Source organism: Roseateles chitinivorans (genome assembly GCF_050632145.1).
Classification (GTDB): Bacteria; Pseudomonadota; Gammaproteobacteria; order Burkholderiales; family Burkholderiaceae_C; genus Roseateles; species Roseateles chitinivorans_B.
Map to the genome: position 1 here is coordinate 1858825 of NZ_CP192577.1, position 55364 is coordinate 1914188.

The 55364-nt window shown below is 70.7% G+C and carries 52 protein-coding genes and 2 pseudogenes (2 of these 54 only partly in view); 27 read left to right on the forward strand and 27 right to left on the reverse strand.

All coding sequences use genetic code 11. From position 1 onward, the window contains the following. From ACQ86G_RS08540 to ACQ86G_RS08565, 6 genes are all read right to left on the reverse strand, one after another. Window positions 1-387 carry the beginning of a hypothetical protein gene (locus tag ACQ86G_RS08540; protein ID WP_431260182.1) on the reverse strand. 564 nt of this gene lie to the left of the window's left edge, so the window shows 387 of its 951 coding nt (coding positions 1-387); its start codon is at window positions 385-387; its stop codon lies beyond the left edge, outside the window. 660 nt (window positions 388-1047) lie between these two features. Further along, a complete protein-coding gene (locus ACQ86G_RS08545) occupies window positions 1048-1395 on the reverse strand; it encodes a nuclear transport factor 2 family protein (RefSeq protein ID WP_431260183.1) in 348 nt (115 codons plus the stop codon). A 128-nt stretch (window positions 1396-1523) separates the two neighbouring features. Further along, window positions 1524-2360 carry a S8 family peptidase gene (locus tag ACQ86G_RS08550; protein ID WP_431260184.1) on the reverse strand — a complete coding sequence of 279 codons (837 nt, stop codon included), beginning with the start codon at window positions 2358-2360 and terminating at the stop codon, window positions 1524-1526. Further along, window positions 2333-2944 carry a hypothetical protein gene (locus ACQ86G_RS08555; protein WP_431260185.1) on the reverse strand — a complete coding sequence of 204 codons (612 nt, stop codon included), beginning with the start codon at window positions 2942-2944 and terminating at the stop codon, window positions 2333-2335. The genes ACQ86G_RS08550 and ACQ86G_RS08555 overlap by 28 nt, the downstream gene beginning before the upstream one ends. Before the next feature lie 3 nt (window positions 2945-2947). Continuing rightward, a complete protein-coding gene (locus ACQ86G_RS08560) occupies window positions 2948-3700 on the reverse strand; it encodes a zf-HC2 domain-containing protein (protein WP_431260186.1) in 753 nt (250 codons plus the stop codon). Further along, window positions 3697-4320: an RNA polymerase sigma factor gene (locus ACQ86G_RS08565; protein ID WP_431260187.1), complete on the reverse strand. Its 624-nt coding sequence runs from the start codon at window positions 4318-4320 to the stop codon at window positions 3697-3699. Before ACQ86G_RS08565 ends, ACQ86G_RS08560 begins: the two co-directional genes overlap by 4 nt. A 30-nt stretch (window positions 4321-4350) precedes the next feature. On the opposite strand from ACQ86G_RS08565, the gene ACQ86G_RS08570 reads away from it, so the two are divergent. Continuing rightward, complete coding sequence (locus tag ACQ86G_RS08570; protein WP_431260188.1) at window positions 4351-5097, forward strand: hypothetical protein; 747 nt, start codon at window positions 4351-4353, stop codon at window positions 5095-5097. A 19-nt stretch (window positions 5098-5116) separates the two neighbouring features. Here ACQ86G_RS08570 and trxB read toward each other — a convergent pair whose 3' ends face one another. The 9 genes from trxB to ribA all read right to left on the reverse strand — a co-directional run bounded on the left by trxB (window position 5117) and on the right by ribA (window position 14869). Then, complete coding sequence (trxB, locus tag ACQ86G_RS08575; protein ID WP_431260189.1) at window positions 5117-6076, reverse strand: thioredoxin-disulfide reductase; 960 nt, start codon at window positions 6074-6076, stop codon at window positions 5117-5119. Window positions 6077-6105: 29 nt separating this feature from the next. Then, window positions 6106-8061 carry a protein-disulfide reductase DsbD gene (dsbD, locus tag ACQ86G_RS08580; RefSeq protein ID WP_431260190.1) on the reverse strand — a complete coding sequence of 652 codons (1956 nt, stop codon included), beginning with the start codon at window positions 8059-8061 and terminating at the stop codon, window positions 6106-6108. Further along, entirely contained in the window at window positions 8058-8984 is a 927-nt protein-coding gene (locus tag ACQ86G_RS08585; RefSeq protein WP_431260191.1) for an FAD:protein FMN transferase, read from the reverse strand. Before ACQ86G_RS08585 ends, dsbD begins: the two co-directional genes overlap by 4 nt. A gap of 32 nt (window positions 8985-9016) precedes the next feature. Continuing rightward, a complete protein-coding gene (locus ACQ86G_RS08590; protein WP_431260192.1) occupies window positions 9017-10189 on the reverse strand; it encodes a DUF3570 domain-containing protein in 1173 nt (390 codons plus the stop codon). Window positions 10190-10196: 7 nt separating this feature from the next. Further along, window positions 10197-10439, reverse strand: coding sequence for a DUF4266 domain-containing protein (locus ACQ86G_RS08595; RefSeq protein ID WP_431260193.1), 243 nt, complete (start codon window positions 10437-10439; stop codon window positions 10197-10199). 11 nt (window positions 10440-10450) lie between these two features. Further along, window positions 10451-13015 carry a choice-of-anchor D domain-containing protein gene (locus ACQ86G_RS08600; protein ID WP_431260194.1) on the reverse strand — a complete coding sequence of 855 codons (2565 nt, stop codon included), beginning with the start codon at window positions 13013-13015 and terminating at the stop codon, window positions 10451-10453. Between the two features lie 13 nt (window positions 13016-13028). Beyond that, window positions 13029-13520 carry a CPBP family glutamic-type intramembrane protease gene (locus tag ACQ86G_RS08605; RefSeq protein WP_431260195.1) on the reverse strand — a complete coding sequence of 164 codons (492 nt, stop codon included), beginning with the start codon at window positions 13518-13520 and terminating at the stop codon, window positions 13029-13031. Window positions 13521-13665: 145 nt separating this feature from the next. After that, complete coding sequence (locus tag ACQ86G_RS08610; RefSeq protein ID WP_431260196.1) at window positions 13666-14187, reverse strand: hemerythrin domain-containing protein; 522 nt, start codon at window positions 14185-14187, stop codon at window positions 13666-13668. Between the two features lie 58 nt (window positions 14188-14245). Further along, a complete protein-coding gene (gene ribA, locus ACQ86G_RS08615) occupies window positions 14246-14869 on the reverse strand; it encodes a GTP cyclohydrolase II (protein WP_431260197.1) in 624 nt (207 codons plus the stop codon). A 229-nt stretch (window positions 14870-15098) separates the two neighbouring features. On the opposite strand from ribA, the gene ACQ86G_RS08620 reads away from it, so the two are divergent. Beyond that, window positions 15099-16835 (forward strand): M14 family metallopeptidase, encoded by a 1737-nt coding sequence (locus ACQ86G_RS08620; RefSeq protein WP_431260198.1) that lies wholly within the window; start codon window positions 15099-15101, stop codon window positions 16833-16835. Between the two features lie 57 nt (window positions 16836-16892). Here ACQ86G_RS08620 and ypfH read toward each other — a convergent pair whose 3' ends face one another. From ypfH to ACQ86G_RS08640, 4 genes are all read right to left on the reverse strand, one after another. Continuing rightward, complete coding sequence (gene ypfH, locus ACQ86G_RS08625; RefSeq protein WP_431260199.1) at window positions 16893-17594, reverse strand: esterase; 702 nt, start codon at window positions 17592-17594, stop codon at window positions 16893-16895. 16 nt (window positions 17595-17610) lie between these two features. After that, window positions 17611-17949 carry a thioredoxin family protein gene (locus ACQ86G_RS08630; RefSeq protein WP_431260200.1) on the reverse strand — a complete coding sequence of 113 codons (339 nt, stop codon included), beginning with the start codon at window positions 17947-17949 and terminating at the stop codon, window positions 17611-17613. Window positions 17950-18033: 84 nt separating this feature from the next. Further along, window positions 18034-20280 carry an ATP-binding protein gene (locus ACQ86G_RS08635; RefSeq protein WP_431260201.1) on the reverse strand — a complete coding sequence of 749 codons (2247 nt, stop codon included), beginning with the start codon at window positions 20278-20280 and terminating at the stop codon, window positions 18034-18036. A 67-nt stretch (window positions 20281-20347) separates the two neighbouring features. Then, complete coding sequence (locus ACQ86G_RS08640) at window positions 20348-21058, reverse strand: response regulator (RefSeq protein WP_431260202.1); 711 nt, start codon at window positions 21056-21058, stop codon at window positions 20348-20350. Between the two features lie 164 nt (window positions 21059-21222). Between ACQ86G_RS08640 and ACQ86G_RS08645 the strand changes: the two genes are divergently transcribed. The 4 genes from ACQ86G_RS08645 (at window position 21223) to ACQ86G_RS08660 (ending at window position 25410) form a co-directional block, all read left to right on the forward strand. Then, a complete protein-coding gene (locus ACQ86G_RS08645) occupies window positions 21223-22542 on the forward strand; it encodes an SPFH domain-containing protein (RefSeq protein WP_431260203.1) in 1320 nt (439 codons plus the stop codon). Between the two features lie 62 nt (window positions 22543-22604). Beyond that, the gene (locus ACQ86G_RS08650; RefSeq protein WP_431260204.1) at window positions 22605-24299 is read left to right on the forward strand and encodes a hypothetical protein; all 1695 of its coding nucleotides are present in this window, start codon (window positions 22605-22607) and stop codon (window positions 24297-24299) included. A gap of 178 nt (window positions 24300-24477) precedes the next feature. After that, window positions 24478-24990: a hypothetical protein gene (locus ACQ86G_RS08655; RefSeq protein WP_431260205.1), complete on the forward strand. Its 513-nt coding sequence runs from the start codon at window positions 24478-24480 to the stop codon at window positions 24988-24990. Window positions 24991-25032: 42 nt separating this feature from the next. After that, the gene (locus ACQ86G_RS08660; protein WP_431260206.1) at window positions 25033-25410 is read left to right on the forward strand and encodes a hypothetical protein; all 378 of its coding nucleotides are present in this window, start codon (window positions 25033-25035) and stop codon (window positions 25408-25410) included. Here the strand turns inward: ACQ86G_RS08660 and ACQ86G_RS08665 are convergent. Then, window positions 25397-28681 carry a PAS domain S-box protein gene (locus ACQ86G_RS08665; protein WP_431260207.1) on the reverse strand — a complete coding sequence of 1095 codons (3285 nt, stop codon included), beginning with the start codon at window positions 28679-28681 and terminating at the stop codon, window positions 25397-25399. The genes ACQ86G_RS08660 and ACQ86G_RS08665 overlap by 14 nt on opposite strands. A 197-nt stretch (window positions 28682-28878) precedes the next feature. Further along, window positions 28879-29709 carry an orotidine-5'-phosphate decarboxylase gene (pyrF, locus tag ACQ86G_RS08670; protein WP_431260208.1) on the reverse strand — a complete coding sequence of 277 codons (831 nt, stop codon included), beginning with the start codon at window positions 29707-29709 and terminating at the stop codon, window positions 28879-28881. 70 nt (window positions 29710-29779) lie between these two features. Here pyrF and ACQ86G_RS08675 point away from each other — a divergent pair, with 70 nt between their 5' ends. From ACQ86G_RS08675 to ACQ86G_RS08705, 7 genes are all read left to right on the forward strand, one after another. Continuing rightward, on the forward strand, window positions 29780-30547 hold the full coding sequence (locus ACQ86G_RS08675) for a GNAT family N-acetyltransferase (RefSeq protein WP_431260209.1): 768 nt from the start codon (window positions 29780-29782) through the stop codon (window positions 30545-30547). Between the two features lie 86 nt (window positions 30548-30633). Next, window positions 30634-31341 carry a winged helix-turn-helix domain-containing protein gene (locus tag ACQ86G_RS08680; protein ID WP_431260210.1) on the forward strand — a complete coding sequence of 236 codons (708 nt, stop codon included), beginning with the start codon at window positions 30634-30636 and terminating at the stop codon, window positions 31339-31341. Then, a complete protein-coding gene (locus ACQ86G_RS08685; protein WP_431260211.1) occupies window positions 31341-32657 on the forward strand; it encodes an ATP-binding protein in 1317 nt (438 codons plus the stop codon). The genes ACQ86G_RS08680 and ACQ86G_RS08685 overlap by 1 nt, the downstream gene beginning before the upstream one ends. A gap of 212 nt (window positions 32658-32869) precedes the next feature. Then, a complete protein-coding gene (locus ACQ86G_RS08690; protein WP_431260212.1) occupies window positions 32870-33442 on the forward strand; it encodes an outer membrane beta-barrel protein in 573 nt (190 codons plus the stop codon). A gap of 328 nt (window positions 33443-33770) precedes the next feature. Beyond that, the gene (locus ACQ86G_RS08695; RefSeq protein ID WP_431260213.1) at window positions 33771-34091 is read left to right on the forward strand and encodes a hypothetical protein; all 321 of its coding nucleotides are present in this window, start codon (window positions 33771-33773) and stop codon (window positions 34089-34091) included. Beyond that, entirely contained in the window at window positions 34088-34357 is a 270-nt protein-coding gene (locus ACQ86G_RS08700) for a hypothetical protein (protein WP_431260214.1), read from the forward strand. Before ACQ86G_RS08695 ends, ACQ86G_RS08700 begins: the two co-directional genes overlap by 4 nt. After that, a complete protein-coding gene (locus tag ACQ86G_RS08705; protein ID WP_431260215.1) occupies window positions 34342-34521 on the forward strand; it encodes a hypothetical protein in 180 nt (59 codons plus the stop codon). Before ACQ86G_RS08700 ends, ACQ86G_RS08705 begins: the two co-directional genes overlap by 16 nt. 62 nt (window positions 34522-34583) lie before the next feature. Here the strand turns inward: ACQ86G_RS08705 and purB are convergent, their stop codons facing one another. Next, a complete protein-coding gene (gene purB, locus ACQ86G_RS08710) occupies window positions 34584-35951 on the reverse strand; it encodes an adenylosuccinate lyase (RefSeq protein WP_431260216.1) in 1368 nt (455 codons plus the stop codon). A 97-nt stretch (window positions 35952-36048) separates the two neighbouring features. After that, window positions 36049-36642, reverse strand: coding sequence for a hypothetical protein (locus ACQ86G_RS08715; RefSeq protein ID WP_431260217.1), 594 nt, complete (start codon window positions 36640-36642; stop codon window positions 36049-36051). 22 nt (window positions 36643-36664) lie between these two features. On the opposite strand from ACQ86G_RS08715, the gene ACQ86G_RS08720 reads away from it, so the two are divergent. Both ACQ86G_RS08720 and ACQ86G_RS08725 read left to right on the forward strand, forming a co-directional pair. Beyond that, entirely contained in the window at window positions 36665-39019 is a 2355-nt protein-coding gene (locus ACQ86G_RS08720; RefSeq protein WP_431260218.1) for a polysaccharide deacetylase family protein, read from the forward strand. A 192-nt stretch (window positions 39020-39211) separates the two neighbouring features. Further along, window positions 39212-39721 carry a GNAT family N-acetyltransferase gene (locus ACQ86G_RS08725; protein ID WP_431260219.1) on the forward strand — a complete coding sequence of 170 codons (510 nt, stop codon included), beginning with the start codon at window positions 39212-39214 and terminating at the stop codon, window positions 39719-39721. An 18-nt stretch (window positions 39722-39739) separates the two neighbouring features. Here ACQ86G_RS08725 and ACQ86G_RS08730 read toward each other — a convergent pair whose 3' ends face one another. Beyond that, the gene (locus ACQ86G_RS08730) at window positions 39740-40408 is read right to left on the reverse strand and encodes a glutathione S-transferase family protein (protein WP_431260220.1); all 669 of its coding nucleotides are present in this window, start codon (window positions 40406-40408) and stop codon (window positions 39740-39742) included. Window positions 40409-40569: 161 nt separating this feature from the next. Here ACQ86G_RS08730 and ACQ86G_RS08735 point away from each other — a divergent pair, with 161 nt between their 5' ends. From ACQ86G_RS08735 to metW, 4 genes are all read left to right on the forward strand, one after another. Continuing rightward, entirely contained in the window at window positions 40570-41202 is a 633-nt protein-coding gene (locus tag ACQ86G_RS08735; protein WP_431260221.1) for a glutathione S-transferase family protein, read from the forward strand. A 174-nt stretch (window positions 41203-41376) separates the two neighbouring features. Beyond that, entirely contained in the window at window positions 41377-43248 is a 1872-nt protein-coding gene (gene sppA / locus ACQ86G_RS08740) for a signal peptide peptidase SppA (RefSeq protein WP_431260222.1), read from the forward strand. Window positions 43249-43459: 211 nt separating this feature from the next. Beyond that, a complete protein-coding gene (metX, locus tag ACQ86G_RS08745) occupies window positions 43460-44650 on the forward strand; it encodes a homoserine O-succinyltransferase MetX (RefSeq protein WP_431260223.1) in 1191 nt (396 codons plus the stop codon). Beyond that, entirely contained in the window at window positions 44647-45231 is a 585-nt protein-coding gene (gene metW, locus ACQ86G_RS08750) for a methionine biosynthesis protein MetW (protein WP_431260224.1), read from the forward strand. Before metX ends, metW begins: the two co-directional genes overlap by 4 nt. 37 nt (window positions 45232-45268) lie before the next feature. Here metW and ACQ86G_RS08755 read toward each other — a convergent pair whose 3' ends face one another. Further along, complete coding sequence (locus ACQ86G_RS08755; protein ID WP_431260225.1) at window positions 45269-46255, reverse strand: succinylglutamate desuccinylase; 987 nt, start codon at window positions 46253-46255, stop codon at window positions 45269-45271. 66 nt (window positions 46256-46321) lie between these two features. Here ACQ86G_RS08755 and ACQ86G_RS08760 point away from each other — a divergent pair, with 66 nt between their 5' ends. The 4 genes and pseudogenes from ACQ86G_RS08760 (at window position 46322) to ACQ86G_RS08775 (ending at window position 49915) form a co-directional block, all read left to right on the forward strand. Beyond that, window positions 46322-47170 carry a lysophospholipase gene (locus tag ACQ86G_RS08760; RefSeq protein ID WP_431260226.1) on the forward strand — a complete coding sequence of 283 codons (849 nt, stop codon included), beginning with the start codon at window positions 46322-46324 and terminating at the stop codon, window positions 47168-47170. A gap of 148 nt (window positions 47171-47318) precedes the next feature. After that, complete coding sequence (locus ACQ86G_RS08765; protein WP_431260227.1) at window positions 47319-48794, forward strand: M20 family metallopeptidase; 1476 nt, start codon at window positions 47319-47321, stop codon at window positions 48792-48794. A 123-nt stretch (window positions 48795-48917) separates the two neighbouring features. Beyond that, window positions 48918-49028 (forward strand): annotated as a pseudogene (locus ACQ86G_RS08770) (helix-turn-helix domain-containing protein); the annotation flags it as partial. Between the two features lie 200 nt (window positions 49029-49228). After that, window positions 49229-49915, forward strand: coding sequence for a substrate binding domain-containing protein (locus ACQ86G_RS08775; RefSeq protein ID WP_431260228.1), 687 nt, complete (start codon window positions 49229-49231; stop codon window positions 49913-49915). Between the two features lie 35 nt (window positions 49916-49950). Here the strand turns inward: ACQ86G_RS08775 and ACQ86G_RS08780 are convergent, their stop codons facing one another. After that, on the reverse strand, window positions 49951-51096 hold the full coding sequence (locus ACQ86G_RS08780; protein WP_431260229.1) for an aminoglycoside phosphotransferase family protein: 1146 nt from the start codon (window positions 51094-51096) through the stop codon (window positions 49951-49953). A gap of 592 nt (window positions 51097-51688) precedes the next feature. Next, window positions 51689-52018, reverse strand: coding sequence for a hypothetical protein (locus ACQ86G_RS08785; protein WP_431260230.1), 330 nt, complete (start codon window positions 52016-52018; stop codon window positions 51689-51691). Window positions 52019-52103: 85 nt separating this feature from the next. On the opposite strand from ACQ86G_RS08785, the pseudogene lptD reads away from it, so the two are divergent. From lptD to rsmA, 4 genes and pseudogenes are all read left to right on the forward strand, one after another. Next, a pseudogene (gene lptD / locus ACQ86G_RS08790) lies at window positions 52104-52502 on the forward strand (LPS assembly protein LptD); the annotation flags it as partial. A gap of 13 nt (window positions 52503-52515) precedes the next feature. Further along, window positions 52516-53685: an LPS-assembly protein LptD gene (locus ACQ86G_RS08795; RefSeq protein WP_431260231.1), complete on the forward strand. Its 1170-nt coding sequence runs from the start codon at window positions 52516-52518 to the stop codon at window positions 53683-53685. Window positions 53686-53695: 10 nt separating this feature from the next. After that, window positions 53696-55099 carry a peptidylprolyl isomerase gene (locus tag ACQ86G_RS08800; RefSeq protein WP_431260232.1) on the forward strand — a complete coding sequence of 468 codons (1404 nt, stop codon included), beginning with the start codon at window positions 53696-53698 and terminating at the stop codon, window positions 55097-55099. Window positions 55100-55117: 18 nt separating this feature from the next. Further along, on the forward strand, window positions 55118-55364 hold the start of the coding sequence (gene rsmA / locus ACQ86G_RS08805) for a 16S rRNA (adenine(1518)-N(6)/adenine(1519)-N(6))-dimethyltransferase RsmA (RefSeq protein ID WP_431260233.1). The gene runs 527 nt beyond the window's last position; only the first 247 of its 774 coding nucleotides appear in the window; its start codon is at window positions 55118-55120; the stop codon falls past the right edge of the window.

A 55364-nucleotide genomic window follows, 5' to 3' on the forward strand; every position in this document is an offset into this window, starting at 1 on the left:
TTCGGCCAGGCGAAGCGTGTTGCCTCCGCGAGCCGTCAAGACTTCGAGTTCTTTCTCGTCGTCATCGCGCACTGTGATGCAGCACTGCGCGAGCCGCCCAAACGCACCTTTGGGCAGTGGACCAATCTTCAGCTTTTCGAGAGCCACAAGCAGGAGTTTCGCCAGCACAGCGTAGAGGCAGACGTAGGCGAGAACGATCACACCGGTCTCGACCACGCTCCGAGGCACTCCCAACGGCGCGAGCACGCGGGTTCCGTACTGGGTGAGGCTAAAGCTGGTGAGCTTCTTGAACGTCAGCAACGCACCGAGCCCCAACACGATCACCTCGACAAATGTCTCGTGAATCGGTGAACGCGCCTTGGCCGCTGTCCATCGCAGCACTCTCAATGATGTCCTCTTCATTCCACCCTCAGCGCTCTTTCGCCTGTTTTTAGCTTGAGCGATTAGCTTCGTCGAGGGCGCGCATGTGCACCAGAGGTGCAAACCACGAGGGCGATGCTAGGCTGAATGCCTATCGGAAATCTCACAAGATTCGGCTGACGCCGGTTGAGAGATAAATCTCGCAGCGTCTTTCTTACACGTTCGAAACGATGGGGATCGGCGGCCTGCAAGATCTTCAAATCTTGGGTGACCCGCTTTAGCCGATCTTCCGCTCCGTCGGCCTTTAGTGCTTCGATGTCCTCGCGCAGTTGGGAGAAGCTTGCGAGTGGGTCGTTCGAGCCATCTGGCCCGCCCTCCGGATAAAGCAAATCCATCAGCGCTTGAACCGCATCGGATAGACGTCCGAGCTGACGTCCGTAGCTTTGCTGCGAGACGATGCGCGCCTCGGTTCTGCGGTGCGCCCGAATTGAATGCGTTGATGTTGTACGTGATGGGCTGTGTCAGCTGACTCGGCGCCAAAGTCCATGCCCTGACCAACCGATCAGCTGCGAAACATCGAAGGATGGCGACGACGTGGTCATGCGTGGCTATACCAGGGAACATGTGGCACGGCGAAGCCTACGCAGATCGCCGCGCTGGCGAATCCCTCATCGATAGGAGTCGCGCTTAGGCTGGGATCACGAACGCCCTCAGCTCGACCATCAGGCCGTCGCGGAAGCGCCAGACGTCGCAGTAGGCGTTCCGGACCGGCTGCCCGTCGTCGCCCTGGCTCTCGATGGTGCCCAGCGCGATGACGAAGTCCCGCTCGGCGACCAGGTCGGTCACGGTGAACGACGGCGCCTCCGCGTACCCGGTCGACATCCACTGCCGCACCGCCGCCTTCCCTTGGAGCGTGTCCTCGCCGACCGTGGTCCAGGTGATGTCCTCGGCGCAGAACGCCAGGAACCCTTCGGTATCGCCGCGCGTGATGGCGGCATTGGCGGCCGTCAGGGCGGCCTTGTTGCGATCGGACATGGGGGCTCCTTGGTGAGCCTTCACCAGGGCAAGCTGCGCGCCGGTGCCGGCGCTGGTGCCGCTGTCCCGAGGCGGGCGTATCCCTCCTGGGGTCGACGTCGCGATCCAGCGGTCAGCCGCTCAGCGGTTCAACGCTTCGGCGCCGCGTCCTGCGGCGGGGCATCACAGTGCAAGCCCGCCACGCCCAGCGTCCGAGCCGCCGCGCAGGCGTTGATGGCACCGGACGTGCCCATCGAGCCCAGCAGCGCACGTTTCAGCCGCTCGGCATCGGCCGTCGGCACGGCTGCGCGCAGCAGCGCGATCACGCCGGTCGCGTGCGCCGCGGCGAGCGAGCTGCCGGCGTCGATGTCGTAGCCGCCGCCGGGCACTGTCGTCAGCACGGCGCGTCCCGGCGCGGCGAGCCAGCCTTCCGAACCCGCGGCCTCGCCGGTGCTCGCCACCACCAGCGTCCCCGGCACCTCGCTCGGAAATCCCTTGCCGAGCCGCCCCGGCGGCGCCGCCGCCACCAGCACCGCGCCGCGCGACAACGCGTGCTGCGCGAGCCGCGTCAGCAGCGGATCGCTCGGACCGCCCAGGCTGAGGTTGATCACGTCGGCGCCGTCGGCGATGGCCGCGCCGAGCGCCTGCGCCAGCGTGAACGAGTTGCAGCGCGCGGGCGCCGGCCCCGCGTCCGCGCCGGCGCGTGCGACGTCGGTCCAGCAGGCGCGATAACTGGTCACCACGGCGCCGGGCGCGACGCCGACGATGCCCTGCCGGTTGTTCACCTTGGCCGCGATGAGGCCCATCACCTCCGTGCCGTGGCGCTCCGGCACGGCATCGACCTGTGCGCCGCCGCCGGTGACGTAGTCCCGCTGCCCCGACACCTGGCCGAGCAGGTCCGGATGCCGCGCGTCGACGCCGGTGTCGATCACCGCGACCTTCACCCGCGCGCCGACGCTCACCTGCTGCAGCGCCGCCGTCGACATCTGCTGGAAGCCCTTCTGCAGGCCGAAGTAGGGATCGTTGTAGAGCGAGGTCGTGGAGGACGCCGCCGGTGCCGGCGGCGGGACCGCCGCGGGGGCGCCACCGGCGCGACGTCCGGCGCGGGGCCGGCCAGCGTCTCGAAGTCGTTCAGCGGCTGCGCGAGCTTCACCCGCGTGTCCTGGCGCAAACGCGCCAGCACCGTGTCGACATCCTCGCCCGCGCCCAGCGCGTAGAGCATGCAGCGCAGGTTCAGCGGCGCGATGGTCCAGGCGGCCTGCTCGCGCAGGCCGTACTCGCGCGCCAGCGCCTCGGACATCGCCAGGGCCCGCGCGCTGCCCGCATAGCCCGCCATCCGGCGGTAGTCGCCGCGCGCCGAACCGCCGGCCCCGGGCAGCGGCTCGCCGCGGTCCTCGACGGACAGGATGATGAGGCGGTCGTTGGCGGTGGCCATCGAAGGCGTCGCCATCGTCGGGGCCTCGATGGCGTCGGCCACCGCGTGGGCCGCGCCGCTGAAGGCGAACGCCGTCGTCAGGAGGGTCAGCGTCGAGACGACGTCGACGATCCTTCGTGCGATCGAAGACGGCATCGCTCAGCGCCCCGGCGCCGCAGCGCCGACCGGCTCGGCGAGCAGCACGCCCGGCTCCGAGCGCAGGCGGTCGACCATCGCGGGAACGGCCTCGACCGGCGCCGGCTGCAGCGGCGCGAGCAGCAGGCTGCTCGCGTCCTCGTCCGCGCCGACGATCCGCAGTCCGTGGTGCGTCAGCACCTGCCGCAGCCGGCCCATGTCCACGCGCTCCTCGGGGACCAGCCGTACCACCGCGCCGGCGGGCAGCGCGGCCGGCTGGCTCAGCGTCACGTAGTCGGCGGGCGGATGGCCGTCGCTCCACAGGCGCAGGCCGAGCACGCACATCGCCACCGCCTGCACCGCCACCGCCGCCGTCAGCCAGCGCGTCGTGCGCGAGCCGCCGTCGTTGGCGGACGCGCCGCGCGGGCCTTCGACCGGCGTCACCGGTCCCGCGTCGCGGTCGCGCGCCCACAGCCGGTCCAGGCCGGCCTGGATCGCGGCTTCCTCGGCCTCGCTGCCGGCCGCGCCCGCGGCGCCCGATGGGCGCGGCGCATCCTGCATGCCGCGGTGGATCTGCTGCTGCAGCGCGAGCTCGTCGCGGCAATGGGCGCAGTGCGGCAGGTGCGCCTGCACGAGGCGGCGCTGCTCCGCCGTCGCCGTGCCGGCGACGACCCAGGCGATCGCGTCCCACACCTGGCGGTGCTCGTTGGGTTGACCCATCGCCGGATCGCCTGCGGGAAGTCCGGCGCGGTCGGAGGGGGCATCGTGGGAAGTCATCGGATCGGTCCTTCAGTGCCGCTGGCCGGGGGGATGTCGCCGCCCAGCTCGGGCAGCACGTTGCGCAGCCGGACCCGCGCGTGGAACATGCGGGCCTTCACGGTGCCGGTGGCGCAATTCATGATGCGGGCGATGTCCTCGCAGGTCTCGCCCAGGTAGTACGCCAGCTCCAGCGTCACCCGCTGTTCCACCGGCAGCGCCGCCAGGCCGCGGGCCACCCAGTCGCGCAGTTCGCGGTCGGCGGCCTCGTTGAACGCGGGCTCGGCCATCGCCAGTTCGGCGTCGCTGACGGCGGAGGCGTTGATCTCCTGCGCCGTCACGCCGTCGCGCAGCGCCTTCAGCATGCAGCGGTAGGCGATGCCATGGATCCAGGTCGAGACCCGCGACTCGCCGCGGAAGTTGCCGGCGGTCCGCCACACGATCCACAGCGTGTCGTTGACGACCTCCTCGGCCAGGTCGGGCCGGCCGCAACTGCGCAGCACGAAGCGCGACAGCCGCGGCTGGCAGTGCCGGTACAGCTGCTCGAAAGCCGACCGGTCGCCGGCCGCGGCGGCCTGCAGCCAGGCACGCAGACGCGACTCGGCGGCCGTGTCCGCTTCATTCGGAACAGGTTGAAACATGGGCGACTGATTTCTGCAGAAGTGTCCCTCATGGGTGCCAGAATCGCCGCCGATGGTTGCCGTGCCCCCAAAAATCTCGCTCGAGCCGTCGCCTGGCTGGCGTCGGGCCTCGTCGCGTCAGGGGGCGTCGCCGCGCAGAACTGGGGCGGGACGGTGTCGGTCGTGAGCGAGCGCGTCTCGCGCGGGATCAGCCTGAGCGGCGACCAGCCGGGCGCCACCGCCGACCTCTACTACCGCGATGACCGCAACTGGAGCCTGGGCCTCGGCCTGGGCACGATGCACGGCCGCAACGGGGCCAAGGCGGAGGCGATCCTCTCGGCGACCCGCTGGTGGCAGATCGATGACCGCCGCGTCGTCACGCTGTCCGGCGCCCACTACGCCTATGCCGGCGGCGGCAACGCGGACCGTCTGCGCTACAGCGAGTTGTCGCTCGGCGGGCTGTGGGACACGGCCGCGTGGGGGCAGTGGGGCGCGACGGTGTCGGTGTCGCCGGACCTGGCCGCGTACTCGTCGTGGGGCTACCTCGGCCATCGCGGCGCGACCATCGCCGAGCTGACCTGGCACCGCCGCCTGGTCGATGCGCTGGCGGCCGACCTGGGCTGGGGCACGGTCTCCAACTGGGGCCATGGCAGCGGGTCCTACCGTTTCGCCAACGCGGGGCTGTCCTACACCGTCGGGGACTGGCGCTTCAGCGCGTCGCGGCTGTACAGCTCGCTGCCGCAACGCGGCGACCCGTCGCTGCAGCGCTGGGTCGCCGGCGTGGCCTGGTCGTTCTGAGCCCTCCCGCAGTCAGCCGTCAGCCTGACTGCTGCTCCAGGAACCGCTGCGCATCCAGCGCCGCCATGCACCCGGTACCGGCGCTGGTGATGGCCTGGCGATAGATGTGGTCCTGCACGTCGCCGGCAGCGAAAACGCCCGGCACGCTGGTCATCGTGAAGAAGCCCTCCGAGCCGCTGCGTGTCAGCACGTAGCCGTCGCGCAGCTCGATCTGTCCGCGGAAGATCTCCGTGTTGGGCTTGTGCCCGATCGCGATGAAGCAGCCCTGCAGCTGGACGTCGGTCGTCGCGCCGTCCTGCGTGCTCTTGATGCGCACGCCGTTCACGCCGCCGGCATCGCCCAGTACCTCTTCCAAGGTATGGAACACGTGCAGCTCGATCCTGCCGGCCTTGACCTTGTCCATCAGCTTGTCGACCAGGATGGGCTCGGCGCGGAACTTGTCGCGGCGATGGATCAGATGGACCTTGCCGGCGATGTTGGACAGGTACAGCGCCTCCTCGACGGCGGTGTTGCCGCCGCCGACGACGCAGACCTCCTGCCCGCGATAGAAGAAGCCGTCGCAGGTCGCGCAGGCGCTGACGCCGCGGCCCATGAACGCCGCTTCGGACGGCAGGCCCAGGTACTGCGCCGACGCGCCGGTGGCGAGGATCACCGCGTCGGCGGTGTAGACCGCGTTGTCGCCGGTGAGCGTGAACGGGCGCGCCGAGAAATCGACTCCGTTGATGTGGTCGAAGACGATCTCGGTCTGGAAGCGCTCGGCGTGCTGCTGGAAACGCTGCATCAGCTCGGGGCCCTGCACGCCCATCACGTCGGCGGGCCAGTTGTCGACCTCGGTCGTGGTCATCAGCTGACCGCCTTGCGCGATGCCGGTGACGAGCAGCGGCTTCAGGTTGGCGCGCGCGGCATAGAGCGCGGCGGTGTAGCCGGCGGGGCCCGAGCCGAGGATCAGCAGGGCGGTGTGTCGTTGGGGGAGGCTCATGTCGGTTCTGCCTGGCGTTTCGTCACGGATCACAGCTTGGCGCGGTCCAGGCGCTGGGCGAATTCGTCGGCGGGCAGGAAGCCGATCGTGCGGGCGGCGGCGAGTTCCTTCCCCTGCGGGTCGAAGAACAGGATCCCCGGCGGGCCGAACAGCTGGAAACGCTTGAGCAGGGCCTTCGCCTCGGCGCTGTTGGCGGTCACGTCGGCCTGCAGCAGGCGCGCGCTGCGCAGCCGCGAGGCGATCGCGGGGTCGGAGAAGGTGAGGTGTTCCATCTCCTTGCAGGCGACGCACCAGTCGGCGTAGAAGTCCAGCATCACCGGACGGTCGGACGACGCGAGCGCCGCATCGAGCTGCGCCACCGTCGTGATGCGCTCGAAGGTCGGCGCCGAGGTGGCGCGCGACGCGGCCTCGGCGCTGGCGAGCGGCAGACCGTCCACCGGGCCCCGCGCCAGATGGCGCAGCGGCATCAGCACGCTGTCGCCGCCGGACAGCGCGCCGCCGATCATCGCGGCGGACCACAGCGCCACCAGCGCGCCGCCGGCCTTGAGGGCGCGCGGCCGGCCGGCCTCGAACGCACCCAGGCAGATCGCCGCGACCAGCGCCACCGCGCCGATCAGGAACATCAGCGCGCCGGTCGGCAGCACCGGCGAGACCAGCCACAGCGCGACCGCGATCAGCAGCAGGCCGAAGAAGGTCTTCACATGCTCCATCCAGCGGCCCGCGCGCGGCAGCAGCGTGCCGGCGGACAGCCCGAGCAGCAGCAGCGGCACGCTCATGCCGCAGGCCAGCGCGAACAGCGCCGAGCCGCCCAGCACCACGTCGCGGGTCTGGCTGATGTAGACGAGCGCGCCGGCCAGCGGTGCCGCGACGCACGGCCCCACCAGCAGCGCCGACAGCCCGCCCATCAGGAACACGCCGACGTGCCGGCCGCCCTTGATGCGGTTGGACGCGTTGTTGACGCGGTCCTGGATGAACCCCGGCATCTGGAATTCCCAGACCCCGAACATCGACAGCGCCAGCACCGACAGCAGCAGCGCGAAGCTGCCCAGCACCCACGGGTTCTGCAGCGCGGCGGCGAAGCCCGAGCCGAGCAGGCCGGCGACGACCCCGGCGCTGGTGTAGACCATCGCCATGCCCAGCGAGTACGCGACGGCCAGCGAGAAGCCGCGCGCCCGCGAGACCGGCGCGCCCTGGCCGACGATGATCGACGACAGGATCGGGAGCATCGGCAGCACGCAGGGCGTGAACGAGAGCAGCAGGCCGCCGAGCAGGAACATGCCGACGACGCGCAGCAGGCTGCCGGACTGGAGCGCGGCGGCGCTGCTGTCGACGGGGGCCTGGTCGGCGGCGGAGGTCGCGGCCGTCGAGGAGGAAGACGACGGCGTCGCGGTGATGCTCGGGGACGCCGATGCGGCCGGGGTTCCGGATCCCGTCGGCGCCGCATCCTCGATCGGTGCGGACAGCGCGTCCGGCTGCGCCTCCCAGCGCGCCTTCAACAGTCCGTCGCCGCCTCGTTCCAGATGCACCAGCGCCTGCTGCGGCGGATAGCAGAGGCCGCGATCCGCGCAGCCCTGGTAGCGCACCGTCAGCGTCTGCGGCACGACGCCCTGCGGCAGCGGCTGCACGACGCGGACGGCGTCGGCCCACAGCGTCATCGTCTTGTTGAAGTTGGGATCGAAGACCGACTTGCCGGCCGGCAGGCCCGGCGCGGGCAGCGTGGCGCCATCGGCCTCGATGGCGAAGCGCTCGCGGTACAGGTGGTAGCCGGCGGCGATGTCGAATTCGACGACCACCGTGGACGTGGCTGCAGCGCCCGAGCCGCCCGCGCCCTCCGCAGGCGCTTCGATGCGCGCGCGTCCCGGGAAGGCCTGGGTGGGTTCCAGGAACGCGGGTTGATCGATCGCCGCGAGGGCGGGTCCCGGGGCGGTGACGGCCAGCGCGAACGCGGCCGCCGCACCGGCGAGGAAGGTGGCGAGGAGTCTCATGGCGAGGTCGGAAGTGGGATCAGTTGGTCGGGGTCGTGCGTGCGGACCTGGCCGTCGGCATCGACGAGCAGGAATCCGACGCCCGGCGTGTTCAGGCGCGAGGGCGCGTCGCCGCCGATCAGCATGGCCATCGTGGCCAGCGCGCCGGCCGCGACGCACAGCGGCGCGATGACGCTGACGGCCTGCCAGTGGCGGACCGGCTGCCCGCTGCGCGGATCGAGGATGTGGCAGCAGCGCCGGCCGTCGGGGGTGATGAAGAAGCGCTCGTAGTCGCCGCTGGTGGCGAGCGCGCCGTCGGCCAGCGGGATGCGGGCGCAGACCTCGTCCTCGCGGCGGGGATGGCGGATCGCGAAGACCCACGGCTCGCCGTCCGGCCGCGGACCGAGGACGCGGATGTCGCCGCCGAGGTTGACGAAGCCGTGGCGCACGCCGAGCCCGCGCAGCGCGGCGACGGCGCGATCGGCGGCGTACTCCTTGCCGATGCCGCCGAAGTCGATCTCCATGCCCGCCTGTGGCAGCGCGATGGCGCGCCCGTCCCATTGCACGCGGTGCCAGCCGATGCGCTGCCGCAGCAGCGCCAGCGCGTCAGGCGCGGGCTCGCGGCCGGCCTTGAAGTCCCAGGCGCGGCGCAGGCAGCCGCTGGTGATGTCGAAGAGGCCGTCGCTCTGCCGATGCAGCTCGGCCGCGAAGTTCAGCAGCTGCGCCGTCTCCTCGTCGACGGCGACGGCATTGCGGCCGGCCCGCGCGTTGATCGCGGAGATCACGCTGTCGTCGCGATAGCGCGAGTACTTGCGCTCGATGCGGCGCACCTCGGCCTCGACGGCCTCGCTGGCGTCGGCGGCCAGGTCCGCCGCCACGCCGCCGAGCACGACCTCGTTGGGCGAGGCCATCGCGGTGAAGGCATGGCGGTGGACGGACCACATGGCGCGCTCGTCGGTTCCAGCGGGGCGGTGGGTCAGAACCGGTGGGACAGGCCGACCTGCAGCCAGTCGGCCTGGAAGCGGTCCAGCCCCGGCGAGCCGCTGCCGCCCAGGCGCCAGGCGGCGCGCTGTTCGTAGTGCTCGAGGCTCAGGTCGGCGGTCCAGCGGGGTGCGATCTCGTAGGCGACCTTCATCCCGACGGTGATCGCACCGAAGGCGGACAGCCGCTGGTCCGGGGACAGGTATTGCGGCGAGGTCGCCGTGTAGCCCGGCGGCAGCGGCGCGCCGAGCGCGGCGTCGTAGACCGGGTCGTAATAGAACTTGGCGGCGCGCTGCGTCGTGTAGCGCAGCGACGGCGTCAGCGTCCATCCGCCGGACAGCGGCTGCACCCACGCCGTTTCCAGCGTGTTGGCGCGCACGCCGAAGCTGTCGGCGTAATAGCGCCAGCTGCTGCGCAGCGTCGCCTTCCAGTCGGTGAAGTGATGATTCCAACGCGTCATCAGCGTGTACTGCTCGCGGCGGTCGGGGCGACGGTCCGGGAACTTGTACGGGTCCGAGTACATGCCGTGGCCCCAGCTCGCGCCGAGGCTGAGCTGCACCAGGTCCACCGCCGTCCAGGCCTGCGTCACGCCGGCGGTCAGCTGCGTCGTGTTGCGGCCGCGGCTGAGCGTCGGGTCGTCGGAGGAGCCGATCCAGTCGTCGCTGAAGGCGGCGCCGATGTTCCAGGTGGTGTTGTTGTCCTCGCTGGAACGGCGATAGCCGGCGGACACGGTGCGCGAGCGGTAGTCATGCTCGGTCGAGTACGCGGCGCCGAGCGACCAGGCATCGCGGTCGTCGTAGCGGGTGACCTGGATGTCGCTGGCCTTGCGGGTCTCCTCCAGCCGCGAGGCGCCGGAGACCGCGCTGTGATACCGCGGCGAGGCGCCGGAGACGCTGTCGTTCACCAGCGAGCCCTCGACGGACCAGCGGCCCGCGACCGGCACCATCAGGTAGACCGACGGCGCCGTGACCTTGATCCGGTCGAAGCCCGGCTGGCGGTCGCGGTAGTGGAGCAGCTTGACGGACATCTCGGCCTGCTCGGGCGGGGTCTCGGCGAGCGCCGGGGCCTGCAGACCCGGGAGCAGCAGCGCGGCGGCGAGCACGCCGCCCCAGGCGCTGCGGTGGCTGCCGGTGTCCTGCGGGGCGGCCAGGGGGTCGTCCGTGGTCATGTCGTGCTCAGTTGCAGCCACAGCCACCTCCTCCCACGCCATTGCCGCCGGAGGCGTTCTCCTTGCTCGTGTAGATGTGCTGCGCGAAGCGGTCGCCGAGGACGTCGCCGCCCATCGTCATCTCGGGGCGGGCGAGGGCGCCCTTCTCCCAGGCTTGGGGAGGCTGCATCGCGCAGCCGGTGCTGGCGACCGCGATCAGCGCGGCGATCGCGGCCGGCGCGCGGCGGCGCCAGGAGGAAGTCAGGGACATCGGTATCTCCTTCAAGAGGTCTTCAGCGCGGCGGCGATGCGGGCTTCAAGTTCAGCCTCGTCCTCGGCGCGGAAACCGCTGTGCTGCATCAGCACGCGTCCGTCCGGACCCAGCAGCACGGAGCTCGGCATCGTCCGCACGCCGACACGGCGGGCCGAGTCGCCCTTCGGGTCGAAGCCCAGCGAGACGTTGGCCGGCACTTCCTTGAGGAAGGCCTGGGCGTCCGCGCGGCTCGCGTCCAGGTTCACGGCGACGATGCGCAGACCCTGCGCGCCGTACTTGGCCTGCATGCGGTTCATCCACGGGAAGGACTGGCGGCACGGGCCGCACCAGGAGGCCCAGAAGTCGACGTAGGTCACCTTGGCCTTGCCGTCGTGCAGCGGCACCGGCGCGCCGTCCGCGCTCGGGACGTTCGCGACGGGGAGCGGCTGGCCGATGTCCGCGGCCGATGCCTCCATCGGCGTGAACGACAGCGCCGTCGCCAAGCCCGCAGCGGCCAGCGCGAGGGGCGTTGCACGCGCGCTGCGGCGACGCCACAGGATCAACGCGGAGAGCCCCGCCATCACCAGCAGCAACGGGTCCGCGGCGCCGGTGCCGGCACCGATCGTGCAACCGCCGCCGCCGCTGTTCGACGCTTCCGTGCTGCCCGGCGCGCCGCGCAGCGCGACCGTCGCCGTGGCGGGCGTCATGTCACCTTGCAGCGTGAGCGTGCCGGTGTCCGTGCCCGTGGGCGCGGAGGCGGCCGCGGCGGCGCCCAGCCAGCGCAGCGTGACCTGGCAGTTCGCGCCGGGCTGGACGGTGAAGGGCGCGGCGCCGCAGGCGTTGGTGCCGGTGGTGTCGATCGAGAAGCGGGCGCTGTCCACGCTCAACGCGCTGACGTGCAGCACGCCGGCGCCGCTGTTGGTCAGCGTCAGCGGTCGGCCGTTCGTGTCCGCAGGGCCGAAGTCCAGCGAGGTCACCGACAGCTGCAGCGCCGGTTGCGGCGGCGCGAGGCCGACACCGGTCAGCGTCAGCGGCGCGGGCAACGAGGCGTTGTCGGCAACCACCGCGGCGGTGGCGGCGCGGGCACCGACACCGCGCGGGCTGAAGCCGATCGCGAGGTCGCAGTCGGCGCCGACCGCCAGCGAGGCGCCGGCGGTGCAGGTGGAACTCGTGTCGACGCGGTAGTCGGCCGCGGCCTCGCCGGCGAGCGCGAAGCTGCCCAGCGTGGCGGCGACGTCGCCGGTGTTGCTCAGCGTGAAGTGCTTGAGGCCGCCGTCCGCGCCCATCGTGACGGTGCCGAAGTCGGCGCTGGTCGCGGCGGTCCAGACCAGGATCGGCGTGTTGGTGAGCACGCCCGTGCCGCTCAGCGCGACGGCCTGCGGGGAGGCGGCCGCGTTGCTGGTGAGGGTCAGGGAGCCGGTCGCCGCGCCGGCACCGGCGGGGGCGAAGCGGACCGCGACGGCGCAGGTGCCGCCGGCGGGCACGCCGCCGCTGCAGGTGTCGGTCGTGGTGAACGGCCCCGTGGCGGCGATGGTGCTGAAGGTGAGCGCGGCGTTGCCGGTGTTGGAGACGGTGACCGTCTGCGCGGCGCTGGTCCGTCCGACGGTCAGGGCGCCGAAGCCGAGCTGCGCGGTCGACAGCGAGGAGACCGGCGTGGGCTGCGCCTGGCCGGTGCCGCTCATGGCGATGTTGACGTTGGCGGTGGCGTTGCCGGCGGTGGGCGCGATCGCGGCGACGGCCAGCGTGGCGGTGCGTGCGCCGGTCGCGGCCGGCGCGAAGGTGGCGGTGACGGTGCAGTTCGCGCCGACGGCCAGCGGCGTGCCGACGGCACAGCTGCCGCCGCGGGTGAAGTCGGCGGCGTTTGCGCCGGTGACGCCGATGCTGCTGAAGTCCAGCGAGGCGGTGCCGGTGTTGCTCAGCGTGACGGTGCGTGCGGCGGAGGCGCTGGCCAGCGGCTGGTTGCCGAAGTCGAGCGCGGCGGCGTCGGCGGAGAGCACGGCCGTCAGCGTGACGTTGGCGGTGCCGGCGAGCGCGATGGGGATGGGCGTCGAGATGCCGTTGTGGCTGATCGTCAGCGCGCCGTTGCGGGCCCCGGCGGCGGTCGGGTGGAAGACGACGCCGACGGTGCAGCTGGTGCCCGCGGGCACGGTCGTGCCGCAGGAACCGCCCTGCACGGCGAAGTCGCCGCTGGCGACCGCGGAGAGGCTGCCGAGCGCGGCGATGCGGCTGGCGCTGATCGTGATGGTGGAGACCGCGCTGGACTGCCCGACGGCGGTCTGCGCGAAGCTGATCGAGGAGGGCGAGTTGCCGAGGTAGGCGGCGATGTTGGCGATGTCCGCCGCCGAGACGGCCCCACCGACGCCGCTCATCTGCGGGATCGTGTTGATGGCGTTCTGGATCATCGCGGGGCTGTTGCGGCCGCGGTCGACGACGGCGGTGGACGCCACCGTGTGGCAGGCGGCGCAGACCTGCGAGAACCTGGACTGGCCGGCGACGGGGTCGGCGGCGAAGGCGGGACCCGCCAGGACCGCGGCCGTGAGGGCGACAGTCGCGACGATCGCGCCGGGAAGGGCGGTGCGCAGGGGAAGGGTCATGGCGGGAGCCTCGTCAGGATGAAGAGAGGGAAGCGGAAACCGACGCGGTCGACGACAGCGGCGCCTCGGGTGCGGGTGCGGAAGCGGAAACGGTCGACGACAGCGGCGCATCGGGCGCTGGCGTCGACAGGAGCAGTGGCAGCAGCGCGGGCGCCGCGAGCAGCCAGCAGGCGTTGAAGCCCGCATGCCAGGCGATGCAGCGGGGCAGCGAACGGTGTCGTCGGTAGCCGCGGCCGATCCACCAGGCGGGCACGGCGGTGGCGAGCGCCAGCAGCAGCGCGGAAAGCGGCGGCGCGGGCGTGACGATGGCGAGCACGATCGCGTGCGCCGCGCCGAAGGCGAGCGCGGTCAGCACGACGGCATGGCGCCGCGCGGCGGCGGCGCGTGCGGTCGACAGCCGCTCCTGGAGCCCGAGCCGGAAGAGGACCTCTTCGAAGCAGGGCGCGAGCAGGAGTTGCCGGAGCACGACGTCCCAGGGGACGGCGACGGGGAGGAAGGGCGGCATGGGCGCGGCGGAAATTCACGCAGGGGTTCTGCGTAGGTGCCGGCGCGCGGAAGAAAGGTTGCGAACGCGCAGAGGCGTTACGAGTTGGTCACAAACGGGCTCGGGCTCGGGCTCGGGCTCAGGGCCGTCGTCCGGGGCGAGCCGTTCAGCCGCGTCGTCGGCCGGCCATTTCCTCGCCCATGAGCCGCTGCTCGGGGTCAGGTGTTGCCGCGCTCGCCGCCGGATACGCGTCGTGGTCCTCGGCGTCGATGTGACGCCGGTACAGCGTGGCGAAGGTCTGCGAACGCTCACGCGCGGCGGCCAGCGTCCCGCCGGGCATCGATCCGTCACGGATCGCCGTCAGGTCCGGGACGATCGCGGCCCAGCGCGTCTCCATCTCCCGATGGTCCGCCAGCAGGCGATCGGCGAGCTCGCCGTTTCCCTGCTCGCGCAGGCGCGGAAAGACGTGCAGTTCCTCGTCCTCGTGATGCAGCGGCGCGGCGATCGTGAAGTAGCGCAGCACGTCCTTCGCGGCGTCCGTCGCCTGCGCGTCGCAGCCGTGCGTGGCCACATGCGCGCCGAGGCGTTCGAGCAGGTCCAGCGTCCGCTCCATCCGTTCATGGCACGCGGCCATCAGCGCGAAGGGCTCGTCGAAACCCGCGGCGGGGGAGGCGTGCAGGAGATTCATGGAGGGAGGTCCCGCGTCGTTCCGAGGTACTCCAGGCTGGTTCCCGGACGCGGCCGCATCACTCCAGGTAGTGCCCCATCCGCTTGCGCTTGGTCTCGAGGTAGCGCTCGTTGTGCGGGTTCGCCGCGATGCGCAGCGGCACCAGCGCCTCGACCTCGATGCCGCCTTCCACGAGCGCGTCGCGCTTCTGCGGGTTGTTGGTGATCAGCCGGACGCTCTTGACGCCCAGCAGGCACAGGATGTCGATGGCGTCGGCGTAGTCGCGCTCGTCCTCGGCGTGGCCCAGGCGCAGGTTGGCGTCGATGGTGTCGACGCCGGCTTCCTGCAGCGCGTAGGCGCGCAGCTTCTCGACCAGGCCGATGCCGCGGCCTTCATGGCCGCGCATGTAGATGACGATGCCGCCCTCGTCCTTCAGCAGGTCCAGCGCGCCCTGCAGCTGCGGACCGCAGTCGCAGCGCAGCGACTGGAAGACGTCGCCGGTCAGGCACTCGCTGTGCACGCGCAGCAGGCCGCCGCGCTCCTGCAGCGGACCGACCGACAGCACCAGGTGCTCCGAGCCCGTCGCCGGGCTGCGGAAGGCCCGCGCCTGGAAGTCGCCCAGCGTGGACGGCAGGTGCACCACTTCCCACTCGGTCGCCCCTTGCGTCCCCAAGGGGATCTTCTCGCAGTGATTCACAGCCATCTCTCCAGCTTCGCGCCGGCGTCCTCGCGGACCGCCGGGTGGCGTCGTTCATTCGATCGTTCGTTCATGTCGTGCGGTACTCGCCTATCCGGTATCGGATACACCACCGCAAGGGCAGCAATTTAACCCGTCTCAGGGAAAACGCGCTGTCCCGTCGTGGAGAGGCCTCTCGGTCGCAGGGGCGTGGGCATGCAAAATCGGTCGCACCGATACCGCCCCTGGGACGCCCATGACCGCTCTCCCGCCCGCCGCCGCGCCTGCATCCACCCCGATGCTGCCGACGCCGCGCTTCGACGAATTCCCGCGCTACGAGGCGCTCACGCAACTGCTGTTCAGCTACGCGGAGGCCTGTCCCAACCTGGTGTCGGTGCGCTCGCTCGGCAAGAGCTTCGAGGGCCGCGAGATCTGGGTCCTGATCCTGACCAACACCGCCACCGGCATCGACGTCGAGAAGCCCGCGTTCTGGATCGACGGCAACATCCACGCCGCGGAGCTCACCGCCTGCACGACCTGCCTGTACTACCTGCACGACCTGCTGAGCAAGTACGGCACGGATCCGCAGGCCACGCATCTGCTGGACACGCGCACGATCTACATGGTGCCGCGCCTGAACCCGGACGGCGCGGAGCTCGCGCTGGCCGACCGGCCGCGTCACATCCGCTCGTCGACACGGCCCTATCCGTTCGACGAGGAACCGGTCGAGGGCCTGAGCGTCGAGGACATCGACGGCGACGGCCGCATCCTGACGATGCGCGTCGCCGATCCGCACGGCGGCTACAAGAAGCATGCGGACGATCCGCGCCTGATGGTCCCGCGCCAGCCCGGCGAGTTCGGCGGCGAGTACTACCGCCTGATGCCCGAGGGGCTGGTCATCAACCACGACGGCTTCAGCATCAAGGTCAACCGCGACAGCGAAGGCCTGGACCTGAACCGCAACTTCCCCGCCGGCTGGCGGCAGGAGTTCGAGCAGGTCGGCGCGGGCCCGTACCCGACCAGCGAGCCCGAGGTGCGCGCGATGGTGGACTTCATGGTCGGCCATCCCAACATCGGCGCGGCGATCAGCTTCCACACGCACAGCGGCGTGATCCTGCGGCCCTGCGGCACGCGCAGCGACGACGAGATGCCGCCGGAGGACCTCTGGGCCTTCCAGCGTTTCTCCAAGCTCGGCGAGCAGCACACCGGCTACCCGGCGGTGAGCATCTGGCACGAGTTCAAGTACCACCCCAAGGAAGTGATCACCGGGACGCAGGACTGGGTCTACGAGCACCTGGGCGCGCTGTTCTGGGTGGTGGAGCTGTGGTCGCCCAACAAGGAGGCGGGCATCACCGGCTACAAGTGGATCGACTGGTTCCGCGACCATCCGGTGGAGGACGACCTCAAGCTGCTGAAGTGGAGCGACGAGCATTGCGGCGGCCAGGCGCACGTCGAGTGGACCTCGTTCATGCATCCGCAGCTGGGGCCGGTGGAGATCGGCGGCTGGGACAAGATGAACTTCTGGCGCAACCCGCCGCCGCACCTGCGCGAGCGCGAGGCTGCGCGCTTCCCGGCATGGATGAACCAGATCGCGCTGAGCCTGCCGAAGCTGGAGTTGCTGCGCACGGAGGTGCGCGCGCTCGGGCCGGACACGTGGCGGGTGCGCATGGCGGTGGGGAACAGCGGCTGGCTGCCGGCCTACGTCACCAAGCAGGCGCTGGCGCGCAAGCAGACGCGCGGCGTGATGTTCGAGATCTTCCTGCCGGTGGATCCGGAGGTCGGGCTGGTCAGCGGCAAGCCGCGCATGGAAGGGCCGCAGCTCGAGGGCCACGCGCCGAAGCAGACGCAGCTCGCCTTCCTGCCGGAGCGAGACATCACCGGCGATCGCGCCTACGGCGAGTGGGTCGTGAGAGCGCCGCAGGGCACGCGCATCAGCCTCGCCGCGTGGGCCGACCGCGCCGGCACCGTGAGGACCGAGGTCACGCTCGATTGACGCGGGTCGTCCTGCCTCGACCGCAACGCTCTCTCCCGCCAGCGGGAGAGGGTCAAGTCAGTGCATGGGCTCGTTCTTGTCCTGCTCGGCCGCCGCGATCACGGCCTCGCGCCACAGGCGCGCGGGAATGAACGTCCTCAGCTGCTCCATCGCGCGCTCGATGAGCGCCGGATGCAGCTCATGGCCGACATTCGGGAGCACGTCCGCCGTGATGTCGGCGCCGAGCGACATCAGCTCGCGCGCCGCGTTCAGCAGCGCGGGATAGGGCAGCTCGCTGTCGTCCTTGCCGTGCAGCAGATGGATGGACACATCCTTCGGCGCCTGCTGCGGCCAGTACGCATACGCGCCACCGAAGGCGAGCACGCGCCCCGCCAGCTGCGCTTCCTGCTGCAACGCCTCCAGCGCCAGGATCGCGCCCTGCGAGAACCCGCCCAGCGCCACCCGCCCCCATTCCAGGTCGAGCTTCTCCGCCCAGCCGCGCACCAGCGCGACCAGGGACGGCACCGCCTCGGTCAGGCGCGCCGCCTTGGCCGCGTCATCGCCCTGCTCGGAGTACCACTGGAAGCCCGCGCCGCCGCCCGGGATGGCGTCGAAGGGCTGGAAGCCCTCGGGCAGCACCAGCGCCGCGCGAGGGTACTGGCGGTGCAGCGCCTCGGCGAGCGGGCGCATCTGTTCGGCGTCGCCGCCGGCACCGTGCAGCAGCACGAACAGCAGGTCGGGGGCTCCGTCCTTGGGGAGCAGCACATGGGCTTGGGTCATGGGCCGCGATTGTCCGTCACGTCCTGTCGATGCGCTCCAGCGCGGCCCGGATATCCGCGGCGCTGGTGGGCCTGACCAGGCGCTCCACCTCCTGTCCGTCGCGCAGGAAGATCAGCGTCGGCCACAGCTTGACCTTGAACGAGCGCCCCAGCGCCTGGCCCTTGCCGTCCTCGACCTTGATGTGCTGGACCATCGCGTGCCGTCCGTCGAAGGCCTGTTCCAGCAAGGGCTGCGCGGCCTCGCAGATGGGGCACCAGGAGGCGCCGAACTCGACCAGCAGCGGATGCTCCTTCGACAGCGTATCGACGGCATCGCGGATCGGCTCGGTCAGTGCGTAGTGGGGATTCATCGGCATGGGATAACTCCTTGATCTCCTGGATCGGTGGGACGCCGCCGCACGGACAGACCGGCCCCGGCGGCGCGGCCCGGACGGCGCCGGTCACGCCGCGGCGCGGCGCAGGCTCATCTCGAACACCACGCCTTCCGGCACATTGAATGCCCGGATGCTGCCATCCATCTTCGCCAGGTAGGTCTTCGCGACGAAGAGCCCCTGGCCGCGGCGTTCCCCGTTGACCTGCGGGGCGGTGTCGGAGACGCCGTACTCGAAGATCTGTTCGAGCATCGCCGCATCGATGTGCGGTCCCTGGTTGCGGATGCGCAGCAGGACGAAACCGGGCTCGCCCGCCTCCAGCGTGATGGCAATGGGCGTGCCTCCAGGCCGGTAGCGGTCCGCGTTGCGCAGCACGTGCGTGACGGCGTCCTCCAGCGCGTAGGCCTCCGCGTGCACCGGCTGCGGCTCGGGCAGGGCGGTCTCGAAGCTGACGTGATCGATGCCGGCGTAGTGCGCGTTCGCGGCCACCTCGCGGCAGAAGGCCGCCAGGTCCAGCGCCTCCGTGTGCAGGTCGGCCGAGGCCAGCGCCTCGCTCGGCGGTGCGCTGCCGTACAGCACCTTCACCGCCTGCTGCATCCGCTGCACGTAGCGGTGGCTGGGATCGTCGCCCGCGCCGTGCAGCACCATCAGCGACTGCAGCGGCGACATGATCTCGTGTCCGACCGCGTGCCACATCTCGCGTTCGCGCTCGGCCCGCAGCTGCTCGCGGCGCAGGCCGTCCTTCACCCGGGTCAGCGCGTCGGCCAGGCTGCCGGCCAGGATGCCCAGCTCGTCGCGGCCGCGCAGGTCGGCCACGTCGAGCTCGCCGATGCGCTGGTCCGCCCGCGCGTCCTGCATGTTGTAGGAGACGGCGGCCGCGCGCCGGGTCAGCACCGCGATGCCGCGGATCAGGCCGAGTTCCACCATCAGCCAGGCGAGCGCGATGGCCGACAGCATCGCCGCCGCCAGCCAGGCCAGCGGCCGCGCCTCGAGCGCGAGCTGACGATCGAGGCTGCGCAGGTCTCCACGCAGGTCGAGCCGGTAGCGGCCGCTGGTCGTCGACACGTCGTCGGATGCGGTCAGCCAGCGCACCTCGGCCGCATCGGTGCCGGCACCGACGCCCAGGATCTCGCCCTGCACCGGCAGGCGTCGCATCACGTGGATCAGCCAGGGCAGCGCACGCTCCGACAGCTCCGGGCCGCGACGCTCGGCGATCGTCGCCGCCTGCTTGCCCAGGCGCTCGATGCGCAGCGTCTCGCCCGGCTGCAGCGAGGCGCCGATCTTGTCCAGCGACAGCGCCAGCGAGGCGCCCGGCCGGGCGCTGTCGAACAGGAGGGGCGGCGATGCCGATGCCGATGCGGTGCCCGCCCCGGAGGCCGTCGCCCCGGCGGGCACGGCATCGGACGCCGAGGCGGTGGACGGTGAAGCGGGACCGGTGGATTCGGACGGGCCGAGCAGCTCCACCCGCACCCGCATCTGGTCGAGGTCCGCCGGCGGCCACACCGGCCGGGCGCGGCGGCCGGCGTCGTCGAAGAGCGCGTCCTGGAACGCCTCCACCGGCAGCCGGATCGAATAGAAGGTGCGCCGCGCGCAGTCCGGACCGCTGCTGCCTTCGGCGCAAGGGCCTTCGCGCCAGAGCCAGCCGCGGAACTCGCGCACCGGGCGCGCCTTGCCGGGCAGTTGCGGACCCGCGCCGAGGAAACCGGTCAGGCGTCCACGCTGCGTGCCGTCGGCCGCGGCCGCGCCCTCGAACGGCGCGATCCACGTCTGCGTGCCGCCGCGCAACTTCAAGGTCACGCGGGCGCGGTGCACGCCGCTCAAGTCCAGCGCGCCGTGCTCTCGGCCGGCGAGCGGGCCGCTCTCCAGGCTGCCGACCAGGTACAGGAAGCCGCCCGCATAGGCATTCGCGCCGACGGCCGCGCACAGGCTCGCGCCGTCGGGCCAGCGCAGGCCGCAGCCGGCCATCTCGACGGCACGCTGCGCCTTGTTCTGGTCGTCGAAGTCGATCGCCGAGAACGGCAGCAGCACCGGCGCCTGGCCGTCGCGGTCGCCCGCGCTCATGGACGGATTGAGCAGCGCCAGCTGACCGCTCGGATGGCGCAGCTGCAGCACGATCTCCGACAGCGACTGGCGGAAGCCCTGCGCATAGCGCTGGTAGGCGCGCTGCTTCTGGTCGATCAGCACCGTCAGCACCAGGCCGACCGTCGCGAGCGCCAGCAGCAGGAAGGCCAGGTGCACGACCGCGCGACGGCGGAACGCCGCCAGGCCCAGGCGCGGCACGACCAGCGCGGGCAGCTCGACCGGTCCGAGCTTCATGCGGCGCCCCGGTGGGTCCCTGTGCCGTCGCCCATGCCGTCGCCCATGCCGTCGCCCATGCCGTCGCTCATCGCGGTCCCGACCACCGGAACCCCCGCATCGGCACGTTCTCGATCGCGTCGAACGACGGATCGACCTCCTTCAGCGCCTCGCGCAGCGTCGACACGTGCTTGCGGACGTTGTCGCGGGTGCGGCCGCTCTTGACGACGTCGTAGAGCTCCTCGTACGACACCACCTGCGGCGCGCGCTGGTAGAGCGTGGCCAGGATGCGCTGCGCCGTCAGCGGCAGGTTGATGCGCTGGCCCTTCCACAGCGGGCTGCGCTGCCAGAGCGGGTCCAGCTGCAGCGCCTCCGGGGCGGTCGGCACCGGTTCGGCGGCCTCGCGGGCGCGGGCCGCGCGCAGGATGTCGAGGAAGGTGTCGATGAACTCGGCCTCGTCGAAGCTGGTCTTCTGCAGGTAGTCCCACGCGTCCAGCGCCTTCATGATCCCGCGGTAGATCGCCGCCGGCATCGCCGACACGACCAGCACCGGCGTGCCGGCGTTGAGCTTGTTGATCTCGTTGATCAGCGCGATGCCGGCGTTGCGTTCGCGGCCGAGCTCGATGTCGAGCACGACCATGTCGTAGCGCTCGCGCGCCAGCGCGGCCTCGGCGGCGTCGCGGTCGAACCACTGGTCGACCTGCAGCTCGGGACGCGCGGCGCGGATCCAGCCGGTGAGCTGCTCGCTGGTGGGGCGGTCGTCCTCGATGACGGCGACCTTGTTCCTGGGGATGGCCATGGCGCGGATTATCGACAGCGCGGCGTTCACCGGCGCGACCGGCCTGTGAGGGTTTCTTCCGGACCGTGAAGGGACCCGCCGACGCCCGCATTGAGGCTTCCGGGGCCTTTCCGGACCATGAGCGACATCCCAACACCCGAATCACGGGAACCCCGGAGGACCTCATGAACGACCGCCTGCAATCGATCCGCAACGCCGCCGCGCGGCTCAAGGCTCGGCTGCCCGGTTTCTCGCGCCGCGGCCAGGGCGCCGACTTCGGCGGCGAAGGCGCCGGTGCCGGTGCTGGTGGCCTGGGCGCGCCGCTGAAGCGCGCCGGCGCCGGCCTGGTCCGCTGCCTGCCCTGGCTGGCCGGCCTGACCGCCGTGGCCGGCGCGGTGGCGCTGCTGGTGACGCATCCGCCGGTGCATGAGGTGCCGCGCGGTGCCGTCAGCCTGCGCACCAACGTGCTGACGGGCGGCGTGACCGAGGCCCGCTCGGGCTCGATGCTCCAGATCCCCGGCCTGCACGACGTCCGCGACCTGCCGGTGCGCGACCGCAGCTATCACCCGGAGCGCTTCGCCCGCGCCGACGGCGAGGCGCCGCTCCAGTCGCTCGAAGGTCTCTCGCTGGGCCTGGACCTGACGGTGCGCTGGACCGTCGATCCGACGCGGCTGGCGCAGCTCGCCGCCTCGCTGCCCGACGACATCGAGGGCGACGTGATCGCGCCCGCGCTGCAGGGCATCGTCTACCGCCAGATCGCGACGCACACGGTGCGCGAGATCTTCTCGACGCAGCGCGGCCCCATCCAGGCCGCGCTGGAGTCGGAACTTCGCCGCAAGCTGGCGCTCGACGGCATCGTGCTGCGCGGCCTGGAGATCGGCAACGTCGACTTGCCGCAGGAGTACCGCGCGGGTCTGGAGAACCTGCTGTCCGAAGGCCTGGCCAGCGAGAAGATGCGCTACACGCTGGAGCTCAAGGAGAAGCAGGTCAAGCAGACCGAGCTGGAGGCGGCCGCCGAGAAGGTCCGTCGCGAGACCTCCGCGGAAGCTGCGGCGCGCGAGCAGATCATCGCCGCCAAGGGCCAGGAAGAGGCGATGAAGCATGTGCTGCCGTTCAAGCAGCGCCAGGTCGAGCAGCGCCAGCTGGAAGCCGAGGCCGAGCGCGTCGCGCGGGTCCGCATGGCTGAAGGCAACGCGCAGGCGCGCGGCATCGAGGCCGAGGGCGAAGCCAAGGCGCGCGAGAAGCTGGCCGACGCGGAGGCCTATCGCCAGACGCGCATCGGCAAGGTCGCGGTCGACCAGATGGCCGCCGAGGGCGCGCTGCTGAGCCGCCATCCGCTGCTGATCCAGAAGGCCATGGCCGACAAGCTGTCCGACAAGGTGCAGGTGATCATCGCGCCGCCGCCGTCGGACGGCGGATTCATCGGCAAGACGCTGCTGGGGACGAAGCAGGAGACGCGTCCGGAAGGCCGTCCGGAAGTCGAAGGCGAGGGGACCTCGCAATGAGCCGCCACCGTGCCCCCGCGTTCCTGGTCCCGTCCCTGATCCTGAGTCGAAAGGGTTCCGACATGTGCCGCCTGAAGGTCGTGATGGCCGCCGCGATCGCCGCCGTCGCCGCCGTCGCCGTTCAACTGCTCTGCGTCCACCCGGCCGATGCCGCCCCGTCGATGGCGGCGTCCACGACCGCTCCGGCCGGCGATGCCGCGCCGAAGCCGCCGATCAAGCGCGTCTCGCCGGACGACGCGGCGCCGCGCACCGCGCTGGTGGTGCAGGACAGCGTCGCGATGCGCGCGGCGGCGAAGGACTCGTCGCCGGCGCAGGCGCAGCTCTGGCGCGGCGAGGCGCTGGAGATCCGTGGCGAGCGCCCGGACCACTTCCAGGTCTACGACTACCGCCGCGAGCGTGGCGGTTTCGTCCGCAAGACCGCGCTGCTGCCGCTCAACGGCCCGGCAGCGCAGCCGGACGCGCTGCTCGCCGCGCTGCGCGTCGTGCGCCAGCAACCGGGCTCGGAGTCGCTCGGCCTGGGCCTGGCCGCCGCGTATGTGCAGGCGGCGAGCGCGGCGCAGATGAACGGCGCGGACGGCGCCGAGGCGCTCGACGCGATGGGCACGCTGGCCGAGCGGCTGGCCGATCGCGCCTCGCGTGCGCAGTCCCGCCCGGACGGCGTGGCGACCGTCGCGCCGACGGCCGCCGAGACGCAGGTCGCCGCGCAGCTCGACGTCGCTGCACGCTACGGCCTGCGCTTCCGCACGCTGGAGCGCGAGGCCGGGGCGATGCAGCTCTGCTACGACGGCGAGGCGTTCCGGCGTGTGCTGGCCATGCCGGCCGCGACACCGGAGCAGAAGGCGCGCGCCGCGCTGTCGCTGACGCGCGTCGACTGCCTGGACCCGGTGGCGACGCCGCCTCAGCGAGAGCAGATGGACCAGTGGCGCGCGGACGTCCTCGACAGGGTCGACCTGCGGGATCCGGCGCTGGCGACGCATTGGCGCAACCGCGTGCTGATGCGCCAGTCGGGCGTGTGGAGCAGTCTGGCGTTCATCCGTGCGCGCCGAGCGACCGTCGCCGGGACTGCAAGCGCCACCGGGCCGGCCGCCTCGTCCACGACCTTGCAGGTGGACGCGTCGTCGTCCGCCTCGCGCCGCTCGCTCGAAGCCTTCGCGCGTGTGGTGCCTGCTGAGCTGTCCGACGACGACCAGCCCGCTTACAACGATGCCGCCATGCGCGGCAACGCGATGCGCTGGGCGGCGCTGCCTGCGGGTGCGCTGGAGCAGACGTTGGGGGCGGTGAAGCTGAACGTCGCCGTCGGTCAACCGGGCGAGACCTGCCTCGTGCTCACGATGAACGGCGCGAAGGAAGGCAGTCCGCCGCTGCTGCGCCACTGCGCGTGGGGGCTGGTGATGACGGCCTCGGCGCGGATCAACCGCGAGGGCAATGCGATCGCGATCGCGTCGGTGCCGGCGGACGGCTGGCGCGAGCTTCAACTGCTGCGCCGCACGTCGCAAGGCTGGAAGGTGTCGGTGCTGCCGCCGGTGGCGGCACAGCCGGGTCTGGGCTACGCGGAGTTCGCCGGCTGGGTGCCCGGCGGCAAGGAGCTGCTGGTTGCGCGTGAGTCCCGCGCCGAAGGCCGCTACAAGCGCAGCTACGAACTGGTCGACCTCGACACGCTGGAGACCAAGCGCCAGGCCGGCGACGTCACGATGCTCGGTGCGTTCCAGCGCTGGCAGGCGGCGGATTGGAAGGGTACGAGCCTGAGCGCGAGGTGAGGGCTGCTCCATTTCGCATGGCGCCGCGGAGTGGATAGAAGAGAGGGCCCATCCCTCGAAGGTGGGCCCTCTTCATATCCCGCCCCGCCCACAACTTTGAGTCATGGCAGAAAGGGAGTCGATTTCGAGAATGCATACATCGCATCGACATGAGGTCGGTGGCAGAAAGGCAGAAACGATGTTGCAGCGAATCGAATTCGAAGACGAGCCCGCGGAGGTAGCGCCGGCGTCAGTGCCGGCGTCCCTCGAGCGCGGACGGCCGGTGTGGGTATACAGCAAGAGCCAGAAGCCCTATCTCTACCGGCCGTGGATGAACCCTTGCTCGCCCGGCGAGTGGCCGTACAACCTCCAGGCGCTTCGTGGGACGGAGGACTACGAGGACATCCTCGAGTGGTTTGCGCAGAAGCATCCGCATCTGCTGCGCGAGGACTTCTGGGTCGTCGATCGGGAGCTTGCGCGATGCGCGGGAGACCGGCAGATCAGTGTCTACGTGGTCAGGGATCCCGAGGAGCACTACCTGGGCTTGCAGTTCACGCTCTTCGGCTATGCGCCGGATGCTGAGTATCCCTATCCCGAGATCGAAGCCTTCGATGCCTTGTACGAGTCCGTCCCGGCGATTGCTCGTCTGTGGCTGGTCGCTCTTGCCAATGGTTGGCCCGGTCGCTTCGAGGACCGACATCTGGTGAGGTGAGGACTGAACGATGACGGTTTTGACCCCGATGAAGTCCTCGTCGTGGCCAGGCACCTCTGGACCCGAAACGACGAGGCGAGCAACCGCAGCGCGGTGTCACGTGCCTACTACGGCGTGTTCTTGAGGGCTCGCGACATGGCAGGCATTTCCGAGCGACATCCCATGGTTCATCAGTGGACGCAGGAACATTACGAACGTGATGGCGAAAAGGGTCTGGCCAAGAGGCTGCGCGCCCTACGTCGCAGCAGGAATCATGCTGACTACTCGACCGAGCGGCACATCACGCGGAAGGAGGCGGAGGCGGCCATGAATCTGTCGCAGCAAGTTCGCGCTGAGCTTCGGGTGCTGGCAGGTCGTCGGCAGTACAGGGACAGCAGGAACGTCCCGGTGGAGACGTCTGACCCGGTCAATCCGCCGTGAGCTTCACCAGCACCTGCCTCAGCCGCTGCGCGTCGATCGGCTTGGTGAGGAACTCGTTCATCCCGGCGGCGAGCGCCTCGTCGCGTTCCTGGACCAGCGCCGCCGCCGTCAACGCGATGATCGGCAGCTCGGTCGCGTCGTAGCGCTGACGCAGCTGCCGTGTCGCCTCGTGGCCGCTCATGACCGGCATCTGCACGTCCATCAGCACCGCGTCGAAGGGCTTGCCCATGCTGGCCGCGGCCATCACCGCCTCCACCGCCTGGCTGCCGTCGCTGGCCTGAGAGACCTCCGCGCCCCACTGCTCGAGCATGGCCACGGCGATCATCATGTTCACCGGGTTGTCCTCGACCATCAGGATGCGCCGCCCCGCCAGCTCCGCGTCGTCCGCCGGCGCGCGACGCTGCGCGCTCACCGGCGCCGGCGCCGCGGGCAGCGGCAGCTCGGCCCAGAAGGTCGCGCCCGCGCCGGGCTGGCTGTCCACGCCCACGTCGCCGCCCATCAAGGTCGCCAACTCGCGGCAGATCGACAGGCCCAGCCCTGTGCCGCCGTAGCGACGCGTGGTCGATTCGTCGGCCTGCGTGAAGGGCTGGAAGAGCCGCTCGTGCATGGCCTCGGCGATGCCCGGACCCGTGTCGCTCACCTCGACGCGCAGGCGCCGCTCGTCCATCCGGCGCACGCGCACCGCCACGCGACCCTGCTCGGTGAACTTCAGCGCGTTGCTCAGGTAGTTGCTCAGGATCTGCCGCGTGCGCACCGGATCGCCGATCACCCAGGCGGGCACCGCATCGTCGACGTCGATGCTGAAACCCAGCCCGCGCGCCTGCGCCAGCGTCAGGTAACCCATGCGCATCGTCGCCAGCATGTCGCGCAGCGCGAAGGGCACCGTCTCCAGCGTCAGCCGGCCGGCCTCGATCTTGGACAGGTCCAGGATGTCCGACATCAGGCCCGCCAGGCTCTCCGCGCTGTCCACCATCTGGTCCAGGTAGTGGCTGCGCGTGTCGCCGTCCAGGTCGGGCTGCTGCAGCAGCCGCGCCAGGCCGACCAGGCCGTTGAGCGGCGTGCGGATCTCGTGGCTGATGTTGGCCAGGAAGGCGCTCTTGGCGCGGTTGGCCGCCTGCGCCTCGTCCTTGGCCTGCGCCAGCGCGGCCTCGACGCGCCGGCGCTCGGTCACGTCTTCCATGATCCAGATCGTGCCGCCGCGGCTCGGGTGGTTCGGGTCCACGACCCGCGCCAGGATCCGGCACAGGAATCGACTGCCGTCGCGACGCCGCATCAGGCGCTCGACCTCGACCTGATCGCCCGCCGCCAGGCGCGGCCCGAGCTCGTGGCCGACGGCGTCGTAGTCCTCCGCGCTGGGCCACACCACGCTGCCGGCCTGGCCGATCAGCCCGCCGGCGGGCCAGCCGAACATCTCCTCCACCAGCCGGTTGGCCTGCACGAAGTGCTGGTCGCGCGTCAGCGCGATGCCGATCGACGCGTTCTCCAGGATCGCCGCATGGACCAGCCGCGTGCGCTCGGTGTCGCTGACGTCGCGCGAATTGACGACCAGGTAGGACATCCCGTCCATCACGAAGGGCGCCGCCGACAGCAGCATCGGGATCGGCTGCCCGCGCCGGTTGACGAAGCTCGCGGGCAGGTCGCTGACGCGACCGTGCTGGCGCAGCGCCTCGACCAGCCGCTCGCGGTCGGCGATGTCCTGCCAGATGCCCAGCTCTTCCGAGCTGCGGCCCAGCACCTCGTCGGCGGTGTAGCCGCTGACCAGCTCGAAGGTCTTGTTGACCATCACGTAGCGGCCGCTGACCGTCTCGGTCAGCGTGACCACGTCGGGGCTGGTCGCGAACAGGTGCGACAGCAGCGCCTCCGAACGGCGCAGCGCGTCCTGCGCGCGCGAGGTCTCGGTCTGGTCGATGAAGAAGGACAGCGTCGCCGGACCGGTGGCCGCGTCCACCCGCACGCTGGTCGCCTGCACCAGGCGGCGCCGGCGCGACAGGGTCCTCAGCCGGAACTCCGTCATCGGCAGCATCGCGCCGACGGGCATCGCCTCGATCTTGGCCGCGCGCTGGCGGGCGCGTTCCTCGTCGCCGGGCTCGTAGTGCGAGAACAGGTCCTGGCCGATCATCGACGAGCGCTGCGTGTAGCCGAACATCGCCATCGCCGCCGGATTGGCGTCCATCACGCGGCCCCAGCGGTGCAGCACCAGCGGCGACGGCGAACGGCGGAAGAGCTCGCGGTAGCGCGTCTCGGTGGCCACCATGGCCTGCTCGGTCTGGACCTCGTCGGTGACGTCGCGGCCCACGCCCCAGTAGCCGCGGAAGTTGCCCTTGGCGTCGAAGCGCGGCTCGCCGCTGATCGACACGTAGTGCAGCCGCCCCTCCTCGGACGTGCGGCGCATCACCAGGCCGCGGAACGGGCGGTGGGATTCGAGATCGGCGCGGTGGGCGTCGAGTTCCTCGTCGGAGAGGCCGAGGTGCTCGATCTCCCAGGGCGCGCGGCCCAGCCGCTCCGCCATCGACAGGCCCGAGGAGCCCGGGTTGTGCTCGGTCAGGTGCGTGAAGCGGAACTGCCGGTCCATTTCCCAGTACCAGTCCGCCGCCATGTTGAGCAGGTGGCGGAAACGCGCGTGGCGGTCGCTGACCTCCTGCATCGCGCGCCGGATCAGCTTGGCCGTGCCCAGGCCGACGACCAGCCCGGAGGTCAGCAGCAGCAGTTGCGTCAGCAGCCGGGCGGTCAGGCCGACCGGCGCGGCGCCGACCTGGATCCAGCCGCCCAGTTCCGCCGAGGCCAGCCCGCCCAGCGCCGCCAGTCCCAGCCCGAACAGCGACAGCCCCGCGCCCAGGCCGATCATGCCGGTGCCCAGGGCCACCATCAGGCCCATGATGCCGAGGCTCGCCGCGTTGAGTCCGAGCTGGCGCGACACCGCCAGCGACAGCGCCGTGGCCATCGCCAGGCACATCAGCGCCACCGCCGCCGCGGGGCCGTGGTGGGACGGCAGGCGCCAGAGCATCGCCAGGCCGGCGAAGGTGGTCACCAGCGCCAGGACGGGCGGCAGCAGGCCGCCCAGGGGTTCCGAGGCGCTGGCGCTGGCCAGCAGCATCAGGCCGGCCATGCCGGACAGCAGCACGCAGGCGGCCATGAACAGCCGCGCGGCGCGCCATTGCAGCTTCGCGGGCAGGCTGTCGCCGCGCGACAGTTCGTGCCCCACCAGACTGCTCAGATCGTCCTGGGAATCCTTGCTCACTCGACCCCGCCCCAACTCGTTATGGATGGACATGCCCTTTCTCTCCTTGGAAAGGTCCGGGGCGAGCGGCATGCCAGATCGGCGAGCGGCAGCCCGGAATTGCAACGTCCGGTAACGGAGTCTCGGTGAGCCGAGGGTGTTCTGCAGAGGCGTGGATTCCCGAAACGCGCCCAGTTCGGTGCGCGTTCGAGGTTTTTGCCAACTAGTTGGCGGGCGTCACCGCCGGGGGATCAGGCTGCGGCGGCCGGGCGCAGCGCGTCGCGTGTCGCCAGCGCCACACGGCGGGCCGCAGCGGCGAAGTCCTCGCCGGCGGACGCGTACAGCACCGCGCGGGAGGAATTCACGATCACCGTGCCGCCGCCCTGGCGCCAGCCTGCGGACACCGTCGCCGCGGCGTCGCCACCCTGGGCGCCGACGCCCGGGATCAGCAGCGGCAGCGTCGGGGCGAGGGCGCGCACGCGCTCGATCTCCTTCGGATAGGTCGCGCCGACCACCAGGCCCAGCTGGCCGTTGACGTTCCAGTCGCCCTCGGCCAGCGCGGCCAGGTGCTCGAACAGGCGCGGCTGGCCCGGCACGTCGGCCAGGCGCTGCATCTGCCAGTCGTCGCCGCCCGGGTTGGACGTGCGGCACAGCAGGAAGGCGCCCTTGTCGGCGTAGCGCAGGTAGGGCTCGACGCTGTCGCGGCCCATGAACGGGGACAGCGTCACCGCGTCGGCCTGGTAGCGTTCGAAGGCTTCGCGGGCGTACTGCTCGGCGGTGGCGCCGATGTCGCCGCGCTTGGCGTCCAGGATCACCGGGACGTGCGGGGCGTTGCGCTGGATGTGGGCCATCAGCTGCTCGAGCTGGTCCTCGGCGCGGTGCGCGGCGAAGTAGGCGATCTGCGGCTTGAACGCGCTCACCACGTCCTTGGTGGCGTCGACGATGGCGGCGCAGAAGTCGTAGATCCGGCCGGCGTCGCCCTTCCAGTGGGTCGGGAACTTCGCGGGATCGGGATCCAGCCCGACGCACAGCAGGGAGTCGTTCAGGCGCTCGGCCGCCTGCAGCTTCGACATGAATTTCATGTGCGGTATTGTCCCGCTTTTGCTTGAGATGACATCCGGGGCGGCGTCCCCGGGCGCTGGGAAGGCGGGGATGGACGTGTTGAGAACGGCGCGACTGCGCCTGCGGTGGTTCCGGCAGTCGGACGCGGCCTTCGTCCGCGGGCTGCTCAACGAGCCGGCCTGGATCGCGCACATCTACGACGCGCAGGTCCGCACCGACGAGCAGGCCGCGGCCTGGATCCGCGAGCGGCTGGAGGCGCGCTACTGGCTGCTGGGCTACGGGTTCTGGGCCGTCGAGCGGCTCGAGGACGGCGAGCTGCTGGGCCTGGCCGGCGTGATCCAGCGCGAGGGGCTGCCGCATCCGGACATCGGCTACGGCTTCCCGGCGCGCTTCTGGGGCCACGGTTATGCGCGGGAAGCGGCGGCGGCCACCTTCGACTATTGCCGGCGGGTGCTCGGCCTGCGGCACCTGCTGGGGACGACGGCCCCGGAGAACCATCCGTCCGGCCGCGTGCTGCTCGCGATCGGCATGAGCGACGAGGGTCTCCAGCAGACCGAGGCGCATGAAGGCCTGTCGCGCGTCTACAGCTGGCATGACCCGGTCGCGCAGGACGATGCCGGGGAGATCGCCGCGCTGCGCGCGCGCTGGCATGCCGCGCTGCGTGGCACGGCGCGGCCGGCGCTGATGGCCTGCGTGACGCCGGAGACGGTCGACCGCGTGATGGCCAGCCGCACGGATCTCTCCCCGCAGGCGCTGGACCACCTGGCGCAGCGCTGGGCGCCGCTGGCGGACGATCCGACGCTGCGGGCGGTGCGCACGCCCGCGGGCTGGCGTCTGGAAGTGCCGGCGGACCGCTGAGGTCCACGACCAGTGGCGCGCGCGTGCGCAGGCGCGCTTAAGCGTGGCTGAAGTCGGCGGGGAAGGCCTCGCCTATGCTCGCTGCCATGGACATTTCTGCTCAGACCGGCGCGCGCATCCTGCTCATCGAGGATGACGAGCGCCTGGCGCAACTGGTCGCCGAGGCGCTGCGCAAGGCCAACTACGCGGTGACCGTCTGCGGTGACGGCCTGGCCGGCGAGGCGCTGATGCGGCAGGAGCCCTTCGAGCTGGTGCTGCTGGACGGCCACCTGCCGGGCAAGGACGGCTTCGACGTGCTGCGCGACACGCGCCGCGATTTCGCCGGCCGCATCGTGATGATGACGGCGCGGGACGACGACATCGACCAGGTGCTGGGCCTGGAAGGCGGCGCGGACGACTACATCGCCAAGCCGGTGGCGCCGCGCGTGCTGCTGGCGCGGCTGAAGGCGCTGCTGCGACGCGACGCGCTGCCGGCCGCGCACCCGGTCGGCGAGGCGCTGCACTTCGGGCCGCTGACGCTGCTGCCGCAATCGCGCGAGCTGCGGCTGAACGGCGAGCCGGTCGTGCTCACCACCGCCGAGTACGAGCTGCTGAACTTCCTGGCGCATCGCGCGGGGCAGGTCGTCAGCCGCGACGACATCATGCAGGGCCTGCGCGGGCTGGAGTTCGACGGACTGGACCGCGCGATCGACGCGCGCATCTCGCGGCTGCGCAAGAAGATCGGCGACGACGCGCAGGCGCCGGTGCGGATCAAGACGGTGCGCGGGCAGGGCTACCTCTTCGCGATCGACTGATGGCCGCGATCACGCTGCGCGCCTCGCTGCTGCGGATGGCGCTGGGACTCGGGCTGGCGGTGCTGGCGCTGATCCTGCTCGTCGAGGCCCTGGTGCTGATCGGCGCCTCCGAAGTCACCAACGACTACGTCCGCAATTTCATGCGCGGCACGGTGGACCTGCTGGTGCGGGACCTCGCGCCGCTGGACCCGCCGGCGCGGCGCGAGCGGGTGCGCGAACTCGACGCGCAATTCGACTACCCCGTGCGGCTGATCCGCACCGACCTGTCCCAGCTCAGCGCGGACCAGCGCCGCCGGCTCGAACGCGGCGAGGTGCTGGTCACCGGTTTCAACCGCCGCATCTACGCGGCGCTGCCGGGCGAACCCGACCAGCTGCTGCTGCTGGGGCCGCTCGATTCCAAGCGGGCCGGCGAGCTGCCCAAGGAGCTCGCCGCGCAACTCGGCGTCGCGGTGGTGATCGCGCTGGCGGTCGCGCTGATCGCGTGGTGGCAGCTGCGGCCCCTGTGGCGCGATCTGCGCGGGCTGCAGCGCGCCGCGGAGCGATTGAGCGCGGGCCGCCTCGACACCGAGCTGCCGCCGCTGAAGAGCCGGCTCTTCGCGCCGGTCGCCGCGGCGACGCGCGCGATGCTGGAGCGGCTCGCGGCCGCGATGGCGACGCAGCGCGAGCTGACCGGCGCGGTCTCGCACGAGCTGCGCACGCCGCTGGCGCGGCTGCGTTTCGCGGTCGATGCGCTCGTGGACGAGGACGACCGTGACCGCCGCGAGCAGGCGGTGATGGCCTGCGAGCGCGACATCGCCGAGCTCGATGAACTCATCGATGCGAGCCTGACGCTGGCGCGGCTCGACATGGGGGCGCTGCAGCCGCATGTGATGCAGGGCAACCTGGGCGAGATGCTCGCGAAGGAGGCGGCCTCGCTGGCGCCGCTGCTCGATGGCAAGGCGCTGGACACGGACCTGCGCCTGCCCGACGTCCTGCCCTTCGACGAACGGCTGCTGCCCTATGCGATCCGCAACGGGCTGCGCAACGCGGCGCGGTACGCGAAGGGCCGCATCCTGCTGACCGCGTGGGTCGAGGCCGGGCAGCTCTGGCTCGCGATCGACGACGACGGCGAGGGCGTGCCGCCGTCGCTGCGCGAGGCGGCCTTCGAGCCCTTCAAGCGCCTGGAGCGCAAGGGGCGCGGCACGCGCGGCTTCGGCCTGGGGCTGGCCATCGTGCGACACGTCGCGCATGCGCACGGCGGGCATGCGCGGCTGGGCGAGGCGCCGCGACTCGGCGGCGCGCGGCTGCTGCTCTACTGGCCTGCGGAAGCGGCCTGAAGCACCGATGAGATGGGCGCTCTGCGCCCCCGCGTGAAGCTTCGTCAAGCGCCGCGTGCATTGCTGTCATCGACCGTCACACAAGCGCTCAACTCGCTCCACAGACGCGGCGGGGTCGAATTCCCAGAATGAGCTCCATGTCGAACGAGCCTGATCACTGACCCAGGCGACCCGGAACGACAGATCGATCAACAGCTCTGAAGGAGTTCCAGATGAACAGCAACAACAACACCCGCCCCTCGATCAACGGCAAGAAGGCCGGTCTGCTGGCTGCCGCGGCCGTCGCGCTGACCCTGGGCGTGGGCGTGGCACACGCCGATCCGGTGACCCCGTACTACATCGGCGGCGACGTCGGCAAGACGACGCAGCGCGTGGATGGCAATTCGCAGAAGCGCACCTCGGACAGCTACAGCATCTTCGGCGGCTACAAGTTCAACGAGAACTTCGCCGCTGAGCTGGCCTACACCGACCTGGGCAAGGTCGACTTCGGCGGCGTGACCGCGAAGAACAAGGTGTACTCGCTGGACGGCATCGCCCGCGCCCCGCTGGGCAAGGGCTTCGGCGTCTACGGCAAGGTCGGCGTGGCCTATGCCGAGCGCGACTTCAACAACGGCCTGGGCGACAAGGACAAGACCGGCCTCAAGCTGGGTGTCGGTGTCGACTACGCGCTGACGAAGAACGTCTCGCTGCGCGCCGAAGCCACCCGCTTCAACAACATGCCGCAAGCCAACGGCTTCGACAAGAAGGACGATCGTCTGAGCATGGGCCTGGCCTACCAGTTCTGATCGACCGGCGACGGTTGACCGGTGCCGATTCCCCCGGCACCGGGCCTGACGGGGCTGCTCCGAGCGACACCCGAACCCCGATTCCCCGCCAGGTGCAAGGGCAGTGCAGCAATGCACTGCCCTTTTTCATGGGGCCTGGCGATCGCGCCGGTTCGTAGGCCGCGCGTTTCGCGCCGAGGCAAGACCCGGCCCCGGCAGGAGGTCCATGACAACGCGGACTTCCCCCAGGCATGCATACTTGTTGAGGTTATTTGCGGCGATCAAGCGGGTCGCTCCAATGGACTTGTCACAACGTCGTGACGCCCTCTGAGTCCATTAGGAGAACATCTTGAAGTTCATCACAACGAGCCCGTCGCAGCCCCTCGCCGAGTCGGCATCGACGATGTCTGGCGGATCGCAAGTCCTGGCACTCTGCGAACTGTCCGACGCCGAGATCGACACCGTGCACGGCGGCGATTCGTGGGCGGGCACGCCCGCAGGGCGCGCGACGGCGGATGGCGCTGCCTGCGCCAACGCGATCCTGACCTGGAGCGGCATCGGTGCCACCGTCGGCGGCATCGGTGGCAGCTTCATCAGCGTGCTGGGTGGCTGGGCCATCGGCGGCGGTCTGGCGGCGCAGTACTCCAAAGCCTGCAACGTCACGCGGTGAGCGCCGACGCGCCCGCGCATCCGTGCAGGGGCCGTCCGTTCCGGACGGTGGCGCGCATGATCGCGGCGGGCGCGGGTGCCCGGTTCGTGCTCATGCTGCCGGGCTGCTGCGCGGCCTGGTCTTATCCGACGCTGGTCGTGGCGCTGCTGGGCGCGCTGGCGTGGGGGGCCGTCGTCTTCCGGGTGACGCTGGTGTTCCTGGCGGCCTCCGTCGACGGCACCCGCCCCGGCTCTCGCGAGCCGGCGTCGCCGTGCTCGGGTTCCTGAGCGCCGCGATCGGCGCGGAGGCTTTCTGGGCGATGGCGGCGGTCGCGCCGGAACCCCTGATCGGCAGCGCGCTCCAGGTCATCGCCGTGGCGTGGACGGCCTGCTGCGCGCTGCTCATCCGGCATCGCTGGCGCCAACCCGGGACGGTCGACCGGGGCGACTGATCGACCGGCCGATGGAAAAAGGGGCAGTGCCGACGGCACTGCCCTTCTGTCGATGTGGCCGATCAGATCCGCTTCGCCAGCGCTTCCGCAGTGCCGGTGTAGTTGCCCGGCGTCATCGCCAGCAGGCGCTGCTTCTCGGCGTCGGGCAGCTCCAGACCCTGGATGAAAGCCTGGATCGACTCACGCGTGATCGCCTTGCCGCGCGTCAGTTCCTTCAGGCGCTCGTACGGGTTGGGCAGCGCGTAGCGGCGCATCACCGTCTGGATCGGCTCGGCCAGCACTTCCCACGACGAATCCAGGTCGGCGTCCAGCGCGGCCTGGTTGAGCTCCAGCTTGTCGAGGCCCTTGGTCAGCGAGTCGTAGCCCAGCAGCGCATAGCCCAACGCCACGCCCATGTTGCGCAGCACCGTCGAGTCCGTCAGGTCCCGCTGCCAGCGGGAGATCGGCAGCTTCTGGCTCAGGTGCGTCAGCACCGCGCTGGCCAGGCCGAAGTTGCCCTCGGCGTTCTCGAAGTCGATCGGGTTGACCTTGTGCGGCATCGTCGACGAGCCGATCTCGCCGGCCTTGGTCTTCTGCTTGAAGTAGCCCAGCGACACGTAGCCCCACACGTCGCGCGACCAGTCCACCAGGATGGTGTTGGCGCGCGTCACGGCGTCGAACAGCTCGGCCATGTAGTCGTGCGGCTCGATCTGGATCGTGTACGGGTTGAAGGTCAGGCCCAGCTGTTTTTCGATGACCGACTGGCTGAACGCCTCCCAGTCCTTCTCCGGGTAGGCCGACAGGTGCGCGTTGTAGTTGCCCACGGCGCCGTTCATCTTGGCCAGCAGCTTCACCTCGGCGATCACGGTGCGGGCGCGGCGCAGGCGCGCCACGACGTTGGCGATCTCCTTGCCGACGGTCGTCGGGCTGGCGGTCTGGCCGTGCGTGCGGCTCAGCATCGGCGCGGCGGCGTGGGTCTGGGCCATCGCGGTCATCTTCTCGATGACGCGGTCCAGCGCCGGCAGGATCACCTCGTCGCGCGCGGCCTTCAGCATCAGGCCGTGGCTGGTGTTGTTGATGTCCTCGCTGGTGCAGGCGAAGTGCACGAACTCGCCGGCGCCTTCCAGTTCCGCCTTGCCGGCGAACTGCTGCTTGATCCAGTACTCCACCGCCTTGACGTCGTGGTTGGTCGTCTTCTCGATGTCCTTGATCGCCTGCGCGTCGGTCTCCGAGAAGTTCGCCACCAGCGCCCGCAGGAAGTCGCGCGAGGCCGTCGACAGCGGCTTCAGTTCCGCCAGGTCCGCGTCGGACAACGCGATGAACCACTCGATCTCCACCTGCACGCGGCGGTGCATCAGGCCGAATTCGGACAGCAGCGGACGCAGCGCGGCCATGCGCGATGCATAACGGCCATCCAGGGGCGACAGGGCGGTGAGGGCGGAGAGATTCATGGCGGGCGGGGCCGGAACCGGCCATTCAGGGGTGGGACAAACCCGGGGATTCTACAGAGCGGGTCACAATGGCGCCCGCTCCGAGCCGCCCGAAGTCCTAAGAACGACATCGCGCCGCGCCGGGGTGCCGCGTCGCTGCAAGGGCGGCGGCCAGGACCGAGGGCAGATCGAGGGAAGCATGCAAGTGAGAACTCAACGCAAGGGCGCCGTCTGGATGACCGCCCAGACGCTCGCCATGGCTGCGGCGTCCGCCGTCACGATGACGCTGATGAGCGGCTGCAAGCCCGCCGGCGACGCACCCCGGCCGCTGGCGCCGGTCGAGGCGGCGTCCGCCAATCCGGCCGTCAGCGCCACGCTGCTCAAGCAGAGCGACGACGTGCTCGCGCGCTACCGCCAGATGATCGTGCTGATGGACGGCGAGGCGGCGCTCAAGCCCGCCGAGCGCGACGCCGTGCGCGCCGTCGGCATGCTGCTGTTCCACGACATGCAGGACAGCATCCGGGCGCTCGTCGAGACCGCGGGCAAGAGCACCGACGCCGCCGGCCTCGCCGCGCTGTCGGAACTGCTGGACCGCATCGAGCAGGAGCCGTCGTGGTTCGACGCCGACCGGCTCGCGTTCAAGGAATTCCTGACGCAGCTGTCGCAGCAGTTCTCGACCTCGCAGAGCATCGCCGGCCTCAAGCTGGCCCAAGCGTGCGGGGGAGGACCTGAGCGTGCTGGCCGAGATCGAGAACGCCTACGAGCAGGAACTGCGCGACACCTTCGGCCGCTTCGCGCAGCGCGGCATCGTGCCCAAGCGCGAGAAGTGGACCGACTACGTCGCCAAGCTCAAGGGCCTGTACGCGCGCGACCGCATCCTGAAGGACTACGCGACCATCCTGCCGGACCTGCAGGCGCGACCGAGCGTCACGGACGGGCCGGACGACGCCGCGGCCGCGGCGCCCGCCACGGCGACTGCGCAGGCCCCCGCCGCGACGCGCGGACCGACCAAGGCGGAGCGCGAGTTCTTCGGTCGCCAGCTGCCGCCCAAGACGGTGCTGCTGACCTTCGACGACGGCCCGCACCCGCGCTACACCGACGAGATCCTGGAGATCCTCAAGCGCTACCAGGCGCCGGCCGTGTTCTTCGAGCTGGGCCGCAACCTCGGCAGCGTCGACGCCAGCGGCAAGGTCAGGCCCGGCCCCGGCAGCGAGGTGGCCAAGCGCGTGCTCGCCGCCGGCCATCCGATCGCCAACCACAGCTTCAGCCACGGCGTGATGTCGAAGTTCGAGCTCGACAAGGTCCGCCAGGAAGCCAGTTCCACCGAAGCGCTGCTCGACGCCGCGGGCCGTGACGGCCAGGCGCTGTTCCGCTTTCCCTACGGCGCGCGCAACGACGCCGCGCTCGGCGCGATCGAGGCGCTCAAGCTGCGCTCGATGATGTGGAACGTCGATTCGCTGGACTGGTCCGACCCGATCCCCAAGTCCATCGCGGCGCGGGTGCTGGGCGAGCTCGGCAAGCAGCAGCGCGGCATCGTGCTGTTCCATGACATCCATGCGCGCACCGTCGAGGCGCTGCCGCTGGTGCTGGACCAACTGAAGGCCGAGGGCTACAAGTTCGCGGCCTGGAAGGACGGCAGGATCGTCGCCGCCGAGACGCCTGCCGCCGACGCGGCACCGCCGGAACTCGCGGGCGCCAACCTCTATCGCGACAGCGTGGCGCTGGTGATCGGCATCGACCAGTACAAGGCCTGGCCGCGCCTGCAGCATGCGGTGCGCGACGCCCGCGCGATCCAGGAGACGCTGCAGACGCAATTCGGTTTCCGGCCCGAGAACGTCACCACGCTGACCGACGGCGACGCGACGCGCGCCAACATCCTGCGCGCGCTCAACGGCATGGCGCGCAAGGGCGGCGACGGCAAGCTCAAGCGCGACGACCGCGTGTTCGTGTTCTTCGCCGGCCACGGCAGCACGCGCAAGCTGCCGAGCGGGCGCGACGTCGGCTACATCATCCCGGTCGACGCCGGCACCGACGACCTGCAGACCGATGCGATCGCGATGCCGCAGCTGCAGGAGCTCAGCGAGGCGCTGCCCGCCAAGCATGCCTTCTTCGTCATCGATGCCTGCTACTCGGGCCTCGGCCTGACGCGTGGCGGCGCGCCCGGCGGCAGCGCCAACTTCGTGCGCGACAACGCGCGCCGCATGGGCCGCCAGATGATGACGGCCGGCGGCGCCGACCAGCAGGTCGCCGACGACGGCCCGGGCGGCCATTCGGTCTTCACCTGGACGCTGCTGCAGGCGCTGTCCGGCAAGGCCGACCTCAATGGCGACGGCCTCATCACCGCGACGGAGCTGGCCGCCTACGTGGCGCCGGCCGTGTCCTCGATCGCGCACCAGACGCCGGCCTTCGGCAGCATGCCGGGCAGCGAGGGCGGCGAGTTCATCTTCGAGCTCGCCTCCACGCAGGAGCAGGCGCTGAGCGGCGACAGCAACCAGCTCGACGTCAAGACCAGCGCGCTGGCCAAGCAGGCCGACGACGCCCGCAACGCGCAGCTGCAACCGGTGGCGCAGGCCTCCGCGCCGACCGGCGCCGCGCCCGGAACGTCGGCGGCGAGCGCCACCGCGGTGCAGGTCACGCTGAAGGGCCTGGACGGCACCGACACGGCGATCGCGACCAGCGCGGCGCCCGCGCCGACCAGCGCGCGCATCGCGGCGCAACGCGCCAACGACCGCGGTCTGCAGCTCTACAAGGAACGCCGTTACGACGAGGCCGAGGCCGCCTTCACCGAGGCGCTCAAGCTGCAGCCCAGGTTCGCGCTGGCGGCCAACAACCTCGGGTTCATCTACTACAAGCGCGACAAGCCGGCCGAAGCCGCGCGCTGGTACCGCAAGGCGATCGAGATGGACGGCAGCCGCGCGCTGGCGCACCTGAACCTCGGCGACGCGCTGCTGCGCGCGGGCGACGACACCGGCGCGCAGGCCGCGTACCGGGCCTTCATCGAGCTCTCGCCCAAGCATGCGCGGGCCGCGGAGCTCAAGGCCTGGATCGAGCATCCGGACAGCGCGAAAAAGCCGGAGCCGCCGCGTTGAATCGGCGTTGAATCGGCGTTGAGTCCGCGGTGAGCCAGCGTTGAACCAGCGTTGAACCAGCGCCGATCGGGCGTCGACCGAGCGTTGGAAAGGACCGACGGCGGGCGGGTTGTCCCTGATGTAAGGGGCGTTCCGCCTGCTGCTTAATCCGTCCTTTCCCGCTCGGTTGACGACTGGTTACCGCTTCGTTCGATGTTCTCCCTGGCCTCCGATGGCGTCGCACCGCGCCTGATCCGCGTGCATCAGATGGACCCCCTCGCCTGGGCGCCGCTGCTGGCGGCCAGCGAGAGCGAGGGGCGGCAGATGCTGCGCCGACTGATGGATGAATGGCGCAGCGGCGCCAACCGTTACGAACAGCCTGGCGAATCGTTGTGGGCCTGGCTGGCCACGAACGGCCAGGTCGTCGCGGTGGGCGGGCTGAACGTCGAGCCTCCGCCGGGGCGTCCCGGCACCGGCCGCATGCGTCGCTTCTATGTGCATCCGGACTGGCGCGGCCATGGTCTGGCGAAGCGCCTGGTGAATGCCGTGCTCGCGAGCGCGCAAGGGCACTTCAGCCGCCTGCACGTCAATTGCGAGGAAGCGGCGTCCGCGACGTTCTGGACCCGGTGCGGTTTCGCGCCGATCGACGCGGCCCTCGATCCGATCGAGCGTCCCGCCCGATACACCCATGTGCGGCTGCTGCCGCAGTTCCAGGCCGCATAGTCAGGCGAATCAGGCGAGTCAGGCCGTCTTCGGCGGCCAGTGCGCCGCACACACCTCCGCGACGTCGGGCAGCGCCTCGATGCGCTGGAGCAGCGCGAAAAATTCCGGCCGTTTCGCCTCCAGGTGTTGCCTCGAGCCCGACCACTTCGACACGACCACCGCCATCGCGTCGAGCGCACCCGGCCGTGCGCCGCTGAGCCAGGGCTGTGCGGGGAACATGTCCGCGAAGATCTCCCAGTGCCGGTGCAGCCGCGCCTTCGTGCCGGCGACGATGGCCTCGCGGTCGTCCTTGCCGTCGCGGGTCGAGTAGCGTTCCGGGTAGTCGATGACGCTGATGCAGCTGTAGCAGTTGGCGGCGATGTAGACGAGGCCGCGCAGGATCTGGTCGCGCCGGCGATCGCTGTCGCCGAGCAGGCCTCCCGCGGGAAAGCGCAGGCCGAGGTGCATCAGGATGGCGCCGCTCTCGGTGAGCACGTCGCCGTCGGGCGTGTGCAGCGTCGGGATCTGCATCAGCGGATTGAGCGCGCGCAGCGCGTCCTGCGCCGACCCGTCTTCCCACGAGGACGCATGGACCGTGCGGTACGGCTGACCGCAGCTGCGCAAGCCGATCTCGACGATCGCCGAGCCGGAGCCCCGGGTGCCGTAGAGGACGTAGCCGGCGTCGGACGCCGAGGGGGAGGCGGTCATCACGATCTCCGCGGAAGTGGTGCGGAGGGAGTGTAGGAGGCGGGCCGGCGGGTGGGGACGTCACCGGCGCAGGGGACGGCGGTACACCCGAATGAGGGCGGCGCTGCTGTCGCCTGCGGGCATCAGTCCCCGGGGGCGACTCGCTAGAATCCGGACACACCATGAAGCTCATCGGATCCCTCCCCAGCCCCTACGTCCGCAAGGTCCGCGTCGTCATGGCGGAAAAGAAGCTCGACTACCAGTTCGAGCTGGAGGACGTCTGGGGCAGCGACAACATCCTCAAGATCAATCCGCTCGGCAAGGTGCCGTGCCTGGTCATGGAGGGGCAGGATTCGATCACCGGCGCGGTGTTCGACTCGCGCGTCATCGTCGAGTACCTCGACACCTTGTCGCCGGTGGGCCGGCTGATCCCCGAGCGCGGCCGCGAGCGCTGCGAGGTGCGCACCTGGGAGGCGCTGGCCGACGGTCTCGTCGACGCCTGTGTGGCGGCGCGCCTGGAGCAGACCTGGTCCGGCCGCGCGCCGGCCGAGCGCAGCGACGCCTGGGTGGAGCGCCAGATGGGCAAGGTCCTGGCCTCGCTGCAGGCGATGTCCAACGGCCTGGGAGAGAAGAACTGGTGCTCGGGCAACCACTTCACGCTGGCCGACATCGCGCTCGGCTGCGCGCTGGGCTACCTGGACTTCCGCTTCGCCCAGATCGACTGGCGCGCCGCGCATCCGAACCTCGCCAGGCACTTCGACAAGCTCATGACGCGCCAGAGCTTCCAGGACACGCTGCCGCCCGCGAACGCCTGATCCGCGGCGCCCCGCGCGCCTGCCGGCCCTCATGCCGACTCCCTCCGAAGGGCGAATCCGCGGCTGACTTCCCGCCCGGGTTCTCAACTGGGCTCACAATCGCCCGGTCCAGCCGGGGATCGATCCAGATCCTCGCTGTCCTGACATTCCGTTGACGAATCCCGGGAGGATTGGATGGGTGTGAAGCGAGCGTTGGCGCCGGTCGGGCGCTTTTTCGGTGGCGTGTGGTGGTTCCTGAACGGCACGCGGCGCGTGGTGTTCACGCTGCTGTTCTGGGTGATCCTGATCGCCCTCATCTGGGCCGCCGTGCACGGCGGCAAGCCGCTGCAGGACAAGACGACGCTCGTGCTCGACATCCGCGGCGATGTCGTCGAGCAGTTCTCCGGCTCGCCGCGCGATCAGGCGATCGCGCAGATCAAGGGCGAGGCGCGCGCGCAGACGCGTCTGCGCGACATCCTGCGCGCACTGGACGCGGCCGCCAAGGACGACCACATCGTGCAGGTCGTGCTGAACCTGGACCAGTTCGGCGGCGCCACGCCGGCCGCGCTGCATGAGATCGAAGCGGCGCTGACGCGCTTCAAGACGAGCAAGAAGCCGGTGGTGGCGGCCGGGCTGGCCTTCGACCAGCGGGGCTACTACCTGGCCGCGCAGGCCACCGAGGTCTACATCCACCCGATGGGCGGCGTGATGATCGAGGGCTACGGCCGCTATCGCAACTACTACAAGGATGCGCTGGACCGCGTGGGCATCTCGCCGAACGTGCTGCGCGTGGGCACCTACAAGAATGCGGTCGAGCCCTACTTCGCCAACGGTCCGTCGCCGGCGACGCTCGAAGCCGAGGGCTACCTGTACGACGAGCTCTGGGCGCGCTACCAGACCGTGATCGAGACGGCGCGCAAGCTGCCGAAGGGATCGCTGCAGCGCGCGATCGACGAGCTGCCGCAGCGGCTCAAGGCGGTCGGCGGCGATACCGCCAAGTTCACGCTGGCCGAGAAGCTGGTCGACGGCCTGAAGACCGAGGACGAGGTCGAGGCGCTGCTCGAGAAGCGCGGCGCCAAGGACGAGAAGCGCCTGCGCCAGATCAACCTGGGCGCCTATGTCGCGCAACTGCCGCCGAAGCTGCCCAGACCCGAGGGTCAGGTCGGCGTGATCGTGGCCGAAGGCGAGATCGTCGACGGCAGCGCCGGGCCGGGCAAGATCGGCGGCGAGTCGATGTCCAAGCTGATCCGCCAGGCGCGCGAGGACGACAAGATCAAGGCCGTCGTGCTGCGCGTGAATTCGCCGGGCGGCAGTGCCTTCGCCTCCGAGCTGGTGCGTCGCGAGCTGGAACTGACGCGCGCGGTCGGCAAGCCGGTCGTCGTGTCGATGGGCGGCGTGGCCGCGTCGGGCGGGTACTGGATCTCGATGTCGTCGGACGAGGTGATCGCCGACGCGTCGACGATCACCGGCTCGATCGGCGTGTTCGGCATGCTGCCCACCGGCGAGAAGCTGCTGGACAAGCTGTCGGTCCACACCGGCGGCTACACGACGACCTGGCTGGCCAGCGGCTATGACCCGCGGCGCCCGCTGGATCCGCGCATGGCGCAGGTGGTGCAGTCGTCGATCGAGCACATCTATGCCGACTTCACCGGCAAGGCCGCGCAGGCGCGCAAGAAGTCGCCGCAGCAGATCGACGCCGTCGGCCAGGGCCGCGTGTGGATCGGTGCGCAGGCACTCGAGCGCGGGCTGGTCGACAGAAACGGCCTGCTGTCCGATGCGATCGCCAGCGCCGCGAAGCGCGCCAAGCTCGGCGACGACCCGACGGTGCGTTACGTCGAGCCGGACCGCAGCGCCTTCGACCGGGTGCTGACGAGCATGGGCGATGCCGCGGCGCCGTCGCTGCGCGGCATGGTCATGCACGCGCTGGGCGGCATCCCGGCGGTGCCGGCGCCGCTGCGCGAGGCGCAGGTCGACATCACCTGGCTGGCCGAGCAGGCCGAGGCGGGGCCGGCGGGCTCGCGCCCGCCGGTGCGCGCGATCGTGCACTGCCTCTGCACCGCGCCGTAAGGGCGGGAGAGCAGGCGGGGCTTCTCCGGGCGGCGGGCCCGGAGGCGCCGGGGCCATGCAATGGCATGGCTATACTTCCGCCGATGGCGCCGATTTGTCCGGCTTGCGGGCGCCCAAGAAATGCAGCTAAAGAGGGACACCCGATCCATGGATCGAGACCCGGTGTTCCGCTTCAAGCAGCGGCGCCGGGTTTTGTTTTTTGAGGTGTTCCATGGGATCTGTCGGTGATGTCACACCGCAGCGCTTGTTGTTCGACGAGCCGCTGACCTTGCGCAGCGGGGCCCGCATCGCGGGCTACGAGTTGATGGTCGAGACCTACGGCCGGCTCAACGAGGACAAGTCCAACGCGGTGCTCGTCTGCCACGCGCTGAACGCCAGCCACCACGTGGCCGGCACGCATGCCGACATCGACAAGAGCGAGGGCTGGTGGGACAACCTCATCGGTCCCGGCAAGCCGCTGGACACGGACCGCTTCTTCGTCATCGGCATCAACAACCTGGGCTCGTGCTTCGGCTCGACGGGGCCGATGCATCTGAACCCGGACACCGGCCGCGTCTACGGCAAGGACTTCCCCGTCGTCACGGTGCACGACTGGGTCGACGCCCAGGCGCGGGTGCTGGACCGCTTCGGCATCCAGAAGCTGGCGGCGGTGCTGGGCGGCTCGCTGGGCGGGATGCAGGCGCTGGACTGGTCGCTGCGCTATCCGGAGCGCATGCGCCACTGCATCGCGGTCGCGACGGCGCCCAACCTGTCGGCGCAGAACATCGCGTTCAACGAGGTCGCCCGGCGCGCCATCATCACCGACCCCGAATTCCACGACGGCTTCTTCTACGAGCACGGTGTCGTGCCGCGCCGCGGGCTGCGGGTGGCGCGGATGATCGGCCACATCACCTACCTGAGCGACGACGTGATGGAGGAGAAGTTCGGCCGCCAGATGCGTTCGGCGGAGCTGGGGTATTCGACCTCGGACATCGAGTTCCAGATCGAGAGCTACCTGCGTTACCAGGGCGACAAGTTCAGCGAGTACTTCGACGCCAACACCTATCTGCTGATCACGCGCGCACTGGACTACTTCGACCCCGCGCGCGAGCACGGCGGCGACCTGAGCCGCACCTTCGCCACCGCGCTGTGCAAGTTCCTGGTGGTGAGCTTCACGACCGACTGGCGCTTCTCGCCGGCGCGCTCGCGCGAGATCGTCAAGGCGCTGCTCGACAACAAGCGTGACGTGTCCTACGCCGAGATCGACGCCCCGCATGGCCACGATGCGTTCCTGCTCGAGGACCCGCGGTATCACGGCGTGCTGCGCGCGTATTTCGACCGCATCGCGAAGGAGCACGAGAAGCCGATGCCGGGCGGCGCCTCGGCACCGGTGTCGCATCGCCTGCAGGGAGTGTCGGTATGAGCGATCGCGCGGTGATGGACATGATCGCGGCGCTGGTGCCGACCGGCTCGCGCGTGCTCGACCTGGGTTGCGGCACCGGCGAGCTGCTGGCGCACCTGCAGGCGACGAAGGGCTGCACCGGTTACGGGGTGGAGCTGGACGATGCGAACGTGCTCGCCTGCGCGCAGCGCGGCGTGAACGTGATCCAGCTCAACCTGGAAGAAGGCCTGGCGATCTTCGAGGACCAGAGCTTCGACGTCGTGCTGCAGCTGGAGACGCTGCAGAACCTGCGCAACACCGAGGCGATGCTGCGCGAGACCGCGCGCGTCGGACGGATGGGCGTCGTGAGCTTCCCCAACTTCGCGCACTGGCCCAACCGGCTGCAGGTGCTGTCGGGCCGGATGCCGGTGACGCGCGTGCTGCCGTACCAGTGGTACGACACGCCCAACATCCGCGTCGGCACCTATGCCGACTTCCAGATCCTGGCGCGCAAGTGCGGCCTGCGCGTGCTGGACAGCTTCGGCGTGCAGGAAGGCCGTCAGGTCCGCGTGATGCCGAACCTGATGGCCAGCATGGCGGTGTTCAAGTTCGACCGGGATTGAGCGTCGGCGACCCGGGTCGCTGTCCGGCGACTCGTGTTCAGTCCTCGTAGCGTCCCAGCCGCACCATCGTCTGTCCGCTCAGCCCGGCGCGGCGCGACGGCATGATCAGCACGCACTCGTCGTGCGGCGTGATCCATCGACGATCACCGTCCTCCGCCAGCGGCGTGCCGGCGGCCGGGATCACCTTCAGGTGATGCGTCGGGACCAGGAAACGGAACGCCGGCGTCACGGCGGTCACGCCCTCGCCGACCCGCACCAGCCGTTGCCGCCCGGGTAAAGCCAGGCGCAGCTGCGCGTCCGCCCACGCCGCGTCGACCATCTCCAGGTGGCGCAGGAAACGCAGCGTCACGTCGAGCGCCATGTCGGCGCTCTCCGGTTCCCAGTGCGAGCCGCACTCGACCAGCACCGCCTGCCGGTCGCTGCGCGGATCGGCGAAACCGCCGCGGTCGATCATCCGCAGTCCCGCCGCATGGCCGGTGTCGACCAGCAGGGTTTCCGGCTGGCCCAGCGCCCTGGCCAGCGGCACGCTCTTGTCCGTCATGCCGCAGATCGTCAGCGCCGGTGCGCCGGCCTCCTGCATCGAATGCAGGTCCAGCAGCACGTCGGCGGCGTCGACGAAGGGCGCCAGCGCGCGCGCCCGCCGCAGCTCCACCGAATCGCGCGCGCCGCGCAGCACGGCCTCGTCCCAGACGCGGTTCATGTCCTCGTCGACGCAGCGCGACGCGAACGGCTCCAGCACGTTGAACCGTCCGAAGGCCTCGACGTTGGCGAAGGCCAGCACCAGCCGCCCGCGCAACGGTGTCACGCCCTGCCGGAGCAGGGTGTCCAGCGCGATCGCGCCGCACAGCTCGTTGCCGTGCGTCAGCGCCACCACCATTGCCGTCGGTCCCGGCCTGCCGGAGTCCAGCACATGGACGAACTCGACATCGGTCCCCGTGCCGCGGCGCCAGCGTTCGATCGCCGGCGGCTGGAGCCGGACCTCCGGGTTGAAGGACGGGAAGGACTCGAGCAGGGCAGGCGTCATCGTCTTCGAAACGTGGGGGGCATCCACGGCCGGTGGACATGCCGGGCGATCCTACACTCCGGCCTCATGAAGACTCTCACCGGCCATGACGGCCTGCCGCTGCACTGGCGGGAATGGGGTGCCGACCTCTCGCTGCCCACCCGGGGCACGGTCCTGATCGTCCACGGCCTGGGCGAACACATCGGCCGCTACGAGGCCGTCGCCCAGCGCCTGAACGACTGGGGCTGGCATGTCGCCGGCTTCGACCAGCGCGGCCACGGCGCCTCCGGCGGCCCGCGCGGCGACATCCCCCGCCGCGACAGCCTGCTGCTCGACCTCGCCGCCACCATCGACTGCCTGCGCGCCGACGACCGCAAGGGACAGGGGCCGCTGATCCTGCTCGGACACTCGATGGGCGGCGCCGTCGCCGCGCGCTTCGTCGCCGGTGCGCTGGAGAACGCGCCCTGGTCGCGCCCGGTCGACCGGCTCGTGCTCAGTTCCCCGGCGCTGGATCCGGGCCTGTCCGCCTTCCAGCGCGGGCTGCTCGGCGCCACGCTGCCGCTGGTGCCCCACCTGGCGGTCGGCAACGGCCTGAATGCGGCCTGGATCTCGCGCAGCCCGGAGGTGGTCCAGGCCTACAAGGACGATCCGCTGGTCCACGACCGCATCACCCCGACCCTGGCCAAGATGATCGCCACCTTCGGCGCGGAGACCCTGCCCCTGGTGCCGCGCTGGACCACGCCGACGCTGCTGATGTGGGCCGGCGCCGACCGCTGCGTCGCGCCTGCCGGCAGCGCCGCCTTCGCCGCCGCCGCCGCCGCGGGTGGCGCGGTGCAGGCCGTGCCCTTCCCGGGCCTGTCGCACGAGATCTTCAACGAGCCTGAGCGCGAACAGGTCTTCGCCCGGCTGCGCGCCTGGCTGGGCGCACGCTCCTAGAATCGGCCGATCCACCGGATTCCCTGCCTGGCGTCCCCACCCGGATTGCCAGCAGGACCCGGTTCCGTCACTTTCCGCCCGGACCGGCCGCGCCCCGCGCGACCCCGGACCCAGCCAAGGCGGCCCACCGGCCGCGCAGGAGACCCGCATGAACGCACGTGATCCGTCGTTGCCGCTGCAGACCGATGAAATCAGCGCCCTGGGCGCCTTCGCCGAGAAGGTCTGGGACCAGGAGATCGTCCCCGCGCTGACCGACTACATCGCCATCCCCGCCAAGAGCCCGATGTTCGACGCCGACTGGCAGGCCAACGGCTACATCGAGCGCGTCGTCCGCGACGCCGCCCAATGGGTGGAAAGCAAGAAGATCCCCGGCCTGAAGCTGGAGGTCATCCGCCAGGAGGGCCGCACGCCGGTCATCTTCTTCGAGCTGCCGTCGACCAAGGCGGAGAGCGCCGACACCGTCGTCCTCTACGGCCACCTGGACAAGCAGCCCGAGTTCAACGGCTGGCGCGCCGACCTCGGCCCCTGGACGCCGAAGTACGAGGACGGCAAGCTCTACGGCCGCGGCGGGGCCGACGACGGCTACGCGATCTACGCCTCCATCACCGCGCTGCTGGCGCTGGACCAGCAGGGCATCCCGCGCCCGCGCTGCGTCGGCCTGATCGAGGCCTGCGAGGAATCCGGCTCCTACGACCTGCCGGCCTACATCGACCTGCTCCGGCCGCGCCTGGGCAACGTGTCGCTGGTGGTCTGCCTGGACTCCGGCGCCGGCGACTACGACCGCCTCTGGATGACGACCTCGCTGCGCGGCATGGTCTCGGGCGTGCTCAAGGTCGAGGTGCTGACCGAAGGCATCCACTCCGGCGACGCGTCGGGCGTGGTGCCGTCGTCGTTCCGCATCCTGCGCCAGGTCCTGGACCGGCTGGAGGATTCCAAGACCGGCCGCCTGCTGCCCGAGTCCTTCCATTGCGACATCCCCGGCGTGCGCTTCGAGCAGGCGCAGGCGACCGCCGCGATCTTGAAGGAGGAGGTCTACAAGCGCCTGCCCTGGGCCTGCGGCGCGGACGGCGCGCCGGTGCTGCCGGTGACCTCGGATCCGGTCGAGGTGCTGCTCAACCGCACCTGGCGGCCGACGCTGTCGGTGACCGGCGTGGACGGCTTCCCCGAGTTGAAGAGCGCCGGCAACGTGCTGCGCCCGTACACCGCGTTCAAGCTGTCGCTGCGCCTGCCGCCGCTGATCGACGGCAACGAGGCCGCGCTGAAGCTCAAGGCGCTGCTCGAGGACAACGCGCCGTACAACGCCAAGGTCAGCTTCGTGCCGGACGGCCGCGCCGGCGCGTACGGCGCCACCGGCTGGAACACGCCGGAGCTGTCGCCGTGGCTGAGCCAGGTGCTGGACGAGGCCAGCCAGGCCCACTTCGGCCAACCGGTCGGCTACATCGGCCAGGGTGGCACGATCCCGCTGATGAGCATGCTGCAGAAGGGCTTCCCGGCCGCGCAGATGATGGTCTGCGGTGTGCTGGGCCCCAAGAGCAACGCCCACGGCCCCAACGAGTTCCTGCATGTGCCCTACGGCAAGCGCCTGACCGCCGCGGTGGCGCAGGTGATCGCCGCGCACCCCTGACCGCCGCGGACCCGGTCGGCGGCCCGACGGCCGTCAAGGTCCGCTGATCGATACGCACAGCAGAGGCGGCCCGCGGCGACGCGGCGCCCGCCCGGAGGAGACGGGATGGATCAGGTCAAGGCGATGCGGGTCTTCACCCGCGTGATCGACGAGGGCAGCCTCGCCGGCGCCGCGCGAGCGATGGACCTGGCGCCCGCCGTGGTCACGCGGCTGGTGGCGGATCTCGAGGAACACCTCGGTGCGCGGCTGCTCAACCGCACGACGCGGCGGCTGTCGTTGACGGATGTCGGCGAGGGCTACCTCGAACGCTGCCGTCGCATCCTCAGCGACATCGAGGAGGCCGAGGCGCTCGCTTCGGCGGCCACCAACGAGCCGCGCGGCACGCTGCGCGTCCTCATCCCCCGGCGATCGCGATCCACCAGCTGGCGCGACACATGGCGCGCTTCCATGCGCTGTACCCGCTGGTCAGCGTCGAGCTGGTCGCGCCGGGGCCGGTCGACACGCTCGACGAGAGCTTCGACATCACCGTCATCTCCACCCGCAGCCCGCTGCAGGGCGACTTCATCGCCCGCAAGCTGGCGCGCACCGAGGTGATCCTGTGCGCGTCGCCCGAGTACCTGGGCCGGCGCGGCAAGCCGCAGCATCCGTCCGACCTCAAGCAGCACGACGTCATGCTGCCGCCGATCCACGAGCTGACCCGCGGCGTGACCTTCGAGCGCTGCGGCGCCGACGGCCTCACCACCGAGAGCTTCTTCGCGATCCCCAGCCGGCCGGTGATGACGACCTCGTCGGTCGACACCAAGTACGCCTGCGCGCTGCACGGGCTGGGGGTGGCGGGGCTGCCGTCCTTCGTCGTCGGCGACGCGCTGATGGAAGGGGCGCTCGAGCGCGTGCTGCCGCAGTGGCGCATCTACAGCTACCAGCTGTGGGCGGCGATGCCGACCCGCAAGTTCGTCCCGGCGCGCACCCGCGCGTTCATGGACTTCCTCGTCGAGATCTTCGGCGGGAAGGACGAGGATCCGTGGCTCACCGCTGCGGGCTGCCCCTCGTACCGGGCGGCGCAGGAGTTCCTGGCCGCGCAGGCGGCCAAGGCCGCCGCCACGCCCGCCGAGGGCGATTGAGGCCGCGCGGCGTCCGGCCGCGTCGCATCGGCGCTTCAGCGCAGACTGAAGCCGACCTGCGTGTACTGCGGCTGCAGATCTTCGATCAGGCGAAGCAACGGCGACAGCTCGACATAACGCGTCGCCGTCTTCACGACGTAGGCGTAGAAGCGCGGCAGGTCCTCCGCGTAGTGCGGCTTGCCGTCGCGGTGCTTGAGCCGGCAGAAGATGCCCATGATCTTCAGCTGCCGCTGCAGCACGGTCCACTCGAGGCGGCGCCAGAACAGGCCGAAGTCCAGTGCCATCTCGTGCGGGTCCTCGCCGTTCGGATCCAGGCCGAACAGGCCGGCGCGCTTCGCGCCTTCCCAGTAACGCACCGCCCAGTCGAGCTCCTCGGCCTCTTCCCACGAGATGAACGCGTCGCGCAACAGCGAGGCGATGTCGTAGGTGACCGGGCCCATCACGGCGTCCTGGAAATCGAGGATGCCGGGCGTGGCGAAGGCCGCGGCACCGGCGCCGCCGGCGGTCGGGCAGACCATCAGGTTGCGCGGCATGTAGTCGCGGTGCATCGGCACGCGCGGCTGCGCCAGGACATTGGCCGACAGCAGCGACACCGTGCGGTCCCAGTAGCCGCGCTGCTTGTCGTTCCAGGTCTTGCCGTGGTGGGCCTGGACGCACCAGTCGACGAAGATCTGCAGTTCGCGGCGCACGAAGGCCTCGTCGAACAGCGGCAGCGCGCCGTCGGCTCGGGCGGCCTCGCTGGTCTGCCAGCGCAGCAGCGCGGCGGTGGCGTCGCGCATCAGCACGCGCGGCACTTCCGCATCGCCCGCGCGCTGCGCGGCGAGCAACGCGTCCAGGTAGGGCGCGCTGCCGAGGTCTTCCATCAGCGCGAAGCCGAGCGCCGCGTCGTGCGCCAGCATCCGCGGCACATGCAGGCCGCGTTCCGCCATCAGCGCGCCGACCTTGACGAAGCTCGCCACCTGGTTGGGCGCGGCCGGGTCGTCCATGACGATCAGCGTGCCGCCGTCCGTCGTGGCGATGCGCAGGTAGCGGCGGAAGCCGGCATCGCTGCTGGCGGCGACGAGGGTCTCCTCGCGCAGCCCATGCGTGGCCACGAGCGGCGCCAGCCAGCGATGGAAGCTGGCGGCACGGTCGGCGTCGGGCCAGGGCGGGGGCGCTGCGTGCGGATCGGAAGCGGTCATCGGCGGGGGAAGCGGAAGGGCCGCTGCGCGAGCGGCCCCGGGGTCGGTGACAAGGCGCTCCGGCGGTCCTGCCGGCTCACGAGCCTCGTGGATAATGATTCTACAAACCCCGGGCAGCGCGGCGCGATCGACGCGCGGCCGCCTGACCTCTGCAAGACGCTGCCCGCCTGATGCGCCCACCGGTTTCCCGTCCCCGTCCGATCTCGCTGGCCGCCGCGCTGGCGGTCGCCTTGCCTGGCTTCTCCGCGTTCTACGCGTCGTGCGCGCAGGCGCAGGAGTCCGCCGGTCAGCCGCTGATCCTCAAGTCGATCAAGCAGCTGCACCAGACCAAGCGCAAGGACGCCCGTCCCGCGATGGCACTCAGTGCCGACCGCATCACCAGCGACATGGACCAGACCTCCACCGCCGAGGGCGACGTCCAGTTGCGCTACGGCGGCATGCTGCTCCGGTCGAACACCCTGCGTTACGACTACCCGCAGGACCTGGCCACGGCCGAGGGCGGGGTCGAACTCAGCCAGAACGGCGCCGTGCTGCGCGGCCCGAAGCTGGAACTGTTCGTCGACAAGTTCGAAGGCAAGCTCGACAGCCCGACCTACTTCTTCGCCGCGACCGGCGGCAGCGGCAGCGCGCGGGCGATCCACTTCCTCGGCGACCAGCGCATGCGGGCCGACGAGGCGACGTATTCGACCTGCCCGGTGTCGGAGAGGGGCGAGCAGGACGCCGCCGATGCCGCCGCCGGAAAGGGCAAGCGCGACTGGGAGCTGGTCACCAGCAGCCTGAACCTGGACTTCGACGCCGGCGAAGGGGTCGCGAAGAACGCCGTGGTGCGGTTCCTCGGCGTGCCCATCCTGGCGGCGCCGTCGCTGAGCTTCCCGCTCGGCGACCAGCCGAAGTCCGGCCTGCTGCCGCCCAACGTCAACATCGACAACCGCAGCGGCGTCGAGTACAGCCAGCCCTTCTACTGGAGCATCGCGCCCAACCGCGACGCGACGATCACGCCCTTCGTGATGACGCGCCGCGGCCCCGGCGTCGACACCCAGTTCCGCTACCTGGAGCCGGGACACCGCGGCCAGATCGACTACGCGCTGCTGCCGCACGACCGGGTCACCGGCATCTCGCGCTGGGACCTGCGCCTGAACGCCGACGGCGACGTGATGCCGAACTGGACCTACAACGTCCACACCGAGCGCGTCTCCGACGACAACTACTGGAAGGACCTGCGCAGCCGCATGCTGTCGCAGACGCCGCGCCTGCTGTCGACCGACCTGCGCACGCAGCGCGACTACAGCTTCAACTGGGGCGAGATGCAGACCTACGCGCGGGTCCAGAAATGGCAGCCGCTGCAGGTCGCGGAGACCCAGGACCGGTTCGCCTCGCCCTATCAGCGTTCGCCCCAGATCGGCGTGCGGCTGCAGACCGGTGCCGACGAATCGGTGCTGGCCGGCTACCTGCCCACCGGCCGCCGCGCGCGGCTGGAGGGGGCTGGAACTCGAATACAACCGCTTCGACCTGCCCGGCGGCGCGCTCGGTTCGCAGACCCAGACCGGCGAGCGGGTGCACCTGCTCGGCCACGTCAGCCTGCCGTTCAGCGGCGCGGCCTGGTGGCTGATCCCGAAGATGTCGGTCAACGCGGCGAGCTACAACCTCGACCAGGCGATCGACGCGACAGGACGGCGCTCGATAGGCCGCACCATCCCGACCTTCAGCGTCGACCACGGCTGGATCCTGGAGCGCAACACGTCGCTGTTCGGCCAGGCGATGCGCCAGACGCTGGAGCCGCGCGTCCTGTACGTCAACACGCCGTACCGCGACCAGAGCGCGATGCCCAACTTCGACGCGGCGCCGCGGGACTACAACTTCGATTCGGTCTTCGCGGAGAACCAGTTCTCCGGCGTCGACCGCGTCAACGACGCCAACATGCTGGCCTTCGGCGCGACCACGCGCTGGATCGAGGACGAGCGCGGCGAGGAGCAACTGCGCCTGGGCATGGTCCAGCGCTACCTGTTCCGCAACCAGCAGATCACGCCCGACGGGTCGCCGCAGACGCACCGCCTGTCCGACGTGGTGCTGCTGGCCTCGGCGCACTTGAACCAGGCCTGGTGGACCGACAGCACGCTGCAGCTGAATTCCGCCGACGGCAAGGTCGAGCGGACCGTGCTGCGGCTGCGGTATTCCCCGGGGCCGTTCCGGACCGTTAGCGCGTCCTACCGCCTCGCCCGCGGGCAGAGCGAGCAGGTCGAGCTGGCCTGGCAATGGCCGCTGTTCGGGCCGGACCGCAAGTCGATCACCGGCGGCGCGGGTTGCGCCGGCGCCTGGTACGGCGCGGGCCGGCTGCAGTACTCGATGCGCGACAAGCGCTTCACCGATTCCGTGATCGGCGCCGAGTACGACTCGGGCTGCTGGATCCTGCGCGTCGGCGCGGAGCGCCAGGCCACCGGCCGCGCGGAAACCAACACCCGACTGATCCTCCAGCTGGAGCTGGTCGGCCTGTCGCCGCTGGGCTCCAATGCGCTGAAAGTGTTGAGAGACAATATCCCGGGTTACCGTTCGCTGAGCTCCGAGCGCTCGGCTTTTGGCACATATGACTGAACTGCGTTCGATGCGATATCTCCAGCCGGTGGCGGCCACCCTCCTGTCCCTGAGCGCCGCCCTGGCCGGCTCGGTTTCCTCGGCGCAGACGACGCCCGCTCCAGCCCCTGCGGCCGCGGCCTCCGCGCCCGCCGCGGCGGCATCGACACCGGCGGTCAATCGTCCGGTCGTCGAACAACGACAGCTCAAGCCGGGCGACTACATCGCCGTGATCGTCAACACCGACATCGTGGCGGCGTCGGAAGTGATCCAGCGCACCGAGCGCGCACGCGAGGAAGCCCGCCAGCGCGGTCAGACCGTCACCAACGAGCTGCTGCACAAGCAGGCGGTGGACAGCCTGGTCGACGAGCGCGTGGTCGTGACCTACGCCCGGGAGAACGGCCCGCGCGTGGACGAGCCGGAACTGGACCGCGTCGTCGCCAACGTCGCGACGCAGAACAAGCTGACGATGCCCGAGCTGCGCCAGCGCCTGGCCGCCGAAGGCATCGACTTCAAGCGTTTCCGCGAGAACCTGCGCGACCAGATGCTGAGCGAGCGCGTCCGCGAGCGCGAGGTGCAGGGGCGCATCCGCATCACCGACGGCGACATCGACAAGTACCTCGATGAACGCCAGGCCGCCCTGCAGGGCCGCTCGCAGCTCAACATCGCGCAGATCCTGGTGCCGGTGCCGGAAGGATCGAGCGTGGCGACCGTCGCCGAGCGCAAGGCGCGCGTCGATGCCGCACTGGCCCGCATCAAGGCCGGAGAAGACTTCGCCAAGGTCGCCCGCGAGGTATCGGAAGACGCCAACAAGAGCCGCGGCGGCGAGATCGGCCTGCGCGCCGCGGACAAGCTGCCCGACGTCTTCGTCGAGGCGGTCAAGGACCTGAAGGACGGCGAGGTGAGGCCCGAGCCGCTGCGCTCCGAGGCCGGCTACCACCTGCTGAAGCTGATCGAGCGCCAGACCGGCAAGGCGTCGATCAATGTGGTCGTGCAGACCCATGCCCGCCACATCCTGCTGCGCCCCTCCGAGCAGCTGAGCCCGGAGCAGGCCACGCGCCGCCTGGTCGAGTTCAAGCGCGCGATCGAGTCCGGCCGTGCCACCTTCGAGCAACTGGCCCGCGCCAACTCGGAAGATGGCAGCGCGCAGGAAGGCGGCGACCTGGGCTGGGTCTCGCCGGGCGGCTTCGTCCCCGAGTTCGAGCAGGCCATGGACGCGTTGCCGCTCAAGGGCATCTCGGACCCGGTGCCGTCGCGTTTCGGCATCCACCTGATCCAGGTGATGGAGCGCCGCGACGTCGTGCTCGACACCAAGCAGCTGCGCGAGCAGGCCCGCAACGCGCTGCGTGAGCGCAAGTACGACGACGCCTACAACGACTGGATGAAGGAGCTGCGCGCCCGCGCCTTCATCGAGACGCGCGAGTGGCTGGACTGACCGGCCGGGACTGAGTTCATGGGACATGTCGCGCGCAAGCGCTTCGGCCAGCACTTCCTGACCGACAAGGCCATCATCGACGGCATCGTCGACGCGATCGCGCCGGGCGAAGATCAATCGATGGTCGAGATCGGCCCGGGCCTGGGCGCGATGACGCTGCCGCTGCTGCAGCGCCTGCCGGCGTCGAGCCGGCCGCTGACCGTCATCGAGCTCGACCGCGACCTCGCCGCCCGCATGCGCAAGCGCGGCGACGTGACGGTCATCG

What these genes read in the sequence shown, in the direction of transcription:
- ACQ86G_RS08545 (WP_431260183.1), bottom strand. Translation starts at nt 1,395, where the DNA reads ATGTCCGATCGCAACAAGGCCGCCCTGACGGCCGCCAATGCCGCCATC.
- ACQ86G_RS08550 (WP_431260184.1), bottom strand. Translation starts at nt 2,360, where the DNA reads ATGTCGACGGCGGCGCTGCAGCAGGTGAGCGTCGGCGCGCGGGTGAAG.
- ACQ86G_RS08555 (WP_431260185.1), bottom strand. Translation starts at nt 2,944, where the DNA reads ATGCCGTCTTCGATCGCACGAAGGATCGTCGACGTCGTCTCGACGCTG.
- ACQ86G_RS08560 (WP_431260186.1), bottom strand. Translation starts at nt 3,700, where the DNA reads ATGACTTCCCACGATGCCCCCTCCGACCGCGCCGGACTTCCCGCAGGC.
- ACQ86G_RS08565 (WP_431260187.1), bottom strand. Translation starts at nt 4,320, where the DNA reads ATGTTTCAACCTGTTCCGAATGAAGCGGACACGGCCGCCGAGTCGCGT.
- ACQ86G_RS08570 (WP_431260188.1), top strand. Translation starts at nt 4,351, where the DNA reads ATGGGTGCCAGAATCGCCGCCGATGGTTGCCGTGCCCCCAAAAATCTC.
- trxB (WP_431260189.1), bottom strand. Translation starts at nt 6,076, where the DNA reads ATGAGCCTCCCCCAACGACACACCGCCCTGCTGATCCTCGGCTCGGGC.
- dsbD (WP_431260190.1), bottom strand. Translation starts at nt 8,061, where the DNA reads ATGAGACTCCTCGCCACCTTCCTCGCCGGTGCGGCGGCCGCGTTCGCG.
- ACQ86G_RS08585 (WP_431260191.1), bottom strand. Translation starts at nt 8,984, where the DNA reads ATGTGGTCCGTCCACCGCCATGCCTTCACCGCGATGGCCTCGCCCAAC.
- ACQ86G_RS08590 (WP_431260192.1), bottom strand. Translation starts at nt 10,189, where the DNA reads ATGACCACGGACGACCCCCTGGCCGCCCCGCAGGACACCGGCAGCCAC.
- ACQ86G_RS08595 (WP_431260193.1), bottom strand. Translation starts at nt 10,439, where the DNA reads ATGTCCCTGACTTCCTCCTGGCGCCGCCGCGCGCCGGCCGCGATCGCC.
- ACQ86G_RS08600 (WP_431260194.1), bottom strand. Translation starts at nt 13,015, where the DNA reads ATGACCCTTCCCCTGCGCACCGCCCTTCCCGGCGCGATCGTCGCGACT.
- ACQ86G_RS08605 (WP_431260195.1), bottom strand. Translation starts at nt 13,520, where the DNA reads ATGCCGCCCTTCCTCCCCGTCGCCGTCCCCTGGGACGTCGTGCTCCGG.
- ACQ86G_RS08610 (WP_431260196.1), bottom strand. Translation starts at nt 14,187, where the DNA reads ATGAATCTCCTGCACGCCTCCCCCGCCGCGGGTTTCGACGAGCCCTTC.
- ribA (WP_431260197.1), bottom strand. Translation starts at nt 14,869, where the DNA reads ATGGCTGTGAATCACTGCGAGAAGATCCCCTTGGGGACGCAAGGGGCG.
- ACQ86G_RS08620 (WP_431260198.1), top strand. Translation starts at nt 15,099, where the DNA reads ATGACCGCTCTCCCGCCCGCCGCCGCGCCTGCATCCACCCCGATGCTG.
- ypfH (WP_431260199.1), bottom strand. Translation starts at nt 17,594, where the DNA reads ATGACCCAAGCCCATGTGCTGCTCCCCAAGGACGGAGCCCCCGACCTG.
- ACQ86G_RS08630 (WP_431260200.1), bottom strand. Translation starts at nt 17,949, where the DNA reads ATGCCGATGAATCCCCACTACGCACTGACCGAGCCGATCCGCGATGCC.
- ACQ86G_RS08635 (WP_431260201.1), bottom strand. Translation starts at nt 20,280, where the DNA reads ATGAAGCTCGGACCGGTCGAGCTGCCCGCGCTGGTCGTGCCGCGCCTG.
- ACQ86G_RS08640 (WP_431260202.1), bottom strand. Translation starts at nt 21,058, where the DNA reads ATGGCCATCCCCAGGAACAAGGTCGCCGTCATCGAGGACGACCGCCCC.
- ACQ86G_RS08645 (WP_431260203.1), top strand. Translation starts at nt 21,223, where the DNA reads ATGAACGACCGCCTGCAATCGATCCGCAACGCCGCCGCGCGGCTCAAG.
- ACQ86G_RS08650 (WP_431260204.1), top strand. Translation starts at nt 22,605, where the DNA reads ATGTGCCGCCTGAAGGTCGTGATGGCCGCCGCGATCGCCGCCGTCGCC.
- ACQ86G_RS08655 (WP_431260205.1), top strand. Translation starts at nt 24,478, where the DNA reads ATGTTGCAGCGAATCGAATTCGAAGACGAGCCCGCGGAGGTAGCGCCG.
- ACQ86G_RS08665 (WP_431260207.1), bottom strand. Translation starts at nt 28,681, where the DNA reads ATGTCCATCCATAACGAGTTGGGGCGGGGTCGAGTGAGCAAGGATTCC.
- pyrF (WP_431260208.1), bottom strand. Translation starts at nt 29,709, where the DNA reads ATGAAATTCATGTCGAAGCTGCAGGCGGCCGAGCGCCTGAACGACTCC.
- ACQ86G_RS08675 (WP_431260209.1), top strand. Translation starts at nt 29,780, where the DNA reads ATGGACGTGTTGAGAACGGCGCGACTGCGCCTGCGGTGGTTCCGGCAG.
- ACQ86G_RS08680 (WP_431260210.1), top strand. Translation starts at nt 30,634, where the DNA reads ATGGACATTTCTGCTCAGACCGGCGCGCGCATCCTGCTCATCGAGGAT.
- ACQ86G_RS08685 (WP_431260211.1), top strand. Translation starts at nt 31,341, where the DNA reads ATGGCCGCGATCACGCTGCGCGCCTCGCTGCTGCGGATGGCGCTGGGA.
- ACQ86G_RS08690 (WP_431260212.1), top strand. Translation starts at nt 32,870, where the DNA reads ATGAACAGCAACAACAACACCCGCCCCTCGATCAACGGCAAGAAGGCC.
- purB (WP_431260216.1), bottom strand. Translation starts at nt 35,951, where the DNA reads ATGAATCTCTCCGCCCTCACCGCCCTGTCGCCCCTGGATGGCCGTTAT.
- ACQ86G_RS08725 (WP_431260219.1), top strand. Translation starts at nt 39,212, where the DNA reads ATGTTCTCCCTGGCCTCCGATGGCGTCGCACCGCGCCTGATCCGCGTG.
- ACQ86G_RS08730 (WP_431260220.1), bottom strand. Translation starts at nt 40,408, where the DNA reads ATGACCGCCTCCCCCTCGGCGTCCGACGCCGGCTACGTCCTCTACGGC.
- ACQ86G_RS08735 (WP_431260221.1), top strand. Translation starts at nt 40,570, where the DNA reads ATGAAGCTCATCGGATCCCTCCCCAGCCCCTACGTCCGCAAGGTCCGC.
- sppA (WP_431260222.1), top strand. Translation starts at nt 41,377, where the DNA reads ATGGGTGTGAAGCGAGCGTTGGCGCCGGTCGGGCGCTTTTTCGGTGGC.
- metX (WP_431260223.1), top strand. Translation starts at nt 43,460, where the DNA reads ATGGGATCTGTCGGTGATGTCACACCGCAGCGCTTGTTGTTCGACGAG.
- metW (WP_431260224.1), top strand. Translation starts at nt 44,647, where the DNA reads ATGAGCGATCGCGCGGTGATGGACATGATCGCGGCGCTGGTGCCGACC.
- ACQ86G_RS08755 (WP_431260225.1), bottom strand. Translation starts at nt 46,255, where the DNA reads ATGACGCCTGCCCTGCTCGAGTCCTTCCCGTCCTTCAACCCGGAGGTC.
- ACQ86G_RS08760 (WP_431260226.1), top strand. Translation starts at nt 46,322, where the DNA reads ATGAAGACTCTCACCGGCCATGACGGCCTGCCGCTGCACTGGCGGGAA.
- ACQ86G_RS08765 (WP_431260227.1), top strand. Translation starts at nt 47,319, where the DNA reads ATGAACGCACGTGATCCGTCGTTGCCGCTGCAGACCGATGAAATCAGC.
- ACQ86G_RS08775 (WP_431260228.1), top strand. Translation starts at nt 49,229, where the DNA reads ATGGCGCGCTTCCATGCGCTGTACCCGCTGGTCAGCGTCGAGCTGGTC.
- ACQ86G_RS08780 (WP_431260229.1), bottom strand. Translation starts at nt 51,096, where the DNA reads ATGACCGCTTCCGATCCGCACGCAGCGCCCCCGCCCTGGCCCGACGCC.
- ACQ86G_RS08785 (WP_431260230.1), bottom strand. Translation starts at nt 52,018, where the DNA reads ATGTTGACGTTGGGCGGCAGCAGGCCGGACTTCGGCTGGTCGCCGAGC.
- ACQ86G_RS08800 (WP_431260232.1), top strand. Translation starts at nt 53,696, where the DNA reads ATGCGATATCTCCAGCCGGTGGCGGCCACCCTCCTGTCCCTGAGCGCC.